Source organism: Brachybacterium tyrofermentans, assembly GCF_039526165.1.
Lineage (GTDB): Bacteria > Actinomycetota > Actinomycetes > Actinomycetales > Dermabacteraceae > Brachybacterium > Brachybacterium tyrofermentans.
The window spans coordinates 113,620-171,290 of the sequence record NZ_BAAAIR010000034.1 but is presented as its reverse complement, the minus strand read 5'-3'; the positions used below and the strand labels follow the sequence as shown (position 1 = coordinate 171,290).

General features: G+C 70.4%; 46 protein-coding genes (1 of these 46 running past the window's edge). 30 read left to right on the top strand and 16 right to left on the bottom strand.

The window, feature by feature from the left end:
* Positions 1-1,533: the 5' portion of an alpha/beta hydrolase gene (locus tag ABD093_RS08385; protein ID WP_343923693.1), read on the bottom strand. Its footprint begins 321 nt before the window's first position; 1,533 of the gene's 1,854 nt are visible here — the first part of the coding sequence; the start codon lies at positions 1,531-1,533; its stop codon lies beyond the left edge, outside the window.
* Positions 1,534-1,719: 186 nt separating this feature from the next.
* Between ABD093_RS08385 and ABD093_RS08380 the strand changes: the two genes are divergently transcribed.
* A complete protein-coding gene (locus tag ABD093_RS08380; protein ID WP_343923691.1) occupies positions 1,720-2,661 on the top strand; it encodes an NAD(P)-dependent oxidoreductase in 942 nt (313 codons plus the stop codon).
* An 82-nt stretch (positions 2,662-2,743) separates the two neighbouring features.
* On the opposite strand, the gene ABD093_RS08375 is transcribed toward ABD093_RS08380, so the two are convergent.
* The 3 genes from ABD093_RS08375 to mtnN form a co-directional block, all read right to left on the bottom strand.
* Positions 2,744-3,913 (bottom strand): IS30 family transposase, encoded by a 1,170-nt coding sequence (locus ABD093_RS08375; RefSeq protein ID WP_343923826.1) that lies wholly within the window; start codon positions 3,911-3,913, stop codon positions 2,744-2,746.
* A gap of 318 nt (positions 3,914-4,231) precedes the next feature.
* Positions 4,232-6,226 (bottom strand): BCCT family transporter, encoded by a 1,995-nt coding sequence (locus ABD093_RS08370; RefSeq protein WP_343923689.1) that lies wholly within the window; start codon positions 6,224-6,226, stop codon positions 4,232-4,234.
* A 274-nt stretch (positions 6,227-6,500) separates the two neighbouring features.
* Complete coding sequence (mtnN, locus tag ABD093_RS08365) at positions 6,501-7,286, bottom strand: 5'-methylthioadenosine/S-adenosylhomocysteine nucleosidase (protein ID WP_343923687.1); 786 nt, start codon at positions 7,284-7,286, stop codon at positions 6,501-6,503.
* Positions 7,287-7,407: 121 nt separating this feature from the next.
* Between mtnN and ABD093_RS08360 the strand changes: the two genes are divergently transcribed.
* Positions 7,408-8,307, top strand: a complete 900-nt coding sequence (locus ABD093_RS08360; RefSeq protein WP_343923685.1) for an alpha/beta hydrolase fold domain-containing protein — start codon at positions 7,408-7,410, stop codon at positions 8,305-8,307.
* A gap of 34 nt (positions 8,308-8,341) precedes the next feature.
* Here the strand turns inward: ABD093_RS08360 and ABD093_RS08355 are convergent, their stop codons facing one another.
* Together ABD093_RS08355 and argS are read right to left on the bottom strand one after the other, a co-directional pair.
* Positions 8,342-9,052, bottom strand: coding sequence for a lysoplasmalogenase family protein (locus tag ABD093_RS08355; RefSeq protein ID WP_343923683.1), 711 nt, complete (start codon positions 9,050-9,052; stop codon positions 8,342-8,344).
* A gap of 172 nt (positions 9,053-9,224) precedes the next feature.
* A complete protein-coding gene (gene argS, locus ABD093_RS08350) occupies positions 9,225-10,976 on the bottom strand; it encodes an arginine--tRNA ligase (protein WP_343923681.1) in 1,752 nt (583 codons plus the stop codon).
* Between the two features lie 151 nt (positions 10,977-11,127).
* Between argS and ABD093_RS08345 the strand changes: the two genes are divergently transcribed.
* From ABD093_RS08345 to ABD093_RS08295, 11 genes are all read left to right on the top strand, one after another.
* Complete coding sequence (locus ABD093_RS08345) at positions 11,128-11,547, top strand: YccF domain-containing protein (RefSeq protein ID WP_193116372.1); 420 nt, start codon at positions 11,128-11,130, stop codon at positions 11,545-11,547.
* A 2-nt stretch (positions 11,548-11,549) separates the two neighbouring features.
* Positions 11,550-12,071 carry a flavin reductase family protein gene (locus tag ABD093_RS08340; protein ID WP_343923679.1) on the top strand — a complete coding sequence of 174 codons (522 nt, stop codon included), beginning with the start codon at positions 11,550-11,552 and terminating at the stop codon, positions 12,069-12,071.
* Positions 12,072-12,153: 82 nt separating this feature from the next.
* Entirely contained in the window at positions 12,154-13,164 is a 1,011-nt protein-coding gene (locus ABD093_RS08335) for an alpha/beta hydrolase (RefSeq protein WP_343923677.1), read from the top strand.
* Positions 13,161-14,675, top strand: a complete 1,515-nt coding sequence (locus ABD093_RS08330) for an alcohol acetyltransferase (protein WP_343923675.1) — start codon at positions 13,161-13,163, stop codon at positions 14,673-14,675. Before ABD093_RS08335 ends, ABD093_RS08330 begins: the two co-directional genes overlap by 4 nt.
* Positions 14,672-15,337, top strand: coding sequence for a DUF6320 domain-containing protein (locus ABD093_RS08325; protein WP_343923673.1), 666 nt, complete (start codon positions 14,672-14,674; stop codon positions 15,335-15,337). The genes ABD093_RS08330 and ABD093_RS08325 overlap by 4 nt, the downstream gene beginning before the upstream one ends.
* 160 nt (positions 15,338-15,497) lie before the next feature.
* Positions 15,498-17,282 (top strand): DUF7937 domain-containing protein, encoded by a 1,785-nt coding sequence (locus ABD093_RS08320; RefSeq protein ID WP_343923671.1) that lies wholly within the window; start codon positions 15,498-15,500, stop codon positions 17,280-17,282.
* A 62-nt stretch (positions 17,283-17,344) separates the two neighbouring features.
* Positions 17,345-18,643 (top strand): uracil-xanthine permease family protein, encoded by a 1,299-nt coding sequence (locus ABD093_RS08315; RefSeq protein WP_343923669.1) that lies wholly within the window; start codon positions 17,345-17,347, stop codon positions 18,641-18,643.
* Positions 18,644-18,735: 92 nt separating this feature from the next.
* A complete protein-coding gene (locus ABD093_RS08310) occupies positions 18,736-19,596 on the top strand; it encodes an ABC transporter ATP-binding protein (RefSeq protein WP_343923667.1) in 861 nt (286 codons plus the stop codon).
* A 102-nt stretch (positions 19,597-19,698) separates the two neighbouring features.
* Positions 19,699-20,742 (top strand): iron-siderophore ABC transporter substrate-binding protein, encoded by a 1,044-nt coding sequence (locus ABD093_RS08305; protein WP_343923665.1) that lies wholly within the window; start codon positions 19,699-19,701, stop codon positions 20,740-20,742.
* Positions 20,739-22,898 carry an iron ABC transporter permease gene (locus tag ABD093_RS08300; RefSeq protein WP_343923663.1) on the top strand — a complete coding sequence of 720 codons (2,160 nt, stop codon included), beginning with the start codon at positions 20,739-20,741 and terminating at the stop codon, positions 22,896-22,898. Before ABD093_RS08305 ends, ABD093_RS08300 begins: the two co-directional genes overlap by 4 nt.
* Positions 22,899-22,933: 35 nt before the next feature.
* The gene (locus tag ABD093_RS08295; RefSeq protein WP_343923661.1) at positions 22,934-23,524 is read left to right on the top strand and encodes an AAA family ATPase; all 591 of its coding nucleotides are present in this window, start codon (positions 22,934-22,936) and stop codon (positions 23,522-23,524) included.
* On the opposite strand, the gene ctlX is transcribed toward ABD093_RS08295, so the two are convergent.
* Positions 23,502-24,506, bottom strand: coding sequence for a citrulline utilization hydrolase CtlX (gene ctlX, locus ABD093_RS08290; protein ID WP_343923659.1), 1,005 nt, complete (start codon positions 24,504-24,506; stop codon positions 23,502-23,504). The genes ABD093_RS08295 and ctlX overlap by 23 nt on opposite strands.
* A 47-nt stretch (positions 24,507-24,553) precedes the next feature.
* Entirely contained in the window at positions 24,554-25,582 is a 1,029-nt protein-coding gene (locus ABD093_RS08285) for an ornithine cyclodeaminase (protein WP_343923657.1), read from the bottom strand.
* 178 nt (positions 25,583-25,760) lie between these two features.
* Here ABD093_RS08285 and ABD093_RS08280 point away from each other — a divergent pair, with 178 nt between their 5' ends.
* From ABD093_RS08280 to ABD093_RS08255, 6 genes are all read left to right on the top strand, one after another.
* The gene (locus tag ABD093_RS08280; protein WP_343923655.1) at positions 25,761-26,192 is read left to right on the top strand and encodes an Lrp/AsnC family transcriptional regulator; all 432 of its coding nucleotides are present in this window, start codon (positions 25,761-25,763) and stop codon (positions 26,190-26,192) included.
* 329 nt (positions 26,193-26,521) lie between these two features.
* Positions 26,522-27,643 (top strand): LacI family DNA-binding transcriptional regulator, encoded by a 1,122-nt coding sequence (locus ABD093_RS08275; RefSeq protein WP_343923653.1) that lies wholly within the window; start codon positions 26,522-26,524, stop codon positions 27,641-27,643.
* Positions 27,640-29,262 (top strand): FAD-dependent oxidoreductase, encoded by a 1,623-nt coding sequence (locus ABD093_RS08270; RefSeq protein ID WP_343923651.1) that lies wholly within the window; start codon positions 27,640-27,642, stop codon positions 29,260-29,262. The genes ABD093_RS08275 and ABD093_RS08270 overlap by 4 nt, the downstream gene beginning before the upstream one ends.
* Before the next feature lie 59 nt (positions 29,263-29,321).
* Positions 29,322-30,608, top strand: coding sequence for an ABC transporter substrate-binding protein (locus ABD093_RS08265; RefSeq protein WP_343923649.1), 1,287 nt, complete (start codon positions 29,322-29,324; stop codon positions 30,606-30,608).
* Complete coding sequence (locus tag ABD093_RS08260; protein ID WP_343923647.1) at positions 30,605-31,549, top strand: carbohydrate ABC transporter permease; 945 nt, start codon at positions 30,605-30,607, stop codon at positions 31,547-31,549. Before ABD093_RS08265 ends, ABD093_RS08260 begins: the two co-directional genes overlap by 4 nt.
* On the top strand, positions 31,539-32,516 hold the full coding sequence (locus ABD093_RS08255) for a carbohydrate ABC transporter permease (protein ID WP_343923645.1): 978 nt from the start codon (positions 31,539-31,541) through the stop codon (positions 32,514-32,516). The genes ABD093_RS08260 and ABD093_RS08255 overlap by 11 nt, the downstream gene beginning before the upstream one ends.
* A 221-nt stretch (positions 32,517-32,737) precedes the next feature.
* On the opposite strand, the gene pulA is transcribed toward ABD093_RS08255, so the two are convergent.
* The 4 genes from pulA to ABD093_RS08235 form a co-directional block, all read right to left on the bottom strand.
* Entirely contained in the window at positions 32,738-36,577 is a 3,840-nt protein-coding gene (pulA, locus tag ABD093_RS08250; protein WP_343923643.1) for a pullulanase-type alpha-1,6-glucosidase, read from the bottom strand.
* 229 nt (positions 36,578-36,806) lie between these two features.
* Positions 36,807-37,580: a metal-dependent hydrolase gene (locus ABD093_RS08245; RefSeq protein WP_343923641.1), complete on the bottom strand. Its 774-nt coding sequence runs from the start codon at positions 37,578-37,580 to the stop codon at positions 36,807-36,809.
* A 201-nt stretch (positions 37,581-37,781) separates the two neighbouring features.
* A complete protein-coding gene (locus tag ABD093_RS08240) occupies positions 37,782-38,465 on the bottom strand; it encodes a response regulator transcription factor (protein ID WP_343923639.1) in 684 nt (227 codons plus the stop codon).
* Positions 38,462-39,685 carry a sensor histidine kinase gene (locus tag ABD093_RS08235; RefSeq protein ID WP_343923637.1) on the bottom strand — a complete coding sequence of 408 codons (1,224 nt, stop codon included), beginning with the start codon at positions 39,683-39,685 and terminating at the stop codon, positions 38,462-38,464. The genes ABD093_RS08240 and ABD093_RS08235 overlap by 4 nt, the downstream gene beginning before the upstream one ends.
* Before the next feature lie 130 nt (positions 39,686-39,815).
* On the opposite strand from ABD093_RS08235, the gene ABD093_RS08230 reads away from it, so the two are divergent.
* Together ABD093_RS08230 and ABD093_RS08225 are read left to right on the top strand one after the other, a co-directional pair.
* Positions 39,816-40,562, top strand: a complete 747-nt coding sequence (locus tag ABD093_RS08230) for an ABC transporter ATP-binding protein (protein WP_343923635.1) — start codon at positions 39,816-39,818, stop codon at positions 40,560-40,562.
* 68 nt (positions 40,563-40,630) lie between these two features.
* Complete coding sequence (locus ABD093_RS08225) at positions 40,631-41,944, top strand: FtsX-like permease family protein (RefSeq protein ID WP_343923633.1); 1,314 nt, start codon at positions 40,631-40,633, stop codon at positions 41,942-41,944.
* A gap of 40 nt (positions 41,945-41,984) precedes the next feature.
* Here the strand turns inward: ABD093_RS08225 and ABD093_RS08220 are convergent, their stop codons facing one another.
* On the bottom strand, positions 41,985-42,221 hold the full coding sequence (locus tag ABD093_RS08220; protein WP_343923631.1) for a type II toxin-antitoxin system VapB family antitoxin: 237 nt from the start codon (positions 42,219-42,221) through the stop codon (positions 41,985-41,987).
* Positions 42,222-42,264: 43 nt separating this feature from the next.
* A complete protein-coding gene (locus ABD093_RS08215; RefSeq protein ID WP_343923629.1) occupies positions 42,265-45,126 on the bottom strand; it encodes an FAD-binding and (Fe-S)-binding domain-containing protein in 2,862 nt (953 codons plus the stop codon).
* A gap of 90 nt (positions 45,127-45,216) precedes the next feature.
* Here ABD093_RS08215 and glsA point away from each other — a divergent pair, with 90 nt between their 5' ends.
* The 4 genes from glsA to ABD093_RS08195 all read left to right on the top strand — a co-directional run bounded on the left by glsA (position 45,217) and on the right by ABD093_RS08195 (position 50,137).
* Positions 45,217-46,260: a glutaminase A gene (gene glsA / locus ABD093_RS08210; RefSeq protein WP_343923627.1), complete on the top strand. Its 1,044-nt coding sequence runs from the start codon at positions 45,217-45,219 to the stop codon at positions 46,258-46,260.
* 215 nt (positions 46,261-46,475) lie between these two features.
* A complete protein-coding gene (locus ABD093_RS08205) occupies positions 46,476-47,342 on the top strand; it encodes a GNAT family N-acetyltransferase (protein ID WP_343923625.1) in 867 nt (288 codons plus the stop codon).
* A gap of 42 nt (positions 47,343-47,384) precedes the next feature.
* Positions 47,385-48,215 carry a DUF5926 family protein gene (locus tag ABD093_RS08200; protein ID WP_343923623.1) on the top strand — a complete coding sequence of 277 codons (831 nt, stop codon included), beginning with the start codon at positions 47,385-47,387 and terminating at the stop codon, positions 48,213-48,215.
* Positions 48,212-50,137, top strand: coding sequence for a glycosyltransferase (locus ABD093_RS08195; protein ID WP_226850438.1), 1,926 nt, complete (start codon positions 48,212-48,214; stop codon positions 50,135-50,137). The genes ABD093_RS08200 and ABD093_RS08195 overlap by 4 nt, the downstream gene beginning before the upstream one ends.
* A gap of 6 nt (positions 50,138-50,143) precedes the next feature.
* Here the strand turns inward: ABD093_RS08195 and ABD093_RS08190 are convergent, their stop codons facing one another.
* On the bottom strand, positions 50,144-52,195 hold the full coding sequence (locus tag ABD093_RS08190; protein WP_319021608.1) for a hypothetical protein: 2,052 nt from the start codon (positions 52,193-52,195) through the stop codon (positions 50,144-50,146).
* A 180-nt stretch (positions 52,196-52,375) separates the two neighbouring features.
* Between ABD093_RS08190 and ABD093_RS08185 the strand changes: the two genes are divergently transcribed.
* The 4 genes from ABD093_RS08185 (at position 52,376) to pheA (ending at position 55,067) form a co-directional block, all read left to right on the top strand.
* The gene (locus tag ABD093_RS08185; RefSeq protein ID WP_193118097.1) at positions 52,376-52,783 is read left to right on the top strand and encodes a GntR family transcriptional regulator; all 408 of its coding nucleotides are present in this window, start codon (positions 52,376-52,378) and stop codon (positions 52,781-52,783) included.
* Between the two features lie 13 nt (positions 52,784-52,796).
* On the top strand, positions 52,797-53,336 hold the full coding sequence (locus ABD093_RS08180; RefSeq protein WP_193118096.1) for a GNAT family N-acetyltransferase: 540 nt from the start codon (positions 52,797-52,799) through the stop codon (positions 53,334-53,336).
* Positions 53,337-53,418: 82 nt separating this feature from the next.
* A complete protein-coding gene (locus ABD093_RS08175) occupies positions 53,419-54,009 on the top strand; it encodes a GNAT family N-acetyltransferase (protein WP_226850436.1) in 591 nt (196 codons plus the stop codon).
* A 77-nt stretch (positions 54,010-54,086) separates the two neighbouring features.
* Complete coding sequence (gene pheA, locus ABD093_RS08170) at positions 54,087-55,067, top strand: prephenate dehydratase (protein WP_193118095.1); 981 nt, start codon at positions 54,087-54,089, stop codon at positions 55,065-55,067.
* A 6-nt stretch (positions 55,068-55,073) separates the two neighbouring features.
* Here the strand turns inward: pheA and ABD093_RS08165 are convergent, their stop codons facing one another.
* Complete coding sequence (locus ABD093_RS08165; protein ID WP_193118094.1) at positions 55,074-56,288, bottom strand: diacylglycerol/lipid kinase family protein; 1,215 nt, start codon at positions 56,286-56,288, stop codon at positions 55,074-55,076.
* A gap of 63 nt (positions 56,289-56,351) precedes the next feature.
* On the opposite strand from ABD093_RS08165, the gene serS reads away from it, so the two are divergent.
* Positions 56,352-57,614 carry a serine--tRNA ligase gene (gene serS, locus ABD093_RS08160; protein WP_193118093.1) on the top strand — a complete coding sequence of 421 codons (1,263 nt, stop codon included), beginning with the start codon at positions 56,352-56,354 and terminating at the stop codon, positions 57,612-57,614.
* Positions 57,615-57,671 lie beyond the last annotated feature (57 nt).

Genomic DNA, 57,671 nt, shown 5'->3' with positions numbered 1-57,671 from the left:
ATAGACGACCCGCGGGTGCTGCCACGTCTCGTACAGCCCGGCGAAGTAGTTCCGGTGCAGGTCACGGGGACGGGTGACGACGCGGATATGGCGTCCGTGATCGATGATCGGGGCGATGGCAGGGGCTCCGGGGCGGCTGCGGGAGACGATCTCCCTCCACAGGGGGGTGAAGCTCGGAGTGCCCGTCCACACCGCCCCGTCCACCGAGGACAGCAGGTCCGGGATGTCCCGGAAGGCCGCGTTGCCGCCGAAGGACCCCAGGGACTCCCCGGCCACGAACAGGCGTGGCCGGGACCCTTCGGGCATCGCGTCCAGGCGCCGACGCACCGCACCGAACAGCTGGTTCCCGGCGCGCGGCGGGCTGCGGCGGTCCAGGAGATAGCTGAGGCCGCTGGGGTACACGGAGTACTGCAGGGACGCGGTGGCGCAGTTCCCGCCGGTGAGGAACTCGATCGCGGAGAGCGACCATTCCTGCAGCCACCCGGTCCCGGTCCCGGTGAACAGCACCAGCACGTCCCGGTCCCACGCGCCGGTGCGATCCAGCTCGGCGAGCACGGCCTGCACGGTCTCCTCCAACGAGCGCGACGAGGACTTCCCGGCGTACACCCGGATCGGTTCGATCGCCTCGGCGTCGGCTGTCCCGGCGTCGGCTGTCCCAGAGCTCGCTGCCCTGGAGCCCGCTGCCCCCGCCCCGATGGTCGCGGCGATCGCCTCACGGGTGGGCCCGGCGGAGACGATCTTGCGCCCCGGTGCCCCGAGGGATTCCCAGGTCTCCGACGACTCGGGGCTGCCCGAGCGCAGCGGCGAGGTGGGCCTGGGCACGTCGGGCGAGATGAGCCGGTTGGCGGCCTCCGCGCGCTCGATCATCTGCTCGAGCACCCGCCCGCGCAGGATCCGCTCGGCGAGCACGGCCACGGTCGCCGTGGTGAGCAGGAGGGAGAGCACGGCGACCACCCTCGCCGGCAGGTAGGGCCGCAGCAGCGCGCGGTACATGTGCGCGGTCGCGATGACTCCGCGCACGCTCACCAGCACGCCGAGGGAGGCGAGCAGACCGCCGGCGGTGCCGACCACATGGGTGGCGAGATTCTTGGGCTGCTCCTGGACGAGATGGCTGATCTCCCGCTGACGCAGCACGCCACGCACCCACGAGTAGGCGGAGATGCTGATCAGGGCGGCCGCGCCGAGCCAGCGGGCCCGCTCCCGGTGGTCCTCCGCGATCTCCAGCCGCAGCCCGAGCGCCCCGCTGACGCGCCGGACGACCTGCGTGGCGAGGACCCCGCCGGCGTACCCGTAGATCTGCGAGGCCCCGAAGTTGAGGGTCCACATCCACCAGGTGCGCGGCAGCATGCTCGGGGACGTGGCGATCCACGTGGTCATCGAGGCGCCGAGGAACCCTCCGGTGGACAGCGGCCTCGCGATCGCGGTGCGGCGCACCCGGTGCTCCGTCCTCTTCGTCGCGCTGCGGACGAATCTCGCAGTGCTGCCGAGGGCTGTCACGAGGCTGGACAAGGACGAACCGGAGCCGAAGAGCATGGGGGAAGGCTATCGGAACGGCGCAGCTCGTCCCGTGGCCCGATCCGGAGTCATCGGCCGACGATCCGGAGACGATCTGGAGCCGAACCGGAGATGATCCGGGGAGTTCCGCGAAGATCCGGGGCAGCCGGAGACGGGTCGTGGGCATCCCCGGCACCGGCCGCGCGCTCGCCGTAGCCTGGGCACATGAAGATCCTTCTCCCCGACACCATGCCGCTGGCCCCCGCCCTGCCCGAGGGCTGCGAGGCCGTCACCGTCGACGCCCGCGCCGAGATCCCCACCGAGCACCACGATGCCCAGGTCCTGGTGCTGTGGGGTCCGTCCGGTCGCCACCTGGAGTCCGCGGTGGACAACCTCGCGGATCTCCGCCTGGTGCAGTCGCTCTCCGCGGGGATCGACGGGATCCTGGCCGCCGGTTTCCGCGAGGACGTCGTCATCGCCGCGGGCGCGGGCCTGCACTCCCGGACCGTCAGCGAGCACGCCCTGGCTCTGCTGCTGAGTCTGCTGCGGCGCCTGCCAGAGGCCCGCGAGGCGCAGCAGCGTCATGAATGGTCCACCGAGATCGGCGGCCTGCAGCCGCTGCATCCTGAGGGCCGCGTGACCACCCTGATCGGCGCGAAGGTGCTGATCTGGGGCTTCGGGGAGATCGGGCAGACCCTCGCCCCGATGCTCACAGCACTGGGCGCCGAGGTGCGTGGAGCCGCCCGCAGCGCCGGGACCCGCAGCGGCTACGAGGTGATCGCCGAGGCGGACGTGCTCGCAGCACTGCCCGAGGTCGACGTGCTCATCGACATCCTTCCCGCCTCCGAGCAGACCGCCGGGGCTGTGGGGCGCGAGGCGCTCGCCGCGCTGCCCGACCATGCGATCTTCGTGAACGTGGGCCGCGGCGCGACCGTCGACCAGACAGCCCTGCGGGAGGCCCTCGAGGCCGGCACGCTGGGTAGTGCGGGGATCGACGTCACCGACCCCGAGCCGCTGCCCGTCGAGGATCCGCTGTGGGACGCGCCGCGCCTGCTCATCACGCCGCACGGTGCTGGCGGCCGCCCCGTCGGGGCCGACGAGCGGATCAGTGCCAACGTGCAGGCGCTCGTCGACGGTGGAGAGGTCCTGCACGCCGCCTCCCGCTGAGCCGACGACGAACGGACGTCCGGGACAGGACGAGGCCCGGTGGCATCTGGCGGTTTCTAGGGGTCCTCGCAACACCTGATGGTTAAGTGACTGTCAGTAGATCACGCAGACGCTCGGCTGGGGTTTCCCAGTCGAGCGTCTTGCGTGGGCGGCCGTTGAGTTCCTGGGCGACGTGCTCGAGGTCCTCACGGCCGTAGGGCCGCAGGTCGGTGCTCTTGGGGAAGTACTGGCGCAGCAGCCCGTTAGTGTTCTCGTTGCTGCCTCGTTGCCATGGCGAGTGGGGGTCACAGAAATAGACCGGAACGTCAGTGGCGATGCTGAACTGCTTGTGAGCAGCCATCTCACATCCCTGGTCCCAGGTCAGCGAGCCCCGCAGGTGATCGGGCAGGGCACCGATCAGGGGGGTGAGCACGTCCCGGACTTCCTCTGCCGTGTGCCCGCCGGGGAGATGTCCCAACAACACGTAGCGAGTGCTTCGCTCGACCAGCGTCACGATCGCGGAAGCACTGCCTGGTCCGACGATCAGGTCGCCTTCCCAGTGCCCGGGCACGGCCCGGTCCTCGACCTCGGATGGTCTCTCGGAGATCATCACCATCTCGTCGACGAACCTCGACGTGCGCTGGTCGGGCTGTCTGTGGGGCTTACGGCGGGTCCGACCGGTGCGCAGCGCGGCGGCGAGCTCCCGTTTCAGCCCGCCGCGGGCTTGGACGTATAGGGCCTGGTAGATCGTCTCGGGACTCACGCGCATGCTCTCGTCGTCGGGGAACTCCTTGAGCAAAGTGTGGCTGATCTGCTCCGGAGACCACCGCACCGAGAGCTTCTCCTGCACGTAGTCGCGCAACCGTGAGTTCGCAGAGAGCTTGGAAGGCTTCGGTCGGGCTCGCGACGCTGTCCAAGCACGCTGAGCAGAGTAAGGCTGATACTTCTGCTCCTCAGACCGAGCGTCGATCTCGCGTTTGATCGTGGAGGCCGGCCTATTCAGAGCGCGACCGATCGTCCGCAAGCCCGCGCCAGCGCGGTGCAGGTCAGCGATGGTCTCTCGCTCCGTGAGCGTGAGGAAGCGTGGATGCAGCTCCGCTTCCAGCGCCGGCAGCGCGGGAGCTGCGACAAGTGTGGTCATCCCATTGTTGTAGTCCACTCGGCGACCATCTGGGTAGGTCCTCGAGTTTCGGGTCTTTCTGACGCCCTTGTCCCAGTCCCTAGCTGTTCGCTCGTTGATCCGGACGTGCGCGGCAGCGTCCCGACGCGTCATTCCGCCAGCACGCAGGCGTTCGTACTCTCCGCGCCCGGGATGGGGGCCAGTGCTGCTGGTTCCGCGCCCGCGGATGCCCGCCCTGCGAGCCCAACCAGCCGCTGTATTTTCGTTCGCACCGACCTCCCGCGCAGCAGCTCTGACACTGCCATCCAGACGATCCAGCGCCTTGAAGAACTCTTCTCTCATCGCCTTGAACGACACGATCCTCGCAACTCCCTGAAAGACAGGGTGTTGCGAGGATCGCTAGAACCCGCCTCTGCCACCGGGCCTCGTCCTGTCAGATGATGCGGCGCGGCATCAGGGATGCCGCGGCGCTCACCGGTCGCGCCGGAACGGGTTCCGCGGACCGCGTCGGTTCGCATCGGACGCCGGACCCGTCGCCGGGGGAGCGGTGTCCTCCGCGGAGATGGCCGGGTGCTCGGCGGTGAAGGTCGACAGGTGCTCGGCCACCTGCGCCTCGACCTGCTCGGAGACCTGTGTCTCGACCTGGTGGTTGAGCTGGGCCTGGAACTGCTGGCCGTACTCACCCTCCAGATGCGACTCGATCCGGTTCCCGATGCCATCGGAGAACTTCTCTTCGACCCGGTCGCTGACCTGGTCCGTGAGCTCTTCGGAGTAGCGCTCCATGAACTCGCGCTGGCGGATGCGGAGCTCGAGGCGCTCGATGACCTTGACCTCGTGGCTGAGCGAGCGCCACAGGGAGATGGCCATGCCGATCATCACCACCGAGAACGGCAGGGCGGAGAGCAGCGCCAGCGCCTGCAGCGCAGACATGCCGGATCCCTCGCCACCGGACAGCGAGCTCACCCAGATCAGCGACGCCGCGATGACGCCGGACGTCGCAGCCCAGAAGATGCGCGTGATGCGGGGCGGGTTCGGGTCGCCCTTGTGGGCGATCATATCCATCACGAACGCGCCGGAATCGGCACTGGTGATGAAGAAGATCGACACCAGGATCACCGCGACGCCGGAGAGCAGGGCGCCGGCGGGCAGATGGCTGAAGGTGTCGAACAGCGCGGTGTTCGGGTCGATCGCCCCGGTGCCCCCGGTGAAGTCGACCTTGTTGAAGACCGCCTCGTACAGCGCAGTGCCACCCATGATCGTGAACCACAGGAAGGTCAGAGCGGTAGGCACCAGCAGCACGCCGGTGATGAACTCGCGCACGGTGCGACCCTTGGAGATGCGGGCGATGAACACGCCCACGAAGGGCGACCAGGAGATCCACCAGCCCCAGTAGAACGTGGTCCAGCCGTTGATCCAGCCGGCACCCTCGTCTCCGAGGAAGGGCATGGTCTGGAACGAGAGCTGCAGGAAGTTCTGCAGGTAGTACCCGATGTTCGAGACGACGTCTCGCAGCAGGAACAGCGTCGGCCCGAGGACCAGCACCGCGACCAGCAGGAGCGCGGCCAGGCCCATGTTGAGGTTCGACAGGATCTTGATGCCCTTGTCGACGCCGCTCGCGGCGGACAGGGTGGCCAGCGCGGTCACCACGAGGATGATCACGACCTGGACCCCGGTGGAGTTCGGGAGCACGCCGAGATGGTCGAGCCCGGCGGCGATCTGGTTCACGCCGAAGCCGAGCGAGGTGGCGATGCCGAAGAGGGTGCCCACCAGCGCGATGATGTCGATGACGTCACCGACCCAGGTGTCGGTGCGCTTGCCGAGGACGGGCTCGAGAGCCCACCGGATCGACACCGGGCGGCCCTTGCGATGCACGGCGTAGGCGACGGCGAGGCCGACCACGACGTAGATGGCCCAGGCGTGAAGGCCCCAGTGCAGGAAGGTCTGGCCCAGGGCGCGCTCGGCGCGGACAGGGTCATCGAATCCGGCGGCGTTCGGCGGGATGCCGGGGCCCGCGGTATCCGCGAAGAAGGTCAGCGGCTCTGCCGCGCCCCAGAACACCAGGCCGATGCCCATACCGGCGGCGAACAGCATCGCGAACCAGGAGAACAGGCCGAACTCGGGCTTGTCATCGTCCTTCCCGAGCTTGATGTTTCCCATGCGGCTGACCGCCAGGACGATCGCGAAACCGACGAAGCCGGTGACGATCAGGACGTAGTACCAGCCGATCGACTCCACGACGGTGGAGTTCAGCGTGGAGATGAAGTTGTTGAAGACGTCTGGCAGAGCCAGGGCGAAGACCACGGCGATGAGGATGATCCCGGCCGAGACGAAGAAGACGGGCTTGGACAGGGAATAGCCTGCCTGCGGGCTCGCGGCCTCGGTGTGGGGTGGAGAGGTCTCTGTCGGGGGGGGTCGACATGTTTTCTCGTTCCGATGGGGGATTGGGACAGGGAGCCCGCGTCCCACCGCGAGGAATACGACGTGCCTACGTGGGCACTTCAGGGGAGGACGGGCATATAGCACTGTAACGGCGGCACTGGATTCGGCATAAGCGACGGTGCCCGCAGAGGACCCCGCGATCGCTGCACCGTGGTCCTCCACACACCGTAGTCGACCCCGAGGTGTACCAGGTCACGACTTTGCAGCAGTCTCGCGGCACCGTGCGGTGAGGTGCCGTGAGACGCCGGGCAGTGCGGTGCTGTGAGGCACAGCGAGGTTCGGTCGACGAGCGGCCCCCATGTCATCCGACGAGGTTGCTGGCGAGCTCCTGGACGGCCCGAGCCGAGATCTCCGCGACCAGGTCGATCTCGAGGTGGAACTGCTGACCGGCGGTCGGGCCGCACAGATCCGAGACGGCGCGCAGAGCCACGAAGGGCACGCCGAGCTGCGCCGCCGTCCGAGCGCTCGCCGTGGTCTCCATATCGGCGCTCACGGCGCGCGGGAACCGCTCCCGCATGGGGGCGGCCAGAGGCGCGGTCACGAAGGCGTCCCCGGAGAGCATCAGACCTCGCCGGTGGCCGGCCGGTCCGGCCTGTGCGGCGGCCGCCTGCTCCGCGCGGTCCGCCCAGGCGGAGTCGGCCTCGTAGCGCTCGGGGCCGCCGGGGACCTGCCCGGGGGCGTAGCCGAAGGCCGTGGCGTCGGCGATCGAATAGGTGAAGGAGTCGCCGACGATCAGTGTGCCCACCTCGACGTCTGCCGCGAGACCGCCGCAGGATCCGGCGGCGACCACCGCGCGCGGGGCGTGGGCGAGGATTCCCCAGGTCGCGGCCGCAGCGGCCGCGGCGATCCCGATCCCGGTGGTGACGACCACGGTGTCCAGGCCGCCGAGCGCGCCGCGCACCGCCGTGACGCCGTCCACGAAGGGAGTCGGTACGGCGGTCGGATCCTCCATCCGGGAGGTCAGCGGCGCCGCCTCCTCGGGCATGGCGGCGAGCACCACGAGCGGGCCGGTCGCGGCAGAGGACGCAGAGGGTGCAGTGGGCGCAGTGGTCGCGGGCGAACCAGGGGAGGCGGGGGAGGACGTCATGCCTGAAGGCTACCGGCGGCGGAGCGCGTGACGTGGCGGAGGTGACCGGGTCCCAGCCACGTTCGTTAGGGTGGAGCCATCCGCAGCGAGGCGACCCCCGGGTCGCAGGTAGGAGGCAGTCATGGGTCGCGTCCGAGATGCAGTGGTCACCGGGGCACGGGCGGTCCGCCGGATCCCCATCCCGTCGGCCCTGACCCACCAGGCGCTGCGTGAGGCGCGCAGCCCGCACCCGCCCAGCCATGTGCTGAAGGCTCATGCGGTCGAGAACGAGATGATCGGCCGCACTCGCTCCGTCTGGCTCGACGAGCATCGCGCCGACCGCGGGATCATCATCTTCCTGCATGGCGGCGCGTATGTCTCCGGACCGTTCGCGAGCGACTGGGCCTGGCTGTCCCGCCAGGTCGAGGCCCGGGGCTGCGCCGGGCTGATGATCGATTACCGCAACGCCCCGGACCATCAGCACCCCGTCGCGCTCGATGATGCCGAGGCGGCGATCACCGCTCTGGCGGCCGACGGGCGCCTCGCGGACCAGCCGTGGATCCTGGCCGGCCAGCACTCCGGCGGCGGGCTCGCCTTCGCCGTGGCCCGCCATCTGCGCGACCGTTCCGACATCCCCGCCCCGGACGCCCTGATCGCGATGTCCCCCTGGCTGGACCTCGAGCTCTCCAACGCCGGGATCACCGAGACCGATCAGGTCGATCCGGTCCACGAGCGTCGGCTGCTGCGCGATGCTGCTCGGAGGTACGCGGGTCGCACGTCCCTGGACGACCCCGATCTGTCGCCGATCAACGCGGCCCTCGAGGGGCTGCCGCCGGTGCATCTGAGCGTGGGGACACGGGACCTGTTCCTCTCCGAGGTGCGGGTGGCGAAGCTGCAGCTCGAGGAGAGCGGCCAGGACGTGGCCTATCGGGAGATCAGCGGGCGGCTCGGGCTGCAGCTGGTCGCCCGCAAGGGCGAGGACATCGAGCGCGTGCACCGCGAGCAGGCCGATCTCATCGCCCGGGTGTTCGCGGAGCACTGAGGGTCGCGGAGCACTGACGGCCGCGGGGTGTCTGTCAGTTCTCGACGATGACCAGCGCGGCACCGGCGCGGCATGCCGGGGCCCAGCGGCGAGCCGGTATCGTGCGCACCAGCCCGGCGATCAGCAGGGCATGGCCCACGGCGTAGGAGGCCATCACCCACACGGAGCTGTAGGCGATCGCAGCACCGGGCAGGAACCAGTTCATGGCGAGCATCGAGCTGGACAGCAGGAACAGCGTCCCGCCCGTCCAGGTCAGCCCGTTCCCGCCGGCGGACAGGAACGCCATCGTGGCCAGGGCAACTGCATAGGCGGCGACGGCCGGGAGCAGGGGGCCGGAGCCGTCCGCGCAGGCCACGAACAGGCCGATCACGACGCCGCCGTAGGGGATCGCCAGTGCGATGCGCATTGGATCGCGGGTGCGGTTCCACAGCGGTGCCAGCGCCGTCGCGTAGCAGACCAGTGCCAGCAGGAAGCAGAGCACCGAGATCAGCTGGACGTTCTCCGGGGCGAGCTGGGAGAGGCTGTCCCCGGCCCAGGCGAAGAGCAGGCCGAGCAGAGTCAGGGTGCTGGTGCGCGTGCGCCGGGGGAGGGCAGTCACCAGCGCGGCGATGAGCAGCGGGGCGAACAGCGGCTGGGTGGAGCGCTGGATCATCTCCGCGCCCGTGAGCAGTGCCCAGATGTGCACCGCCAGCACGAGGGCGTACACCCCCCACAGGGCGAGGTGGAGTGATCTGATCGGCGGCACCGGTCCAGGTTAGGAAGCATTCGGGCGGTGGACCAGGGGTTTTCTCACGCCCTGGGGCACGGTTGCGTAACAACCAGCCACGTTTTGGTCACGGTGACGTGTCCTGCCGTTCCCGAGGGGGCGACCGGCGCGGGTTGCCGCCGGTTGCCCCTCCATCGCCCGTGAAGGACGATCACATCTGCTGGGGGGCGTTCACGCCGAGGGCGTCGAGCCCCTCGACGAGCACCTTCTCGGCGAGCTGGGCGAGGGCGAGGCGTCCGGCCCGCACCTGCTCGTCGGACTCCTTGAGGATGGGCGAGGCCTCGTAGAACGAGGTGAAGGCCTGCGCGAGGGAGAACAGGTAGGCGCACAGGCGGTGCGGCTCGTAGGCGGCGCCCACGGCGGTGAGCGTCGGCCCGAAGTCCAGCAGGTGGAGTGCGAGAGCGCGCTCGGCGTCGTTCTCCACCCGGGGGGCGTCGGCTGCGACCAGGCCCTGCGTCTCGGCCTTGCGGCTGATCGAGCGGATGCGGGCCACCGCGTACTGGAGGTACGGGGCGGTGTTGCCGGTCAGGGCGAGCATCTGGTCCAGGTCGAAGGTGTAGTCCGCGTCGTGCGAGGTGGAGAGGTCCGCGTACTTCACGCCGCCGATGCCGATGTCGTGGGCGATCTGCTCCCGCTCCGCCTCCGGCAGGTCGGGGCGCATCTCGTCGATGACGGTGCGCGCCGTGGTCACGGCCTCCTCGAGGAGCGCCATCAGGCGCACGGAGGAGCCGGAGCGGGTGCGCAGGATCTTGCCGTCCTCGCCGAGCACCGAGCCGATCTTCACGTGCTGGACGTCGACCTCCTCGGGCAGCCAGCCGGCATCGCGGGCGGCGGTGAACACCATCTTGAGGTGCAGCTCCTGCGCGGTGCCGATGACATAGGCGATGCGATCGGCGCCGAGCGCGTCCACGCGATGGCGGATCGCGGCGAGGTCGGTGGTGGCGTAGCCGTAGCCGCCGCCGGTCTTGCGGATGATCAGCGGCAGCGGCTGCTCGTCCCGGCCGATGAAGCCCTCGGGGAACACGCACAGGGCGCCGTCGGAGATCCGTGCCAGACCGTCGGCCTCGAGGATCTTGCACACGATCTCGAGCTGGTCGTTGTAGCTGGACTCGCCGGCGAGATCGTCGTCGGTGAGCGTCACGTCGAGCATGTCGTACACACGGTGGAAGTACTGCTTGGACAGCTCCACCAGGTGCCGCCAGATCTCGAGGGTCTCGGGGTCGCCCGACTGGAGGGTCGGCACGCGACGGCGGGCCCGGTCGGCGAACTCGTTGTGCTTGGAGCCGTCGGCACCCGAGAACTTCGCGTTCGCCGCCTGGTAGAAGGCGTTGGGGTCGGTCTCCAGGAGCTTCGCCTCGTCGCTGTCCTCGCCGACGTCCAGCAGGTGCTCGATGAGCATGCCGAAGGGGGTGCCCCAGTCGCCGATGTGGTTCTGGCGCACGACGGTATGGCCGAGCTTCTCCTGCGTGCGCACGATGCTGTCGCCCACGACCGTCGTGCGCAGGTGGCCGACGTGCATCTCCTTGGCGACGTTCGGTGCCGAGTAGTCGACGACGACGGTGTCGACCGTCTCCGGCACCGGGACGCCGAGGCGCGGGTCCGTGGTCAGCTCGGCGGCCTGGGCGGCGATCCACTCGGTGCGCAGGCGGATGTTCAGGAAGCCGGGCCCCGCGATCTCGGGGGTCTCGGCGATGTCGTCCAGCTCCACGGCGGCGAGGATCTCGGCGGCGATGTCGCGGGGCTTCTTCCCCAGGCGCTTCGCGAGACCCATCGCGGCGTTGCACTGGAAGTCCGCGAACTGGGACGGTCGGATGATCGGGTCCGCGTCGGCGTACTCGGGCCCGAAGGCGGAGGCGAAGGCGGACTGGAAACGCTCGGTCAGCGCGATCTCAGGTGCAGGCATGCCTCCAGCGTAGTCGGGGCGAGACGCCGGATCCCGCGCCGTGGACGTGATGCTCGCCCGGATCCGCGCCGTCGGACGGTGCGGGTTCCTGCCGGTCGGGGCGGGGGATCGCCCCCTGGTCGCGCCGCGGGGCAGTGCCTAGGGTGGGGTCATGCGCTCCGTACTGACCCTGATCCTGAACATCATCTGGCTGCTCACGGCCGGCTGGGCCCTGTTCCTGGGGTACCTGGTCGCCGGGATCCTCGCCTGCATCTTCATCGTCACGATCCCCTTCGGGCTGGCGTCCTTCCGCATCGCGGGCTTCGTGATCTGGCCCTTCGGCCGCGAGGTCGTCGACACCCATCGCGGGGGCGCCGCGAGCACGGTCGGCAACGTCATCTGGTTCGTCATCGCCGGCTGGTGGCTGGCGCTGGGCCACGTCGCCACGGCGCTGGCGCAGGCCATCACGATCATCGGCATCCCCTTGGCCTGGGCGAACATCAAGCTGATCCCCGTCACGTGCTTCCCCTTCGGCAAGGTCATCATGGATTCGGACTCCGCCCGCGCCCGCATGTTCCCCACGGCCCGTTGAGCGTGACTCCCTCTCCCTCGCCCACTCCTTCGCCCGTTCCTGCTGTCGACGAGGACGACTACCGGCAGCTCAGCGACCTGGTCGCGGCCGGACTGGCGATCATCACCACGCGCCAGGACGGGCACGACGTCGCCGTCACCGTCGACTCCTATCTGGACATCTCCTACGATCCGCCCACGATGCTCGTGGCGCTGTACGGGATGTCCCGTATCGCCGAGGCGGCCGAGGAGAGCGGCCACTTCTGCTTGAACGTCCTGGCTGCGGACCAGCAGCACCTCGCCGACCGCTTCGGGACCCCGGCCTCCCCGCTGATCGGTCTGCTCAGCGGGCTCGAGGTGGGTCGCACGGCCGACGGCGACGCGGTGCTGGGCGGCGTGCTCGCCCATTTCGCGATCCGGGTCGAGCAGGCCGTCGACGCCGCCACCCATCGGCTGCTGATCGGCCCCGTGGTGGGGCTGGGAGACGGTCGGCTCGTGGGCGGGCCGGCCGTGCGCTTCGCGGGGGAGAAGCACGAGCTGCGCTGACGCTCCGAGCGGGCTGGGTGCCCAGGTCCGACGTCTATGCTGGGTCGATGGAACGCCGTGTCCCCGATCTGGCCCGTCGCGCGTGAACCCGCTGCTGAAGGCTGTGCTGCGGCTGTTCGCCGCGCCGCGCGTGAACATGCGCGAGGACTACGCGAAGGTCCGCCACCTCCAGCGACAGCTGGCCGCGCTGCCGCGGCCCCGTTATCGCTCGACCTCCTGGCGCACGATCGCCGGCGGCCGCGACAGCAGCATCCCGGTGCGCGTGTTCGACCCGCACGAGAAGCGCCGCGAGGAGCTGCTGCTGTTCTTCCACGGCGGCGGCTGGGTCACCGGGGACATCGAGAGCTACACCCCGGCCTGCGCGACGATGGCTGAGCTGACCGGTGCGACGGTGGTCTCCGTCGACTACCGCCTCGCCCCGGAGCATCCCTTCCCGGCAGGTTTCGAGGACTGCTACGAGATGGTGCAGCGGCTGCTCGAGGACCCGGGCCTCGCCGATCTCGACGGCTCGGACCGGATCGTGCTGGTGGGAGATTCCGCCGGGGGCAATCTCGCGGCGGCCGTCTCCCTGCGGCTGCATGAGCTCGGGCACCGCGGCGTGCGCCGCCAGGTGTTGCTGTACCCGGTGACCCACTGGGACCACGATCCGCAGACCTCCCCGTTCGAGTCGGTGCACCATCATGGCGAGGACTATCGGCTCACCAGCACCGAGGTGCAGGACTACATGCAGATGTATGTCCCTGACCCCGAGGCGCGCCGCGATCCGAGGGTCTCGCCCCTGATGGCGCCGGATCTCTCCGGGCAGCCGGAGACCCTCATGATCACGGCGGAGCTGGATCTGCTCTGCGACGAGGGCGAGGCCTATGCCCGGGCGCTCGCCGAGGCTGGGAACAGCGTGCGGATCCATCGGGTCGAGGGCGCCCTGCACGGGTTCATCACGCTGCCCCGCTTCTCCCGCTCGCTGCGAGACGCCTACGAGGTGATCAACACCTTCCTCGACGAGGAGCTTCCCGCCGACGCCGGCACAGATGCTGACGCCGGCACAGATGCCGATGCCGGTCCCGACAGCGCCCGCCCGGGGACCGTGCCGTGAGCCGCCGTCGGTGGGTGCGGCTGGACAATGCCTCGAACATGTTCCTCGCGGCGCGCAGCGAGGTCGACCCCAAGGTGTTCCGGCTGGGCGCCGAGATGGATCACGAGGTCGATCCGCAGCTGCTGCAGGAGGCGCTGGAGGAGACCTACGAGAAGTTCCCGCTGTACCACGCGGTGCTGCGACGGGGCGTGTTCTGGTACTACCTCCAGGACAGCGAGCTGCGGCCCATGGTCACCGAGGAGATCACCGCTCCCTGCGCCCCGATCTACCAGGCCGATCGGCGGTCGCTGCTGTTCCGGGTCATGCACCACCGCCATCGCATCTCCCTGGAGGTGTTCCACGCCCTCTCCGACGGCACCGGCGCCCTGTGGTTCCTCACCGATCTGGTGACCGCCTACACGCAGCTGAGGTTCCCTCCGGAGCGCGCGGACCAGCCGGCCGCGGACGGTGCGGCGTCGGACGAGCAGGCGGCCTCGCTCATCGACCCGACGCTGGAGGTCTCGCCGCGCGACCCCGTGGCGATGACGGGCGGGGAGATGCCGGGAGGGGAGACCGCGAGCGCGAAGCCCGGTCACGATCTGACCACCGACTCCTTCGTGCACTACTTCCGTCGCAGGCGCCGTCGGCGGGCCGACGTCTGGGAGGCGCGGGCGGCCTTCAGCCAGGAGGCCGAGGCGGAGCCGACGGGAGTCCCCGATGGCGTGCTCAGCGCGACCGACGCCCCCGAGCATCGCGCCGCACCGAGCTCTCCCGCGCGCTCCGTGCACCGCGTGCGCGGGACCCGAACCCCGGACAGCCGCACCCGGGTCGTCGAGCTGACCATGCCCGCGAAGCAGGTGCTGGACCTCGCCCGCGCCGAGCGGGTCGCCCTGACGATGTACCTCACCGCCGTGTTCTTCGAGTCGGTGCGGCGCTCGGCCGGGGATCTGGGACGGGCGCCCACTCTGGCCGCCTCGGTGCCGGTGAACCTGCGCCAGTTCTTCCCCTCCACGTCGGCGCGGAACTTCTTCGCGACCACCCGGGTCGAGCACACCTTCGGCAGGGGTGACGACACCCTGGGCGCCATCAGCCGGGGCCTCGAGCGCGCCTTCCGGGCCCGCGCCACCGCGGAGGCGCTCGAAGGGAAGCTGCGCCGCTTCCTGCGCTTCGAACGGATGCCCGCGCTGCGCGTCATGCCCCGTCCCCTGAAGGACGTGATCCTCGACCAGGTCAACCGGGCCAGCAACCGCGGGCTCACCCTCGCCGTCTCCAACCTGGGCCGGGTGGTGCTGCCCGAGGAGGTCGCCGTGCACGTGGACCGAATGATCTTCCAGGTCTCCGCGGTGCGCCCCCAGTTCTGCGCGATCTCGCATTCCGGGGTGCTCACGGTCAGCTTCACCTCCCCGTTCCTGGAGACCGACCATGTGCGCGAGTTCGCACGGCTCCTCACCGCCTCCGGGGTCGACGTCACCGTGGTCGCCGCGCGCGTCACCGAGCAGGAGCTGGCGGACGCCGGGGAGGGCACGCGATGAGCCTGTGCCCGAGCTGCCTGGTCGATATCGAGGGCGAGTGGACGCGCTGCCCGCTGTGCGGAGCCGCCGTGGTGGGCGAGCGCACACCGAGCCCGCTGCCGGATGTCCCGTTGCGCTTCTCCCGCCGACGACTCCTGCGAGCGCTGGTGCTGGCCTCCCTCGGCGTTGTGCTCGCCTCCTTCGCCGTGCAGCTGCTGATCACCCCGGGCGTGCCCGGGCTGGGGGTGCTGCGGTCGATCTGGCTCGCGATCGCCGCCCTCTGGATGGTGGCTCTGATGGCCGTGCACAAGCGCCGCAACATCGCCAAGAGCACCGTGTACCTCGTGGTGATCGTGAGCCTGGTCAGCGTGTACTGGGACTACCTGCTGGGATGGAGCGCCTGGTCGCTGACGTTCGTGGTGCCGATCCTGTGCGCCTCGTCCCTGCTCGCCCTGATCCTCGTGGTGCGCCTGATGCGGATCGACCTCGGGGAGCACATCATCTACAGCGGCCTGATCGTGGTGCTCGGGCTGACCCCGCTGGTGTTCCTCGCCCTGGGGTGGGTGAGCGTCGGGCTGCCGTCGGCCCTGTGCGGCGCGCTCTGCGTGGTGGCGCTGGGGCTGCTGCAGCTGGCGCGCGGCGCCGAGGTGCGCCACGAGCTCGCCAAGCGTCTGCACCTGTGAGCCCAGGGCCGTACCCCTGCCTCTGCCCCTGCCTCCGACCCCTGCGGCGCGCCGCAGGGGGAGGGGGCGCTCGCCAAATTATGATCGGGAGCGCAAGTGCGCAGCCGGACGGGGAGGACTCCGTCGGCTCGAGCACGCGGAACCACGGAAGAGAAGGTCGATGGACAGCGATCGCCGGCGCGACGAGAACCAGGATGCGGACTGGATCTTCGCCACCGATGATCCGCAGACGCTTCCCACCGAACGGCTCCCGGACCGTGCCGAGTTCGACCGCTATGCGGCCCCGCTGCTCGCACGACGCCGCGCCGAGGCGGTCCTGCCTCCCAGCGAGCAGATGACCACCGATCTCAGCGATCTCGACGGCGATGCGCTGCGCGCGGGCTCCGAGCCCGAGGCCCGCACCGGGGCGATCCCGATGATCGAGCTCGACGCGGACGGTGCAGACGGCGACGCGGACAGCTCCCCGGGGACGACGAGCGGTTCCGAGATGCCGGGCACGACCTCGCCGCTGCGGGCCCCGCGGGACCAGACCTACGCCCGCTCCGGGACCACCCCGAACGCGGAGGACTCCGAGGATTCCGGTCGCGGGGTCGACGGTCTCGTGCTCCCGGACCGCTTCAAGGAGCTCGGTGTCTTCGACGCGCTGCGGGACGTGCTCGCCCTGGTCTGCATGGTCACCGCGCTCACCACGACCTTCACCGTCGCGCACAGCACGCTGGTGGACGGCGTCGGCAAGATCGCCATCGGCGTGGGCCTGGTCGCTCTCGTCGCCGTGCACCTTCTGCGCTGGATCCCCAAGGCCCCGCCGCTGACCGCGATCCGTGCGGTCCGCGTGATCGGTCTGCTGCCGGCGCTGCTGGTGGCGGTGGGCACTGTCCTGTCCGATCTGGTCCTCTCGCTGCCCGTGCTCTTCGCCTCCCTGCCGGACGGGCCGCCCGTGGGCCTGGGCATCGGGGTCCCGCTGCTGCTGCTCGGCGCGATCATCGGGATCGAGCCCCGTGCCCACGAGGGATACCTGCCGCAGGCCCGGGCCCGACGGGTGGCCCGCATCGGGCTGGTCGGGGTGGGGATCGGCGCCGGCGTTGCCCTGCTCCTCGCCCTCGTGATGATCGTGGGCAGGATGTTCACCACCGGATGGGCCTATTCGCTGCTGACCATCGGCGACACGGTGATCTCCGTGCTCCTGCTGGGGATCGTGCTCGCCTCGGCACTGCTGCGCGAGCGCTCCTGGTACGTGTTCTCCACGGCCGCCGTGGGCGGTCTGGCGCTGGCCGCCCTCGCGGACAACACCCTGCAGCTGCAGTTCGCCGCGCCGCTCAGCTTCGCGACCGACTTCGTGTACCTGCCGTTCCTGTTCGCCGCGCTCGGCCTGATGATCTCCCGGTCCTTCGTGCGCACGATGCCGATCTCCTTCCGCCGCACCGACTGGCTCGTGTTCACCGTGCGGGCCTTCGAGTTCAGCGCCGTCCTGCACGTGGCCGCCGTCCTCTGGCACCTGCTGGCAGCGCTCGTCGCGACCACGGGGCTTGCCCCGGGCGGCACCGTCCTGCACCTGATCGACGCCGCCGTCTGCCTGTGCTTCGTGGCGGTCTCCCTGTTCGCCCGCACCTCGCTGCTGTCGCGTCCCGCGATGACCGCCCGCGCCAACGGCGTGATCTCGGGACTCATACTCGTGGTCGTCGGCTTCCTGGACGTCATCGTGAACTCGCTCGCCACGGGCGCCGGCGCGGGCCTGGTCACCGGTGGCACCGCCCTCGCGGTCGGTATCGCCGTCGCCCTCATGCTCACCGTGCCCGCCCCGGTGCGCGACGAGTTCGGTGCCCCGGACATCGCCCGGATGTTCGCCGACTTCCGCTCCCGCGACTCCGGCAGCGTCTCGCTGCTGAACCAGGTCCCGGACGTCACCGAGGAGACGGCGCGCAAGAAGGTCTTCCCCGGCCGCTGACCGTCGGCCGCATGCACCCGGGCCGTCAGGCCCGTCCATTCCTCCACACCCCTGGGAGACCCATGTTCCGCTGGAGCCTGCACGGAGATGGCCGCACCATCGCCCCCACCGCGATCGTCCTGCCCGAGGAGCGGCTGGCCTGGCCGCTGACCATCGGGATCGGGGCCCAGCACGTCATCGCCATGTTCGGCGCGACGTTCCTGGTGCCGCTGCTGACCGGCTTCCCACCCTCGACCACGCTGCTGTTCTCCGGCATCGGCACCCTGCTGTTCCTGACCATCACCCGCAACAAGGTGCCCAGCTACCTCGGCTCCTCCTTCGCGTTCATCGCGCCCATCACCGCCTCCACCCAGGCGGACTCGATGGGCGCCGCGCTCGGCGGCGTGATGGTCACCGGGCTGCTGCTCGCGGTGCTGGGGCTGATCGTCGCCCGCGTGGGCACGCGCTGGATCACGGTGCTCATGCCGCCGGTGGTGATGGGCTCGATCGTGGCGCTGATCGGCTTCAACCTCGCCCCCACGGCGTATGACAACTTCAAGCAGTCCTCGCTCACCGCGACGATCACCCTGCTCGCCGTGGTGCTGTGCACCGCGCTGTTCAAGGGGATGCTGGGCCGGGTCTCCGTGCTGCTGGGCGTGCTCGTCGGCTACGTCGTCGCCGTGCTGCGCGGCGAGGTCGACTTCACGCCGGTGGCCGATGCCGCCTGGCTGGGCCTGCCCGAGTTCCACCATCCCGAGTTCGACCTCGGCCTGCTGCCGATGTTCCTGCCCGTGGTCGTGGTGCTGCTGGCCGAGAACGTCGGTCACGTGACGAGCGTGGGCCTGATGACGAACCGCAACCTCGACCACATGGTGGGGCGCACTCTCGCCTCCGACGGTCTGGCCACCGCTCTCTCGGCCGGCTTCGGCGGCTCGCCGACCACCACCTACGGCGAGAACATCGGCGTCATGAGCGCCACTCGCGTGTACTCCACCGCCGCCTACTGGGTGGCCGGCATCGTGGCGATCCTGCTCTCGCTGTCGCCGAAGGTGGGCGCCGCGATCTTCACGATCCCGGCCGGTGTGCTGGGCGGCGTGACCTTCGTGCTCTACGGCCTGATCGGCATCGTGGGCGTGCGCATGTGGGTCGACGGCAAGGTCGACTTCTCCCGCCCCAAGAACCAGTTCACGGCAGGCGTCGCCCTCGTGATCGGCATCGCCAACGTCACCTGGACCTTCGGCGGCATCCAGCTCACCGGCATCGCGCTGGGCACGATCGCCGCACTGGCCATCTTCCACGTCATGAACCGGCTCGGTCGGGTCACCGGCACCGAGGTGGAGTCCGAGCCCGCGGAGGTCGTGGAGCCGACGGTCCACGGCTGAGGCGTCCGCCGTCGGCGCCTGCGGGTCACGGACTGCTCACGGAATTGAACAAGGGTCGACGCGCGTATTGAGGTAAGGCTACGCTTCCCTTCGTGCCCCCTGCTTCCGCCGCCCCTCGTGCGCCCCACGCTCCCCGCCCCGCCCTCGTCGGGCAGGAGCTGCATCTGCGCTACGGCCGCCACCCCGTGGTCCACGGCGTCACGATCGCGCTGACCCCCGGCACCGTCACCGCGCTGCTGGGCCCCAACGGGAGCGGGAAGTCGACCGTGCTGCGCTCGCTGGCGCGCCTGCACCCCCTGGGAGAGGGCGAGATCCTGCTCGACGGGCCCGAGGGCGCTCGCAGCGCCGCCCTGCTCAGCGCCAAGGAGCTCGCGAAGGCGCTCACGCTGTTCTCGCAGTCCCGCACCAGTCCGCAGGGCCTGTCGGTGCGCGATGTGGTCGCCTTCGGGAGGCATCCGCACCGTCGGCGCTTCGCCGGCCTCACCGACGCGGACCGCGCCGCGATCGACCACGCGATGGAGCTGACCGGAGTCTCCGTCTTCGCCGCCCGCGGGGTCGGCGAGCTCTCCGGGGGCGAGATGCAGCGCGTCTGGCTCGCCTCCTGCCTCGCCCAGGACACCGGCATCGTGCTGCTGGACGAACCCACCAACCACCTCGACCTGCGCTACCAGATCGAGACCCTCGACCTGGTGCGCGACCTCGCCGAGATCCACGGAACGGCCGTGGGCATCGTGCTGCACGACCTCGACCACGCCGCCCGCATCGCCGACCAGGTGATCCTGCTCAGCGCCGGGAACATCCATGCCGCCGGGGCCGCCGGCGAGGTGCTCACCTCCGAGCATCTCAGCGACGTCTACGACATCCCCATCGATGTCACCGCCGATCCCCGCAGCGGCCGCCTGCGCATCGAGGCCCTCGGCCGGCGCGGCATCCGGGTCGCCGCCGCCGTCTGAGCCGCCGTCCGAGCTGTGGTCGGAGCTGCAGCACGTCGCCTCACCTGTCACTCCCGTCCGTCCCGTGGCCCCGGCCGCCCTTCTCTCCCTGGAGACCCCGACATGAACCGACCTTCCCGCCGCGCCCTCGCCGCCCTCACCGCCGGCGCGGCCGCCGTGACCCTCGCCGCCTGCGGCACCACCGCGGTGCCCGAGACGGACGCCGCGGCGCCGTCGGACGCCGCCGCGATCAGCGACTCCTGCGCCGAGGACTCCACCACGACCTCGACCGCGCCGGTCTCCGTGACCGATGACCTCGGGCGCACCGTGACGCTCGACAAGCCCGCCGAGCGGGTCGCCGTCCTGGAATGGCAGCAGGTCGAGGACACGCTCACCCTGTGCATCGCCCCAGTCGCCGTCGCCGACGTCGAGGGCTTCACCACCTGGGACACCGCCGAGACGCTGCCCGAGGGCACGGTCGACGTCGGCACCCGCGGGGAGCCCAACCTCGATGCCCTCGCCGCCGCCGATCCCGACCTGATCATCGTCGAGGCCACCGGCAAGGACGACCCCGTCGTCGCCCAGCTCGAGAGCCTCGACGTGCCCGTTCTCGCGACCGTCGGGGCCGACGCCTCCGATCCGATCGGCACCATGAAGGGCCTGTTCACCCTGATCGCGGAGGCCACCGGCCGCACCGAGCGCGCCGACGCGGTGCTCAGCGAGTTCGACGAGCACGTCGCCGCGGCGACGCAGGAGGTGGCCGACGCCGGCCTGAGCACCACCGATTTCGTGTACTTCGACGGCTGGGTCGACGGCGGCAACGTCACGATCCGTCCCTTCGGCGAGGGCGCCCTGTTCACAGCGCTGGGCGAGGAGCTGGGCCTGACCAACGTGTGGACCGGCGAGACCGACCCCGCCTACGGCCTGGGCCAGACCGACATCGAGGGCCTGACCGCCGTGGGGGACGCCAACCTCATCTACACCTCGACCGACGATCCCGCCGGGAACTACGTCGACGAGCTCGAGAAGAACGACCTGTGGACGAACCTGCCCGCCGTGCAGGACGGCCGCGCCTTCGCCTTCCCCGCCGGGATCTGGACCTTCGGCGGCCCTCGCTCCTCCGAGCAGGCCATCGATGCCTACGTCGAGATCCTGACCGCCTCGTGAGCCGGACGGCGACGAGCCCGTCGTCGGCGCCGGAGCACCCGCCGGCCCCGGATCAGGCGCCGACGTCGGCATCGATCCCGTCCCGCAGCCCCCGCGAGGCGCTGCGGGTCGGGGCCGGCGGGATCCTCGGCGGGATCGCCACTCTGGTGCTGCTGGCGCTCGGCGTGATCGTGGTCGGTGCCTGGCACCTGACCCAGGGGACCTCCGGGATCGGGCTCGGCAACCTGCTGGCGTACCTCACCGGCGGGGCGGACACCGTGGGCGGGGTCGCGATCGCCGACCTGCTCACCGCCTCACGGCTGCCGCGCCTGCTCGCCGGGGTGGCCGTGGGTGTGGCCCTGGGCAGCGCCGGCGCCCTGCTGCAGTCCGTCTCCCGCAACGCCCTGGCCTCGCCGGACACCCTCGCCGTCACCGCGGGCTCCTACTTCGCCCTGTCCCTGGTGGCGGCGCTGGGACTGGCCGTTCCCCTGTGGGCCTCGAGCGGGGTCGCCTTCGTCGGCGGGCTGCTCGCGGCCGCCGTGGTGCTGGCGCTCGCCGGGGGAGCGGCGTCCTCCACGACGCGCCTGATCCTCGCCGGCTCCGCGGTCGCGATGGCGCTGCAGTCCGGCACCTCGATGCTGCTGATCCTCTTCCAGGCCGAGACCACCGGCCTGTATGCCTGGGGCAGCGGCTCGCTGTCCCAGCTGAACCTCACCGCCTCGCTGCGGGCGCTGCCCGTGATCGCGGTGGTGCTGCTCCTGGCACTGCTGCTCTCCCGGCGCCTGGACGTGCTGGGGCTGGGGGACGACGCCGCCTCCGGCCTGGGCGTGCCGGTGCGCTCTACCCGCGTGATCGCCGTGCTCGCCGCCGTGCTGCTCAGCAGCACCGCCGTCACGGTCGCCGGCCCGATCGCCTTCGTCGGCCTCGGCGCCCCCGTGCTCGCCCGCCTGCTCGGCGGCGTGGTGCGCTCTCTGAACCGGCACCTCCTGCTGATCCCCGCCAGCGGCCTGATCGGCGCCCTCGTGGTGCTGCTGGCCGACGCCGTCGTGCGTGCGATCCTCGGCCCCCAGGGTGCGACCGCCGTCCCGACCGGGATCCCCACCGCGCTGCTCGGCGCGATCATCATCATCCTGCTGGCCCGGCGGCTTCCGGACTCCGGCTCGCGCGTTCCGCCCCCGCAGGCGCGCACCTCTCTGCGCTCCCGCCGACAGGTCGTGATCGTGCTCGCGGCGAGTGGCGCGGCGCTGCTCGGCATCGCACTGCTGGGACTGCTCGCCGGCAGCCTGTGGCTGCGCACCGGGGATCTCGCGCTGTGGGTCCAGGGCGACGCGCCGTCCCTGGTGGCCCGCGCGCTCGGCGAACGGGTGCCGCGGATGACCGCCGCCGTGCTGGCCGGCGCGGCCCTCGCCCTGGCCGGCTGCGTGGTCCAGTCCACCGTGCGCAACCCGCTCGCAGAGCCCGGCCTGCTGGGCATCACCTCCGGGGCCGGCCTCGGCGCTGTGATCGTGGTGACCGCGCTCGGCGGCGGCCGCCCGCTGATGATCGGCTTCGCGGTGGCCGCCGGTATCGCCACCTTCGCCGTCATCGCGCTGCTGGCCTGGCGCGGCGGCCTCGCCCCGGAGCGCTTCGTGCTGGTGGGCATCGGCGTGGGCTACGCGATGAGCTCTCTGACCACCTTCCTGCTGCTGCAGGCCGACGCCTGGAACACCCCGCGGATCCTCACCTGGCTGTCGGGGACCACCTACGGCCGCACCCTGAGCGACGTGGCCCCCGTGCTGGTGGTGCTCGCGATCACCGTGCCCGTGATGCTCTCGCTGCACCGCGAGCTGGACCTGCTCGCGATCGACGAGGACTCGCCGCGGCTGCTCGGCGTGCGTCTCCAGCGCACCCGTGTGCTGGTGCTGGGCCTCGCCGCCGTGCTTGCCGCGATCAGCGTGGTCGCCGTCGGCGTGGTGGGCTTCGTGGGCCTGGTCGCCCCGCATCTCGCGCGGTCGCTCGTGGGTGGTCGCCACCTGCGCTCGATCCCGGTGGCGATGCTGCTGGGCGGGGTGCTGGTGGGACTGGCCGACGCCCTGGGCCGCTCCCTCATCGCGCCCGCGCAGGTGCCGGCCGGACTGCTGGTCTCGCTGATCGGTGCGCCCTACTTCGTCTGGCTGCTCTGGCGCTCGCGAGTGTGAGGTCGCGGGTGAGTACGCGTGTGAGGATAGGGCCCATGCCCGACGCCGCGCCTGCCGCCATGCCTGCTGAGATGCCTGCTGAGATGTCCGCCGAGTCGCTCACCGTTTCCCACCCGGTCCCGACGCTCGTGATCCTGCGCGGGAACTCCGCCTCGGGGAAGTCCACCGTGGCCCGTCGCGTGCAACGGTCCCTTCCGCGCGGGCGCGTCGCCGTGATCGGTCAGGACCATCTGCGCCGGGAGCTGCTGTGGGAGCACGATGCGGCCAATGGAGACACCGCCGGGCTGATCCTGGCCACGGCCCGGCACTGTCTCGGGATCGGACGGATCACGGTGGTCGAGGGGATCTTCGGCAGCGAGCGCTACGGAGATATGTTCGAGGAGATGCTCGCCGACCATAAGGGTCCGTGCCTCGTCTACTACCTCGACGTGAGCCTCGCGGAGACTCTGCGCCGTCACACAGGCAAGACGATCGGCGGGGAGGTCCCGGCCAGCGAGGTCGCCTCCTGGTACCGGGAGCACGACGTGCTCGGGACACCGGGGGAGCAGGTGCTCGGCGAGGAGCTCTCGGAGGACGACATGGTGGCCCGGGTGCTCGCGGATCTCACGACCGCTGAGGAGCACTGACCCCGACGTTGCGGGTACCCAGGCCCCGCAGCGTGGTCGCCGCCTGCTGCGGAGGCAGATGGATCCCCGCGATCATGCACCGCACCGAGCCGCCGGCGGCCTCGATCGTCGGCACGGGCACGGCGAGGATCCGGCATGAGAGCTCGATCCGGTCCCGCTGGGCGGGGGAGAGGTGCCCTGCCGCACGAGTGGACATCACCAGCAGCCGTTCCTCATCGGCCGTCCCGGCGTGCCCGGTGACCTCGAGGCAGTTCCCGAGGAAGCCCTGCACCTGGGACTCCGTGAGCTCCACGATCTTGCGGCCCGACGCCCGCAGACGATCGAGGACCATCCCACGCTGGGCGTGGTCCCGGATCATCCCGGTGCCCACCAGCGCCACCTCTGTTCCCACGCTCATCAGCACGTTCGTGTGATAGACCGGCACGCCTCGAGCGTCCGTGGCGTCGAACAGGACGGGGTCGTACCCGAGATCCGTACAGACCTCGGCGAACAGGCCGTCGTCCAGTCGGCGGGAGCGACAGGCGTAGGCGACGTGGGCGAGGTGGTCCAGCACCATCGCCCCGGTCCCCTCGAGGAAGCGGCCCTCGCGCTCCGCGGCCGACCAGTCCGCCACCCGGCGCACCGTGAAGTGCGTGCGCAGGTGCTGCACGATGTCGTCGCGGCGCTCCGCCCGACGGTTCGCGGCGTACATCGGATACAGCGCGAGGGTGCCGTCCGCGTGCGTGGACAGCCAGTTGTTGGGGAACACGCTGTCGGGCGTCGAGATGCCCTCGTCCTCGAAGAGGCTCACCGCGACCCCGGCCCGCTCGAGAGCCGTGGCCAGGCCCCCTACCTCCTCGCGCGCCCGTCGGGCGGTGTCTGCGTCGGGCGCGACGAGGCGGCGCTGGAAGGCGTTGTCGGCCGCCGTCTGGGCGTTGGGATGGAAGTGGTGAGGGCGCACGAGGACGACGTGCGAGGGTGCCTGCGCTGGCGTCGCCGTCATGCCTGTCGTCCCCGTCATGCCCGACGTGCTGAGTGCCCCGATCATGGTCAGCTCACCGGGGTGAGGACGTCCACCAGGGAGAAGAGGTCCTTGGGGTCGTCCGGATCGGCCACCAGGTCCAGCGCGGATTGGAGGTCGGTGCCGGCGGTGGCGTCGCGGGCGCAGCGCAGCGCGGAGAAGTCGGAGATCGCGAAGCCGACGGAGTCGAACACCGTGACCTCCTCGGCGGAGGACCGGCCGCCCGCGGCGCCGGTGAGCACCTGCCATAGCTCGGTCACCGGGAAGTCCGCAGGCATCTGCTGGATCTCGCCCTCGATGCGGGTCTGCGGGGTGAACTCCACGACCACCCGGGCGCTGTCGAGGATCGCGGCGTCGAGCTCGGTCTTGCCGGGACAGTCCCCGCCGATCGCGTTCACGTGCACGCCCGGGGCCGCCTGATCCGCGCGCAGGATCGTGTTGCGGGCCTTGTCCGCCGTGCAGGTGGTGATGATGTCCGCGCCGAGGACCGCGTCGTCGACCGAGGTCGCCGCATGCACCCGGAAGCCGAGCGGCTCGAGGTTGCGTCGCACCTTCTCGATCGCCGCAGCATCGATGTCGAACACCCGCAGATCCTCGATGCCCAGCACGCCGCGGAAGGCGAGGGCCTGGAACTCGGACTGCGAACCGGCACCGATCAGGGCGAGGGTGCGCGAGTCCGGCCGGGCGAGGGTCTTCGCCGCGAGGGCCGACGTCGCGGCGGTGCGCAGCGCGGTCAGCAGCGTCATCTCGGCGAGGAAGGTGGGATAACCGGTGTCGACGTCGGCCAGGACCCCGAAGGCGGTGACCGTCTGGAAGCCGCGCGAAGGGTTGGACGGGTGACCGTTGACGTACTTGAAGGAGTAGGTCTCCCCGTCGGACGTGGGCATCAGCTCGATCACGCCCAGTGGGGTGTGGCTCGCGATCCGTGGGGTCTTGTCGAAGCGCTCCCAGCGGCGGTAGTCAGCCTCGAGATAGTCGGTCATGCGCACGAGGATCGCCTCGGCGCCATCGCGCCGGATCCATCGCGCCATGCTGGCGACATCGAGCAGCTGGGTCATCGCACTCGCCTCCTGAGAGCTGGGCCGGCGGCTGGGCTCCGCGACTCCTGGAGGCCCCGCGCTCGCCGGTGTGGTGGAGTCCAGCGTAGATTTCGCAGAAGGCAGGCGGTAGAGACGGATCGCTCGAGATATGCCTAGTCGACGCGCAGACTGCGCGAGGAGATCTATCATTGTGCGCATGGAGCGCATCTCGGATCTCGACGAACGGCTGCTGTCCGCCCTGCGGAAGGACGGCCGTGCCCCGATCGCGACCCTCGCCGCGCAGCTCGGGGTCTCCCGCGCCACCGTCTCCAGCCGGATCGATAAGCTCACCGCGCGCGGCGTGATCGTGGGCTTCACGGTGCGGGTGCGCGATTACGCCGAGACCGCGACCGTGCGCGCCACGTCCTTCATCGAGGTGGAGGGCCGCTCCACCAACCGCGTGATCACGCTGCTGCGAGGCTTCCCCGAGATCCAGACCCTCCACACCACGAACGGCGGCTGGGACCTGGTCGCCGAGATCGCCTGCCCCGACCTCCCGGCCTTCGACGACGTGCTGCGCCGGATCCGCTCGATCGACGGCGTCGTCAACAGCGAGACCAGTTTGCTGCTCAGCTCCGTGCTGCGCTGAGGGGGCTCAGAGGCGCGCCGTGTGATGCGTCCAGGGTCTGGAGCGGTGCGCGTCACGATCGTGCCTGATCGTCCTTGTCCCAGGGCCGTGCGCGGGGGGTCCGACCGCTTTCGGTGACGCGCGTCGATCGAATCCCCCAAAAAGTTCCGCAGATGGGCAGAAACGGTGGATTCGGCGGCGGTTCACGGTATCCGGCACGTGGTCGGTCGGCTGTCCCCTGCGTCGGATCCTTGCCGTTATGCGCATAACCTGTTTCGCTCCCTGTCAGGAGGTCGGCACCGCCGCCGACCCGACGCAGCGGATGAGGGGAGCTGGATATGCGGGGCGACGTGAGCACCGAGCGCAGCAGGCCCACGCAGGCCGACGTGGCGCGCACCGCCGGAGTCAGCCAAGCCACGGTCTCGATGGCGCTGAATGCGGGGCCCGAGGCGATGGGCCGGCTGACGGAGGAGACCCGTCAGCGGATCCTCGCCGCTGTCGAGGAGACCGGATACTGGGGAAACCTCGCCGCCAAGCAGCTCGCCGGTGGCCGCACCTCCGTGCTGGGCGTGTTCACCTATGAACCCGTCTTCCCCCACGCGGCCAGCGACTTCTATTACCCGTTCCTGCAGGGCATCGAGGCGGAGGCGCTCGGGCACGATGTCGACCTGCTGCTGTTCACCTCCAGCCACAACTCGCGCAGCGGTGCCGGTGGTGAAGGCTTGCGGGACTGGGCGCGTCGCGGCCGGCTCCATCTGGCCGACGGATGCATCCTGTTCGGTCGCCACAGCCAACGGCGCGATCTCGCCGAACTGCTCGCCCATGACTATCCCTTCGTCTTCGTGGGCCGGCGCGAGGCCGACGGCGCCGAGGTGCCCTACGTCGGTGCCGACTACGAGCAGGCCACGGTCGAGATCGTGGAGCACCTCGCAGATCTCGGGCACCAGCGCATCGCGCTCGCCCTCGAGTTCCCCGAGCACGAATCCGGGGTCGACCGTCGGCGCGGCTTCGACCGGGCTATCCAGGAGACCGGCGCCGTCCCCCTGATTCTCGACGGGACGGTGGAGCACACGGGAGCCCTGCTCGACGACATGCTCGGGACCGGGACCACCGCTATCGCCGCCACACCGGACATCGCCGCCACGTTGCGTCTGGATGCTCTGCGGCGCGGACTGAGCATCCCGGCAGATTTGTCGATCGCCCGACTCGGCGACCCCGAGAAGCCCGACGGCTCCACCGTGGGCTGGAGCGGATTCAGCATCCCGCGCCACGAGATGGGGACCGGCGCGGTGCAGATGCTGCTGCGCCATCTGCAGAGCCCCGCACGCCCCGGGGAGACCCAGGTCCTGCTGCGGTGCGAGGTCCGTGCAAGCAGCACTACAGGACCCGCCCCCGGGTCGAAAGCCTCCGCCGCGGCTCGCTCACGACACCCCCGTTCAGTACTCGGCACCACTCAGGAGAACACCCGATGACCCAACACGATTCCCGCGTCGACGTCCTCATCGTCGGCGGCGGCCTCGGAGGCGTGGCCGCCGCACTCGCGGCCGCGCGCCATGGGCTGCGCGTCCACCTCACCGAGGAGTACGCCTGGCTCGGCGGCCAGCTGACCAGCCAGGGCGTCCCGCCGGACGAGCATCCTTGGATCGAGGAGATCGGCTGCACCGCCTCCTACCGAGAGCTGCGCGACGGCATCCGTGACCACTACCGCCGCCACTACCCGCTCACCGAGGCCGCCCGGGCCCGTGAGGACCTCAACCCCGGCGCCGGCTGGGTCTCCAAGCTGTGCCATGAGCCGCGTGCCGGATCGGCGGTGCTCGAGGCGATGGTCGCCCCGCACACCGCGAGCCGCCGTCTCACCGTCGACCGCCAGGTGCGCCCCGTCGACGCCACGACCGATGGCGACGCCGTCACCTCGGTGACCCTGCGCTCGCTCCCCACCGGCGGGGAGTACACCGTCGAGGCTGCTTACGTCATCGATGCCACCGAGACCGGGGACCTGCTGCCGCTGACCGGGACCGAGCACGTCACGGGCTTCGAGTCGCGCACCGAGACCGGCGAACCCAGCGCACCCGACCAGGCACAGCCGGAGAACGTCCAAGCACTGACCTACTGCTTCGCCGTCGACCACCTCGAGGGGGAGGACCACACCATCCCGCGCCCGAAGCGCTACGAGCACTGGCGTTCGGTGCAACCCGACTTCTGGGGAGCGCCGCTGCTGTCGTGGACGGCGCCGAACCCCCGCACCCTCGCGGTCGGGGAGCGGCACTTCTCGCCGAACCCCGGGGACGACGCACTCGCCGTGACTGCCGACCAGTCCCAGGACCCCGGGGACGGGAACCTGTGGGCCTTCCGTCGCATCATCGCGAAGGACCTCTATGCCCCCGGCGCCTTCGCGAGCGATATTTGCCTGATCAACTGGCCCAGCATCGACTACTTCGAGAAGCCCGTTCTGGAGGCCACTGAGGAGCAGCGCAACCAGCGCCTGTCTGATGCCAAGCAGCTCTCGCTGTCGATGCTCTATTGGATGCAGACGGAGGCCCCGCGGCCCGACGGCGGCATCGGCTGGCCCGGGCTGCGATTGCGGGCCGACGTGATGGGAACGGCCGACGGACTGGCCATGGCCCCCTACCACCGCGAGTCCCGCCGCATCCGGGGCCTGGAGACCGTGCGCGAGCAGGACGTCTCCGGACAAATTCGCGGCGATAAGGGTGCGCGCTCCTACCCGGACTCCGTGGGCGTGGGCATGTACCGCATCGATCTCCACCCCTCCACCGGTGGGGACAACTACATCGACGTACCGGCCGAGCCGTTCGAGATCCCGCTGGGAATGCTCATCCCGCAGCGCACCACGAACCTGCTCGCAGCGTGCAAGAACGTCGCCACCACGCACATCACCAACGGGTGCTACCGCTTGCACCCCGTCGAATGGAACCTCGGGGAGGCCGCCGGCCTGCTGGCCGTGCACTGTCTCGAGGAGAACACCACCCCCCATGCCGTGCATGCCTCCCCTCAGCAGGTCGCCGCTCTGCAGGAGCTCCTGGTGGCCGACGGGGTCGAGCTGCACTGGCCCGACACTGTCCACGGCTACTGACCCGTCCCACCCCACCTGATCCGCCGTACCGCAGCACGGATCCTTCAAAGGAGAAGATCATGATCACCCGCCGCCAATTCGCCACCGGCACCACCCTCACCGCCGCTCTCGGGCTCACCGCAACCGCCTGCGGAAGCGACGGAGGGGACGCCGCCGACGGCCCCGTCGAGCTGAGGATGACCGTCTGGACCGCCGACGAGAAGCACCTCGCCCTGTTTCAGGAGATCGCCGACGAGTACATCGCCGATCACGGGGACGCCGTCTCCGGTGTGACCTTCGAGTCGATCCCCTTCGAGGACTACACGACCTCGCTGACCACCCAGCTCTCTGGAGGGAACCCTCCGGACCTCGCCTGGATCCTGGAGAGCTCCGGCCCGGAGTTCGTGGAGTCCGGCGCCCTGGTCGAGGTGGGAGAGACCTTGAAGTCCGCCGAGGGCTACGAGTTCGACGACATCGATCCCGCCACCCTGGCCCTCTGGGAGAACGACGAAGGACTGTTCGCCTACCCGTTCTCCAACTCCCCGTTCTGCATGTTCCTGAACACCACTCGCCTCGAGGAGGCGGGTCAGGACGATCTGGTCGCGAGTTACGAGGCCGGGGGCTGGACATATGACAAGGCGATGGCCGTCAGCAAGTCGACGGTGGAGAAGCTCGGCGGGGCGGGGCTCGTGGTGCGCGACTTCAACTACGAGACCTGGGACAACCTCGCCAGCGTCTGGGCCGGCTTCGAGGCCCGCGCCTGGAGTGAGGACGGCACGACCTGTCAGTTCTCGGAGCAGCCGATGGTCGACGCACTGGGTTTCCTCCACGAGGCTGCCTTCGTCACCAAGGCGATGCCGGGCCCCGGGGACGACGTTGACTTCTTCGGAGGCCAGACCGCCATGACCATCACCCAGATCTCCCGCGCATCGGCCCTGGACGGCTCCTTCGAGTGGGACGTGCTGCCCCTCCCGGCCGGTCCCGCGACCCAGCAGAACGTCGTGGGTCAGGCGGGGATCGGGGTGCTCGGTCAGAGCCAGGCGCCGGATGTCGCCGCCGGGTTCCTGGCCCACTTCACCAGTCCGGCCTCGGCAGCGCGGCTCGCCGAGTTCTTCCCGCCGCCGCGGCGCTCCCTGCTCACCGTCGAGTCGATGGCCGCGGGCAACCCGCAGTTCGACGAGGACCAGCTGCAACGGGCGGTGGTCGATGGCATCGTCGACTCGATCACGAAGCCCGCGCACAAGAACTTCGCGGAGCTGCAGACCACGATCCGCAGCGCGCTGGACCCGCTATGGATGGCCGACGCCGACGTCGCCGGTGTGTTGGACGAGGTGTGCACCTCCGCCCAGCCGCTGCTGGACTCATGACCGCGGGAACGCGGCCGGCTGCCCCGGCGTCGGCGCGGCTGAACCCGCGACCGGCACGTCGCGGTTCGTGGCAGCGGCGTGACTCACTTCTGGGATACCTCTTCGTCGCGCCGAGCGTGCTGGGCGCTCTCCTGCTGGTCATCGTGCCGCTCGGGGCGGTCGCCTGGTACTCGCTGCACGACTGGAACGCCCTGTCGGGACAGTTCCGCTTCGTCGGCGGCGAGAACTATGCGGCCCTCGCGGAGGATCCGACGCTGCGCAGCTCCTTGCTGGCCACGGTGCTCTTCTCCGTAGGGATCGTGGTCCTGAACGTCGCCTTGGCACTCCTGCTGGCGGTGCTGCTGAACCAGAAGGTGCGCGGCTCGACCTTCTTCCGGGTGCTGTTCTTCTCGCCCGTCGTGGTCTCGCTGGTGGCCTGGTCGATCGTGTGGGGCTTCCTGCTGCAGAACTCGGGCGGGATCAACGGCCTGCTCTCGACCGTGGGGATCGACGGCCCGAACTGGCTGCGCGAGGGCTGGTCAGCATTGCTGGCCGTGGTCGTCGTGCAGGTGTTCAAGAACGTGGGCCTGAACATGGTGCTGTTCCTGGCGGCGCTGCAAGGGGTGCCCGAGGAGATGCTCGAAGCCGCCCGCCTTGACGGGGCGGGCGCAATTAGACGCTTCTTCTCCATCGCCCTGCCGCTGATCAGCCCCACTCTGATGCTGGTCTCGATCATCACCGTGGTCGGGTCGCTGGAGACCTTCGCACTGATCGACGTGCTCACTGCGGGCGGCCCTGGGAACTCCACCAACGTGCTCGTCTACTACTTCTACCAGCAGGCCTTCCGCTTCAACGACTTCGGCTACGCGAGCGCGGTGGCGATGCTGCTGTTCGTCATCGTGCTGGCCCTGACCCTGCTGCAATGGCAGACCCGACGGAGGTGGGTGCATCATGAGCGCTGAAACTCTCGACCGGAGCGTCGCCGGTTCCCACGCAGGAGGCGGCGACCACGGGGACGTCCGCGGGGAGGCCGACGAGGTCGGCACCGGGCCGCTCGGACGACGCTCCCGCCGCCCCGGCCGACCGCGCCGGATGCGAGGCACTCGGCGCAAGGCGGTGCTCGTCGTCGGCATGATGGTGGTGCTCGCGATCCCGTTCGTGTTCCCCACCTGGTGGATGATCTCTTCGAGCCTGAAGTCGACCAGCGAGATCCTGCGCGTGCCGCCGTCCCTCTGGCCGTCCTCGCCGGACTTCTCCAGCTACCGCGGCGTGTTCGAGCTCCAGCCCTTCGCCCGCCAGTACTGGAACAGTCTCTACATCGCCGTGCTGGTCACCGCGGGCACCATGGTGGTGTCCTCGCTGGCAGGCTACGGGTTTGCACGGATCCGTTTTCGCGGGCAGAATCTGCTGTTCCTGATCGTGCTGGTGGGGCTGCTGGTGCCGATCGAGGTGACGATCGTGCCGATGTTCCGCGCCGTCACCGCGATGGGGCTGATCGATACGCACTGGCCGCTGATCATCATCCCGATCTTCGGGGCCCCGAGCGTGCTGGCCACCTTCATCATGCGGCAGTTCTTCGTGACCATCCCCGACGAGCTCGAGGAGGCCGGCCGCATCGACGGGCTCAGCCGGTGGGGGATCTTCCGGAAGGTGGCGCTGCCGCTGTCAGGGCCGGCCTTGGCCGCGGTCGCGATCATCACCTTCCTGAAGTCCTGGAATATGTACCTCGAGCCGGTGGTGTTTCTCTCCAGCCGCGAGAACTTCACGCTGCCGCGGGCGCTCACGCAGTACGTGGACGCCTACGGCGGGCCGATGTGGAACATCCAGCTCGCCGCCACCACGCTCACGGCGGTGCCTGTGCTGATCGTGTTCATCCTGGCCCAGCGCCACTTCATCCAGGGCCTCGCCCAGAGCGGACTGAAGGGCTGATCTTGAGCAGGCCGGGGAGCGGGGGCGTCGCGCCGGTGACCTTTCGACGCGCCCGCTCGGCCCACGGGAACGTGCCGTTGGCGGGGCGGCGTGCGCACCTCCGCGCCGTCCCTGCCCAATCCCTCGAAATGTCCCACTGGCGGGACGAATCGGTGGAATGGGTGGGCCTACCCGGGACGGGGCGTCGCATGGATGTTGACGTGGGCGAGAGCAGCGGTGGATCAGACCCGACGGGAACGGGCGAGCATTGCCACTCCCAGACCGATGGTCACCATCAGCAATGCGGCCAGGGGCAGCGGCTCGGAACCGGTGCGAGCGAGCGGGCCCCTGGGCCCCGCGGCCTCGGAGGACTCGACGGGGGAGGCGCCGGCGGCGGAATCGGACCCGCTGCTGTCTGTCGTGTTCTCTCCGCCGTCGTTCCCGGTCGCGTTCTCGCCCGACCCGTCCGCGTGCACATCACCACCGGCGGAACCCTCCGGAGATGGCCGGTCCGCGGGGTCCGTGGCGTCCGACGGGCCGCCGGACTGATCCTGCTCACCGGGCTCACCGGGCTCACCGGGCTCACCGGGCTCACCGGGCTCACCGGGCTCACCGGGCCCCTCGCCGGCCTGCGGGGCGACGAACACGGCCACTGTCGCCGCGGGCACCGTGACGGTGCCGGTCACGGCGTCCCAGGCCGACTGCTTGACGACCTCGTCGGCGCCCTCGGCCTGTACGGAGGAGAGCTCGTAGCCGAGACCGGCCATGCCGTCGATCGCCTCGGTGATCGGCTTGCCGGAGGCGTTGAAGACCACGACTACTCCGTCGAGCGACGCATCCACGTCGGCGCCCACGGTGTCGTCGATGCGCATCACCATCAGGCCCGCCGTGGCGTCCGCTCCGGCGTTGGGGAACGTGACCTTCTCGCGGATCAGGTCCGCGTCACCGAGCGTGAACAGCGGGGAGGAGGTGCGCAGGCGCAGCAGATCGAGGGTGGCATCGCTGCTCTGCGCGATCTCCGCAGGCGTCGGCGTCTTGGACGGATCCTCGAGCATCGGGACCATGAGATCCCAGGCCTCCCCGTTCTTCTCCTCGCCCGGCAGGCCATTGGCGTACCCGTTCGTCTCGCCGGTCCAGTCGATCGCGTTGTAGTGATCGCCGGAGTTGTAGCTGTCGCGGTCCAGCGACTTCGAGCGCAGCAGGTCGGTGCCGCCGGCCCAGAACGACGGGGACTGCCCGAGCGTCACGGTCGCGAGCGAGAGCGTGTTCATCCGCACCCGGGTGTCCAGGGAGGCGTCCTGCGGGAGCTTCCAGACGTTCATGTCGTACAGCGCCTCGTTGTCGTGCGCATCGACGTAGTTGACGCTCTCCTCGGGCCGGGTCGCATAGCCCGCCGGGGCCCCGTTGTAGTCCAGCTGGTCACCGCGCGTCACGTCACCGGTCGATGCCAGCAGCTCGTAGTCCGCGAGGTTCCCGGCCATCCCGAGCCGGATCAGGTCGGTGCGGTGCAGGAGGCCCGCGTACTGCTCCTCCTCGCTCACCTCCGCGAAGCCGTTGGGCATCGTGACCAGGCCGTTGCCGAAGCCCTGCGAGGTGCGCTTGTCGGTGTCGAAGGGGCTGCCGCCGTGCACCGCGTCGCGCATCCGGTCGTTGAAGGTGCCGATCGAGGTGCCTCCGAGCTGCCCTTGCGTGGCCTGGGTGAAGCGGTCGTTGTCAGCGACCTCGCCGAAGTTCCAGCCTTCGCCATAGAGGTAGATGCTCTCCCCGTCGATGCCGTCAGCGTCGAGGGTCAGCTCGTCCAGGGCGTCCCGCACCGCCTGCATGTTCTCGGCCGAGTGATGGCCCATGAGGTCGAAGCGGAAGCCGTCCACGTGGTACTGGCGGGCCCAGAGCACGGTCGAGTCGACCATGAGCTTCTGCGCCATGACGTGCTCGGTGGCGACATTCGAGCAGCAGGTGGAGTTCTCGACCCCGCCGTCGAGGTTCAGCCGCTGGTAATAGCCGGGCACCACCTGGTCGAGCACGGACTTGTCGTCCTGCCCGGAGGCGGCGGTGTGGTTGTACACCTGATCCAGCACGACCTGGAGGCCCATGCCGTGGAGGTTCCCGACCATGGAGCGGAACTCGTCGGTGCGCTCGCCGCCCGCCTGGTGGCCCGCGGTCGCGTACGAGCCCTCGGGAGCCATGTAGTGCAGAGGGTCGTAGCCCCAGTTGTAGGCGTCCTGGTCCGCGACGGTGGAGACAGCGGCCTGCTGCTCGGTCGAGGCGGGCCCCGCCTCCGCGGGGATCTCGGGCACAGCCTGCTTCGCCCGGTCCTCCTCGATGGTGGCGATGTCGAAGGTGGGCAGCAGGTGCACCGTGGTCGTGCCGGCGTCTGCGAGCTCCTGCAGACGGGTCGTGCCGGCGGAGTCCTCATGGCCGACGGCCGCATAGGTGCCGCGCAGCCCTTCCGGGAGTGCCTCGTCCTCGGCGGAGAAGTCGCGCAGGTGCAGCTCGTAGATGGTCTGGTCCGCGAACTGCTCGACCACCGGGGCGGCGGTCTGCGACCACACCTCCGGTGCCCAGCGCGGGTCTGCGAGATCCAGCAGCACCGAATGGGTGGAATTCAGCGTGAGGCCGGTGGAGTACGGGTCGGTGACCACGTTGGTCTCCACCTTTCCGGTCTCTGGCACGAACACCTCGACCGCGAAGCGGTAGGCGAGGTCCTCCCAGCCGGCATCGCCGGTCACGGTCCACACCCCGCCGTCCGTGCGCTCCATCGGGATCTCGGTGGGCTGTGCGCCGGTGAGGTCGTCAGACGCCGCGGCACCCTCGACCAGCTGCAGGGTCACGTTCTTGGCGGTCGGCGCCCAGAGGGACAGGGTCGGTGCGCCGTCCACGAGCACCGGGCCGAGGGTCGCGTCATCGGCTGCGCCGGCGAACAGCGCATCGAGCACACCGGGGATCTGCACCCCGGTGAGCACGTCGAGCCCGTCGGCCCCGCGCTGGGCGACCATCAGCTCGCCGGTCAGGGCTTCCTCCAGGGCTGCCCGGTCTACTCCGGAGAGGTCGAGGGCGAGGAAGTCCGCCAGGTGCCCGCGATCCGCGAGCTCCTCGTCGGTGAGGCCGCTCTCGCGCAGGGTCAGCTTGCCGAGCGCGACGCCGCCGGTGACCTCGCCGTCAGCCACCGCGAGCCCGCCCTCCGGCGCAGACCACAGCTCGAAGCTCGCCGTGGCCGGATCGGCCGGGGCCAGGGTGGACGGCCACGCGATCGTGTCGGCGTCCACGAAGTGGGCGAGCTGTGTGCCGCTGCCCGCCGTGAGCGGGTCCTCGGCCTCGATGTTCAGTTCATGGGAGGTGATGTCGTAGGAGAAGGTCACGACCTTTCCTTCCTGAGTCGAGAACGTGTAGTCGTCGCCGCCTGCTGTTCCTCCGGCCCCGTAGTTCTCGTCCCAGGACAGGTCGTGGGCGACCTTCGTCGCATAGGAACCGGTGGGCAGCGCGGAGGTGGTGAACGTGTAGATGCCATCGCCGTCCCCATCCTGCATCCAGGTGCGCAGGCAGTCCGGCATCCAGTTATCGGGGCAGCCGAGCGCCGCGTTGAAGGACCCCGGGAGGGTGACCATCGGCCCCTCGGCGCTCGAGCTCACGATGTGCGTCGCCGGGTCGTACCAGAAGGTGACCTCGCCGCCCTCGGTGGAATAGGCGATGTTCTCGCCGCCGGGGACACTGCCGGCGCCGTAGCTCTCGTCCCAGGAGCCGCCGATCGCGACCTTGTACTCGTAGTCGCCGGCAGGTAGATCGAAGGTCCCGGAGTACATGCCGGAGTCCTCGTCCCACGTCAGCGCCGCCGCGGCGCACTCGGGCGCCCAGTCGCCCTCGCAGCCCATCGCCAGGTTGTGCGAACCGGGCAGCGTGACCAGAGGAGCGTCGACCGCCGGGGCCGGCTCGGCCGGGCCCACGGCCTGGACCGCCGGCGCGGCGCCGAGCATCGTCGCGCCCGCCAGCAGGGCGGCGACGACGACGGTGAGCAGGCGGAGAGCGGGAGATGCGGCGGCTGTGGGGGATACGGCGAGTGCGGGGTGGTGTCGCTGCGAGAGCATGCGGGGACTCCTCTGTCCGAGCAGGCGCCGGGTGGGGACCGGCGGATTCGTGCGTCAGTAGACCGTGGGGAGGGCGGTTCTGCAAGACTTGCAGTCATCTCGTGGGCGTCCATGCCCCGGATGTCCCCGTCGACCTTACGGTTCGCCATCGCTGGACTCAACCGCTTCGGCAGAATCTGCAAGAAGTTGCAGGAATGTCGAGGGGTGACGTCGTGCCTCGTCGTCGGCCTCAGACGGCGAGGACCCAGGGTGCCGCGGCCACCGTCGCCACGGTGGCGACGACGGCGTATCCGGTCAGCACCGTGCACACCAGCCACTCCCGGGCGCTGCCCGCATTGCCCAGCAGGGGCACGGCGATGTCCCCGCTGCGCTGCCAGATGCCTGAGGCGAGGCGCTTCGGCGGCTTGATCACGAGCGGCCACGTGGGGAAGGGGATCCCGTCGGTGGTGAGCAGGTCCCCGATCAGATGGGTCAGCGCGCCCACGGCCACGGCAGCCGGGAGCCAGATCGAGGTGTCCGGCGCGACGACGGCGACCAGCAGACCGGAGGCCACGCCCACGATCCAGGGCAGCAGCCGCCCCTCGACCATCTTCAGAGCCCGGGTGCCCAGCGCGCACATCACGGTGACCAGCAGGGCGGCGCCGGCCTGCACCTCGCCCACCACGGGCACGACGAGCTGCCAGTCGAGCCGGTTCACGACGATCGCCAGCGCGGTGAAGAACGCCGCAGCGAGGAACGTATGGGTCGCGCCGCGATGCCCGGCCACCGTGCTCACCGCCCGGGTGATGGCCTTGGTGAGGCCGCCGCCGGAGCGGGAGATGGTGGCGGAGGGATGATCGATGTCCGGCAGCAGGGCCGCGCCGGTCGCGACCACGGCGCCGGCGACGACCTGTGCGGGATCGAGATCCCACAGGTCCAGGCCGACGACGTGGTCCATTACGGGGGCGGAGCCCGCCAGGGCCATCCAGGCGGCGGTGCCGCTGATCGCGTGGTGTCCGCCCATCACGGGCATCGCCCTCCTCGGGAGATCGTCGATGTGGCCTCACCAGGGGAAGTATGCGGGCAGAGCCGCTGGTGGGACGCAGGACGTCACCGGGGGAGGAGGGCCGCCGGGAAGACTACCGGTGGGTCATGACAGTCGGTCCATCTCGAGTTTCGTCAGACGCGCATACGGTTCTGTCGGGCGTGCACTCCGTTCTGAAGCTCACTGCGCCGGAGGTTGAGCTCGCAGATAGGCGATCACAGCAAGGACACGACGATTGCCGTTCTGTTCGGAGATCCCGAGCTTGTCGAAGACTGCGCTGACGTGCTTGACCACTGCTCCTCGGGAGAGATGGAGGCGCGCGGAGATCTGATCGTTCGTCTCGCCTCGGGAGACCAGCTCCAGGATCTCCAGCTCTCGGGGGCTGAGCCTGGAGACGGCATTCGTCTCGCGACGCATGAGAGCGGTGACGACGAGCGGATCCACGACGATTCCGCCTCCCCGCACCACCTCCAGGGAATCCAGGAAGTCATGCACTTTGGACACGCGGTCTTTGAGCAGGTAGCCCAGCCCTGACGGCGACGACGGGCCATCTCTCGCGGTGAGTCCCAGCAGCTCGCTGGCGTACTGCTGCTCGACATATTGAGACAGGACGACGACGGGCATCGCGGGATGCTTCCGACGAATCTCCAGTGCGGCCTGCAACCCGTCGTCACCGTGTCCAGGAGGCATGCGCACGTCCGTCAGGACAAGATCCACCTCTCCTGCGGGGATCAGTGTCGAGGCCTCGGCCCTGAGCTCGGTCGCCGTGGGAACCGCCGCAGTCACCACGTGTCCGGCGCGCTCCAGGAGGGCGACGAGACCGTCACGCAGGAGCGCGGCGTCCTCGGCGAGCAGAATCCTCATCTTCTGTCCTCTCGATCTGCTGTGACGGGAACCTTCAGATCCACGACGGTCGGGCCACCCTCTGGGCTGTCCAGCGTGAGGATCCCTCCCAGGCTGCGAGCCCGTGCCCGCATGCTGATGAGCCCGGTGCCGGTCGATACGGCACCTCCACGTCCGTCATCGACGATCTGAAGGTGAAGGATCGACGGGGCGTCTGTGGTCGTCGGGTCATCGAGCGTGCAGCGGATCGATACGGTCTGCGCCTCAGAATGCCGCACGACGTTCGTGATCGCTTCGTGGGCGATGAGATGAACGCTGTGTTCCAGCGACACGGGCAGACGGGGCACCGTGCACTCCGTCGTGGTCTCGAGGGGAACGGCCCGAGCGAGTTCTGCGATGGCCGCCTGAAGGCCGCCGTCCCGGAGGACCGTCGGGACCAGTCCGCTCACGGCGTTGCGAACGGATTGCCCGCCGAGATCCAGCTGCTCGCGCACCTCGTCGAGTCCGGTGAGGATCGTCGATCGGGCCTCGCCGACTGGAAGCTGCTCGGCCTCGAGCTGGAGCATCGCCAGGCGAAGGCCCGCGGCACTGAGATGCATCTGTGCCCCGTCATGGAGGTTCCGCTCCAGAACCCTGCGCTCCAGGGCGACGGCGTCGTCGAGCTGCACGGTCATGTCCCCTAGTGCCTCGACCTGTGCGACGAGCCGAGACTCCTCGTCCCGCAGCAGGGCGGTACTCAGCCCCGACCAGCCGTAGGCGAGAGCGGTCAGCCCCCACAGCGCGAAGAACAGGGCGACCACCCCGAGTACCGGGAAGACGATGATCACGAGCATCGGAGGAAGCACCTGGTCCGCAACGCCCCAGGTAGCCTCCTGCCCGGCGAGCACGGCGACGGGGGTGGCGAAGAGGGTCCCGATCACGACGACCAGCACGATGCCGACGAAGAACATCGCCGCAGCCATGACAGCTGTGAGGAGGGTCAGAACCACGTCCTGCCAGCGCATCTGCCCCATAGGTCGCGTGACTCGCAGAGCCGGCCGACCGGCCAGCGGCAGAAGCCGCGCCTCTGCCCGCGGCCACGCGAGCAGCCACACGGGAATGAGCAGGACGGTGAAGAACACGCCGAGGGACACGACTCCCGCAGCGGCCTGCAGGATGAGGTAGAGGAGCGAAGTCCATGGTGCCCGGCTGCGCATCAGCGTCAAGGGATGGCGCAGCGAGGCATGATCAACGTGGGACACGGGTCGACACTACGACGCGGCCGACGCCGTCGGGGTAGGCATTCGCCCACCTTCCGCAGTATGCGAAGCCCTCGAGTGCTGGCGTCATTCGGTCGTTCTCGGAGACGGCCTCGTCGCGTGGACTCTAGTCATGACTCCCCGCCTCCCTCCGGTGATCACGGCCCGGCAACTCACCAAGACGTACGGCCGCGGCTCCGCCACGCGAACAGTCCTGGACGACGTCGATCTGGAGATCGGTCCTTCGATGCTCACGGCGATCATCGGGCCGAGCGGCTCAGGGAAGTCGACCCTGCTGTTCTGCCTCTCCGGCCTCGAGACGAGGAGCAGTGGCGAGATCGACCTGCTCGGGGTGGATCCAGCGCGTGCGCGGTCGGGCCGGATGGCTCGTCTCTATCGCCAGCACGTGGGATTCGTGTTCCAGGACTACAACCTGATTCCCTATCTCTCCGCGCGCAGGAACGCGGCTCTACCGGGCCTGCTTGCCGGGCGCCGGGACGCGTTGCGCCGAGCGGACTCGGCGTTGTCGGAGGTGGGGCTCACGGAGTTCGCCTCCACCCCTGCCTCCCACCTCTCCGGAGGGCAGCAGCAGCGCATCGCGCTCGCACGGGTTCTCGCCGGCCGGCCGGAGGTCGTCTTCGCCGACGAACCGACCGGCGCGCTGGACACGGCGGCGTCGGCGGCGGTGATGGGCGGGCTCCGCGCTCGAGCGGATGAGGGCGCTGCGGTTGTCCTGGTCACGCACGATCTCGACGCCGCGGCCCATGCAGATTGCGTGGTGCTGCTCCGGGACGGTCGGATCCATGCGCAGCGCGGGAAGAGCTCGGTGCAGGAGCTCGCGGAGCTCCTGCAGAGCGGCGCGGAAGGGTGGAGTCGATGATCGGGGCGATTATCCCAGCTGTGCTCGCCGGGAGAGCCTCCTGGTGGGCACCGGCTCTTGTCGCGACCGTGACGTCGTTCCTGGTCGGAACCTGTTTGGTCCAAGCCTTCGGTACCGATGCATCGAATCCCGAAATCCAAGCGGTGCTGCGTCATGGTGGCTTGAGGCCAGATCATGTGTCGACCGTCGGCGTCAGCATCGCCGTGATGATCGTGCCGGTATCCGTCATCGTTCTTGCCGCGGTGTCCTCGGCAGCGATCGCCGCGACGACAAGGGACCGTGCGCGGTGGAGACTTGCTGGAGCATCGCCGATCGCTCTCGCGGTCTTCGTCCTGACCCAGATCGGGGTCGCGGCACTCAGCGGAGGTCTCCTGGGGGCCCTCGCGACCGCACTCGGCGGAGGCCGTCTCTCGGAGCTGCTCAACGGGATGATCCTGCCCGAGCTTGCGGGGATCGACGTGCACGCAGCCCCAATGGCACTGGCCGGTGCCGTTCTCGTCCCGCTCGTGACAACTCTGTTCGCCGCGACGCTCCCGGCGCTGCGTGGAGCCCGGGTGTCAGCGATCCGCGCAGTGCGCGGCGAGGATACCCCTCTATCTCGAAACGGCGTTGGTCGCTGGATGACGACGGTGCTCGGGCTGGCTGCCTTGTTCGCGATCGTCGTTGCGGTCTACCACCACCCGCCTGGACTCGACAACGGCGAGGCCCTGACGGCTGGGCTCGGTCTCGCCGTGCTGACTCTCGGGGTGGCAGGCCTCGGGGCACGGATCCTGGTGCCACTGGTGGTCTCGGCGGTCTCCCGCCTGCTGCCGGTGCCCAGCCCGCTGTGGCCGCTCGCCCGAGAGGGTGCCGTCGCGAGGGTGCACGTCAGTGGCCCGACCGTCGTGGCATTGGCCTGCGGGTCGGGGATCCTCGGGTCGATCACGGGAATGGCGCGGACCAGCGAAGCCATCGCCCGAGCACTGGGATCGCAGGAGGAGTACAACCTGCTGGACACCTACATCATCTGTGCGGTCATCGGACTGCTGTGCGCGGTCGGCGGGGCCTGTGTGCTCGCGTTGAGCACGGGCGACCGCCGTCGAGAGGTCGCCATGCTGCGTGCGGTGGGACTATCGCCGTGGCAGGTTCGAGGCGTGGCTGCCGCTGAAGCCCTTTTGCTCTCCGCATCGACCATGCTGATCGGTCTGGTGACGACCGTCGTGTCCACCGCACTGATCTCGCGTGCTGCAGCAATGGACGGGCTGCCCGTCCGATTCGTCCTGCCGTGGGCTGAGCTTTCGGTGTCAGCGGTGCTGACGTCGGTGGTCCTGCTCGCCGCGCTCGTGCTCCCGGCGCATCGGGCTCTGCACGCGTCGGTGCGCGAATCCTTGGCGTCGGAGTGAATGACTCTCTCGGCGATCATGGAGTCGAACGAGGCTGTTCTCAGGATCCAGATGACGTGACGGGACCCCGGTGCTGAAGAGCAGGACCGACGGGCGTTCCGGGCGGGGCCTCCAGATCGCCCAGCTCCGAGATGGTGTCGATCATCGTGTTCTTCCGCGTCGAGGCGATGAGCTGGCGAAGTGCGAGTTCGGCGACAGCTCGGTGCGACCGGGCACCCGTGAGCTCTCGGGCGTGCTCGATCAGTTCAAAGTCCAGTTCGATTCGTAACTCCGCCATGACTGCCCACCTCCCGCTCTCTGACGAAGCATAGACAGAGGCCTCACCGCGTCACGGCCTCCAGCAGCTCGAGCACGTGCCGGTACGACTTCCCGGTCGCGGCCTGCATGCCGAGCTCGCAGGTGCGGTTGGAGCTGACGTACCAGTCCGTCTCCCGCAGGGCGACCTCGGCGGCCTCGGCCCGGGTGGCCGACGCCGTGAGCTCGGGGTGCAGCATGCCGCGGTCGCCCGCGTAGCCGCAGCAGCCCCAGTCCACGGGCACCACCACGTCGCGCGCTGCGGCCTCGGCGATCGCGACCAGGTCGTCGGTCGCCCCCAGATGGGTGGTCGAGCAGGTGGGGTGCACGGTCACCGACCCGGCGGGCTCGCGCACGCTCAGCTGCGGCAGCAGGTGCCGACGCACGTAGGTGATCGCGTCGAGCACCTCGACCCCGGTGCCCTCCATCGCCTGGAGGATCCCCTCGGTGCAGCTGGAGGCGTCCACGATCACGGGCAGCTCGCCGTCATGGCTCGCGGCGAGCAGGGCAGTGCGCACCTGGTCGCGCATCTGCTCCTTGGCACCGGTCATGCCCTTGGAGGAGAAGGGGGTGCCGCAGCACAGGGAGGCGGCGTCGTCCGGGACGGCCAGGCGCATGCCGGCACGCTGGGCGAGGAGCTCGAGCGCTGCGGGGACCCCGGCGGCGGTCGTCGGGGCCGACGTCGTCGCGCCACCGTTCCCGCCTCCGCTCCCGCACGCGCAATCGCCCCCGCAGCCGCCGCTCGCTCCGCCGTCACTGCTGCGCGGCTCCTCGGCGGCCCCGAACATGGTGTGCACGCAGGCGGGCAGATAGACGGCGCCGACGTCGGCCGAGGCCCGGCCGCGGCCGCCCGCGCGTCGCACCGAACCACCCCGCCGAGGCAGCTCGCTTCGGTACTGCGGCACCACGTCCGTGCCCAGCAGCGCGCGGCCCACCTCGGTCGCCGCCCGCGGCAGCACCTCAGGGAGCGTTCCGGCCACGCTCATCGCGGCCGAGGCCCCGCGGGTCAGGAGGTCCCAGTTCCCCGCCGCCGCCTTCCAGGCCGCGTTCGGCGCTGCGCTAGCGTCCTCCGCGCGCAGACGTCGCACCAGGTCACCGGTGTTGATGCCGACGGGGCAGGCGGTCACGCACATCCCGTCGACCGCGCAGGTCTCCAGGCCTTCGTACTCGTACGCGCTCCGGATCGCCGTCGCGGTCTTGAGGTCTCCGCGCTGCTCGGCGAGGTTCGCGTCGCGGCGCAGCACGATCCGCTGGCGCGGGGTGAGGGTGAGGTCTTTCGAGGGGCACACCGGCTCGCAGTAGCCGCACTCCACGCAGCGGTCCGCCTCCTCCTCGATCTCGATCACGGGCTTCAGATTCTGCATATGCGCCGACGCGTCGTCCGTGAGGACCACGCCCGGGTTGAGAATCCCGGCTGGGTCCACCAACGCTTTGAGCTCCCGCATCACGCCGTACAGCTCCGGCCCGTACTGGCGCTCCACGAACGGCGCCATCACGCGACCGGTGCCGTGCTCGGCCTTGAGGTTCCCGCCGTGGTCCAGAACGAGCTCGACCATGTCCTGCGTGAACGCCTCCAGGCGCGTGGACCCCTCGCCGAGCTGCTCGTTGAGCAGGAAGTGGATGTTGCCGTCCTTCGCGTGCCCGAAGATCACCGACTCGTCGTAGTCATGACGGTCGAACAGGTCCTGCAGCCCGCGGCAGGTGGCCTCCAGCTCCGGCACCGGCACCACCACGTCCTCGAGCAGCGCCGTCGACCCTGCTGGTCGCGCGCCGGCGATCGCGGCATAGAGGCCCTTGCGGGTGGTCCACATCGCCGCCCGACGCGCGGCGTCGGTGGTCATCTCCAACGGCACCGACAGCCCGAGCGCCTCGGACATCCCCACCGCATCGGCCGCGCGCTGCGCGAGCTCGGCAGGGTCGTCGCTGCGGTGCTCGACGAGCAGGGCGGCATGGCGTTCGACGTCCAGCCCGAGGATCTCCTGGGGCGCCCCGGCCAGGCCCTGGGCCACGATCAGCGAGCGAGCGTCCATCAGCTCCGCGGTCGCGAAGCCGGCACCCACGACCTCCGGCAGCGCGGCCGTCGCGGCCTCCAACGACGGCAGCACCAGAAGACCGGTGGTGATGTGCTTCTGGATCGGCACAGTGCGGAACACAGCGGAGGAGACGAAGGCGAGGGTGCCCTCCGAGCCGACCACGAGATGGGCGAGCACGTCGGCCGGCGTCTCGAAGTCCAGCAGGGCGTTGATGCCGTAGCCCATCGTGTTCTTCAGCGCGAAGCGCTCCCGGATCACGCGGGTGGACTCGGCGTCGTCCCGCACGCGGCGCATGAGGCGCGCCAGGCCCTCATGGAGATCGGGCTCCTCGCGCCGCAGGCGGGCGTCGGCCCCCTCGAGCCCGGTGTCCACGATCGTGCCCGAGGGCAGCACGAAGCGCAGCGACTCCAGCGTGCGGTAGGAGTTCTCGGCGATCCCGGCGGCCATGCCGGAGGAGTTGTTGGCGATCACGCCGCCGATCGTGCAGGCGACCTCGGAGGCCGGATCCGGGCCCAGACGTCGCATGTGCCGCAGCAGGTGCGCGTTGACCTGGCGCAGCGTCGCCCCGGGGCCCACGCGCACGCGCTCGCCGCGGTCGAGCACCTCGACCGTACGGAAGTGGGTGCGCACGTCGGCGAGGACCGCCTCGGACTGCGCCTGTCCGGACAGGCTGGTCCCGCCGGAGCGGAAGGTCAGGGGCCGACGCGTGCGCATCGCCTCGCGCAGCAGCGCCACGACGGAGTCCTCGTCGGTGGGAGAGGTGACGGCCTCGGGCAGCAGCAGGTAGTGCGAGGCGTCGTGCGCGAGCGCGTGACGGGCGACGACATCGGTGTCGAGCAGGGGTGCGACAGTCATGCCTCACGGTATCGCGGGAGGTCGGGGGCGCGCGAGGAGGCTTCTCGCCGCATGAGGTCGCTGACGCCGGCGGCCTGTACGGTCGGTTCCGTGACGAGCGCACTGAACACCTACCTGAGCCGCCTCTCGATCGCCCTGTCCACCGCGACAGCGCCCGAGCCCGATGAGACGACCGAAGCGGCCCTCCCCGATCGGGGGATCTCCGGCAGCGCGGAGTCCGTCGGCGATATCCCGGACCTCTCCTATCTCTCCGGCGCCCGCGAGGACCACCTCGGCGTCGCCGTCTGCACGATCGACGGGGAGATCACCTCCGCCGGTACCGAGCACGCCTTCCCGGTGCAGTCGATCTCCAAGGCCTTCGCGTACGGCGCCGCGATCGATCTCCACGGGATGGACTACGTCGACTCCGTGGTCGACGAGGAGCCGACGGGGGAGGAGTTCAACGCCCTCAGCATCGACCGGCACTCCAAGAAGCCCAAGAACCCGCTGGTCAACATCGGGGCGATCCGTACCCACGCGATGCTGGGTCCCACCCAGGAAGAGCGCACGCAGCGCCTGCGCGATGTGCTCGACGCCGCCGCCGGGCGTCCCCTCGAGCTGCATCGCGAGACCCGGGACGAGGAGCTGACGATCGCCGACCGCAACCTCGCCCTCGCGTACATGCTGCGCGCGGCAGGATCGATGACCGAGGACGCCTCCGAGGTGGTCGGCGGATACATCGAGGGCTGCGCGGTGCTCACCACCGTCACCGATCTCTCGGTGATGGCCGCGACCCTCGCCTCGGGCGGCACCAATCCGCTCACCGGCGAGAAGGTGTTCTCCCGCGTCGCCGCTCGCCAGGTGCTCTCGGTGATGCTCACCTGCGGGATGTACGACAACGCCGGCGACTGGATCAGTGACGTGGGCCTGCCCGCGAAGTCCGGCGTGGGCGGCGGGATCATCGCCGCGCTGCCCTCCCGCTTCGGTCTCGCCAGCTATGCCCCGCAGCTGGACCTGCACGGCAACTCCGTGCGCGGCACCTACTTCTTCGAGCGGCTCAGCGCCGACTTCGCCCTGCACATGCTCGACGGGGTGGTGCCGCGAGACCTCGAGGAGTGCGCCCAGGAGCTGATGGAGGTCGGCACCCACCCGTGAGGTGAGGGAGGTCGGCTCGCCCCGGGGTTCTGACGGAGGCCGGCCCGCCGCGCCCGATCGATGCCCTCATGAGCTGATACGTCGCCCGGGACGACGTATCCGGTGGCGTCAGGCGAGGAGCCTCACCTCTCTACGGGGCTGCCTGCTCACCAGGCGCCACTCGATCCAGGCCGAGCGAACTTGTGACCCGCGAGGTCGGGTGCGAACCTTGCGCCATGATCTTCGCGAAGGTGTTGGCGCCCGATGACTGGCCTGTGTGGCGGGAGCTGCGCCTGCGCGCCCTGGCTGACTCGCCCTGGGCCTTCGGCAGCACCCTGGCCGAGGTGCTCGCCCGGGACACCGAGGAGCATTGGCGCGCCGGGGTCTCCGCACCCATGGTCTCGTTCGTCGTCGAAACCGCCGACGGGCCTGCAGGAATGGCCCGGCTCATGTTTTCTGAGCAGGCCGGCGTCCAGCCGGAGCTGATCTCGGTGTGGGTGGCACCAGAGGCCCGCAGGACCGGAGCTTCCCGCGCCCTCATCGCCGCCTGCGTCGACCACCTCGCCGCGCACCACCCGATGACCCGGCTGCGCCTCGCGGTGGTCGAGACCAACCTGCCCGCCCGTCGGCTCTACGAGAGCTGCGGCTTCGGGGTGATCGGCCGCAACCCGGACGACGACACCGAGCTGCTCATGGAACGCCGCGCCGCCCCCATGGACCAGGAGAGCGTCGAGCTGCCCACCGAGCTCGTGGCCCGGTACCGGGCCGTGGACCGCGAGCACGTGGGCACACCCACTCTGGACACCCCCGCCCACCTGGACCGCCTGACCGAGCTGATCGGTCGTGAGGGCATGCGCACCCCGATCGATCTGGCTTTCACCGAGGAGTTCGCGACCATCGACGGCAACCACCGCATCGCCGTGGCCCGGAGGCTGGGCCTGGCGACGGTGCCTGTTCATCTCACCCGCCGCGCCGAGCACCCCCGCCCCGATCACGGGCGGGACATGGACCCGGCGGATCTGCGCGTGCTCGAGGCCGCCCTGGCTCCCTCACCCACCCATGCCCCCGATCGTGCGGGGCGCGGCACAGGAATCGTGGCGTGAGCATCCGACGAGGCACGCCTGCGGATCGGTAGACTTGCGGTCATGAGCTCCACCTCTCGAGATGCCCTGGTCCTCCGTCCCTTCGAGGGGCTGCCGAACGAACAGGATCTGGTGGCGATGCGCCAGCTGATCCCCGCGGCGACCATGGCCGCGAAGACCACCGCCGAGCACGGCGCGGTCGATGTCGAGATCGCGACGATCCTGCCGATGGCGTGGCCCGCTGTGCGCCGCACCGACGGGAGCATCACCGTGGGCATCCAGGCCGCCTACCCCGGCGGGGACCTCTCCCGCGGGATCGGGCAGGCCATCAAGCTGGCCCTCGCCCTCGAGCCCGGCAACCCGATCACCTCGGTGACCCTGGATGACGACGCCCCGCGCCTGCAGGAGATCCTCGACCTGACCGGTGACTTCACGATCGCCGTGCACGACACCTTCGAGTTCTGGCTGGACCCGAGCGCCGAGCGCACCCCCGAGATCGAGTCCTCGATCCAGGAGGCGAACCAGTCGATCATGCCCACCCGCGCCGTCGCCGGCCTCGAGCACGCCTACTGGGTCGACGCCGGGCCCAAGGAGCACCTGCGCTGGGTGCTCGACGCCGACGAGGAGAAGGTCATCGACGCGGTCACCCGCCTGCACGCACGCCGTGAGTCCGGGGTCGGCGAGGGCACCAAGTACGTCGGCTCCTTCCGCGCCGAGGGCCTCGCGATCCCCGTGTGGGACCTGCCCAAGGGCTTCGGCGCCGCAGGCGTCGAGGCGGAGGCGGAGGCGTTCCGCACCCGCTTCGAGGAGGCGCTGCACACCGAGGAGCCGCTCACCGCGCTCGAGCGTCGCGCCCGGGGCGGGATCGTGGCCCGACAGGTGACCCTGCGATGAGTGCGGCGGGGCCGCTGACGGCCCACCGCCCCGAGCGGGTGGCCGTGGTGATCCCTGCCAAGAACGAGGCGGAGAGGATCGAGGCGACCATCGTGGCCGCCCGCGAGATCCAGGGCGTGGATCTGGTGGTGGTCGTCGACGACGGCTCCACCGACGCCACCTCCGCGGTCGCCATGGGGGCCGACGCCCTCGTGGTGCGCCACAAGACCAACCGCGGCAAGGCGGCAGCGATGGCGACCGGTGCACAGATGGTCGCGATCCGGGAGGACGCCGAACGGGCCGACGGAGGCGCCGGCTTCTCCGAGGAGCTCCATGCCGAGCCGCGCTCGCCGGGGCACACCGGGCCGTTGCCCGTGATCGACGGCAAGGACCGGACGCCGCGCGCCCTGCTGTTCGTCGATGCCGACATGGAATCCTCCGTCACCACCGCTCAGCCCCTGGTGGATGCGGTGCTCGGCGAGGGCGTCGACATGGCGATCGCTCTGCTGCCGCCCCAGGCCGGCGCCGGCGGCATGGGGATCGTGGTGGGCACCGCCCGCCGCGGCATCCTGCGCGCCACCGGCTGGGAGGCCACCCAGCCGCTGTCCGGGACCCGCTGCATCACCCGGGAGACCTGGGAGGCCTGTCAGCCGCTGGCGCCGGGGTGGGGCGTCGAGACGTCGCTGACCATCGACGCGCTGACCGGCGGTTTCTGGGTCAAGGAGATCGAGACGTCCCTCGCGCACCGCGCCACCGGCAAGGATCTGCGCGGTCAGCTGCACCGCGCCGCCCAGCTGCGCGATGTGGTGCGGGCCTTGGCACGCCGCCGCCATGTCCTGCCGGACGAACCGGCCGATGACCCGACCGACGAGCCTGCCGTGCTGGCTGCGGGTACGACCGGTGAGTTCATCGGCGAGCCGGTGATCGACAGCTCTGGGGCCGAGCCAGCCGGGACTGAACCTGCTGAGGTCGAGCCCGCGGAGGTGGAGCCCGCTGAGGTCGAGCCTTCTGGGGGTGCGGCGACCGCGGCCGTCACCCCCGAGTCGTCCGTCGACCCGGAACGGTCCGTCACCCCCGAGCCGATTCCTGCTCCGGAGGTCAACAGCGAGTCAGAGCCAAGCGGCGAGCCGGAACCGGGCGTCGAGCCGGAACCCGACCGGGGCACGCGAGCCGAGGCTGAGAACCGCGGCGGCACCGTCCAGCCGCGCCCCACGTCCGTGCGGGCCGTCTGGCCGGGGGCGAAGCGGGCACCGGAACCGGAATCCGCCGAAGAGGTCAACGCCTGGGACCTCGGTCCGGTGGAGGAGGCCGCCCCGGAGGAGCCGAGCGCTCCCGCCTCGGGGACGACTCCTGGCCCGGAGTCCAAACCGGCCCCGGCGGCGAATCCGGTCCCCGTCGTGCCCGCGCCGTCGACATGGACCTCACCGCAGTCCCCGATCTCGTCGACACCCACGACCTCGGTCCCGACCTCGCCGTCGACCCCGGCTGCCGCACCGGGTGCAGCTGCGACGTCGCCCACGGATCCGGCGTCTGCTCCGACCACGGAGCAGGATTCCGCCGTCAACAGGGCGGATCGCCGCCGGGCGCGCCTCGCCGCGCTCCCGGTCAGCGGCGCCTTCTCCGACGAGGAGACCCGGGCGCTCGGCGATCTCGACATCGAGTCGCTGGACCGCCGGCTGCGGGCTCTACCGGTCGCAGGGGAATTCGCCCCGGATGACGTCGTCTACCTCGCAGGCATCGACCTCGAGGCTCTTGCGGCCCGGCTCGAGGCGGCTCCGGTGGCGGAGCGTTTCAGCCCCGAGCACGCCGTGATCATCGCATCGCATCTGACCGTGCCCGGGCCCGAGCTGCCCAGCTCGATCCGCCCGCCGCTGAGTGGTGATGAATACGCCTCGCTCGTGGTCCACGCCGCCGTCGAGGCCGAGAACGCCTCGGACGACTGAACCTGCCTACTGCGGGTCCGCGGAGCCCGTCGGCCGGGGCGCGGGCAGCGCGACCGGCAGGAAGGCGAACCAGATCCCGAAGACCGCGGCGACCAGCACCGGCCCGGTGTCGTTGACCGCATACCCCAGCCAGGTGCCGGCCACGAGGGCGACCCGCACCCGGTAGGCCGCAGGGTGCGCGGCGTCGAGCGCCACCAGCCGCGTGAGACGGAACCGGCGCGGGGCGAGCACGGCGATCGAGGCGAGCACAGCCAGCAGCATGATGAGTGCGAGCGCCCAGTAGCCGGTGGTCATCGCGATGTTCTGCGCGAGCTTGCGCGTGATCACGGAGAGCAGCTCGCCGCTCAGGAGCTCGTCGATGAACCGCCCCAGGTGGGTGCGGTCCTCGGGCGGACGCAGCCAGTCCAGGAAGGACACCCCGAGCACGGCGACGGCGCCGCCCGCGAGGAGCGCCAGGATGTGCCAGGCCTTCGGCCGGATCCCCGAGACGAGCAGGGCGAGCAGCCCGAAGGTGGGGATGGTGGCGAGCATCGAGCCGAAGTCAGCGCCCATGGACGGCGCCACGCACACGACCGCCACGCAGGCGCCCACCAGGAGTGTCCACACCACTCGGGCGCGAGGGGTGCGCAGCACGGTGAACAGGCACAGCAGCGCCATCATCGCCCCGGCGAACACCATGCCGTACAGGTGGTTGGAGAGCCCGTAGAAGCGGCCGCCGGAGATCGGCTGGGCACCGAGCGGGGAGCCCAGCTGGAACCGTGAGCCGAGCGCGGACTCGCCGAGGATCACGGCGGTGATCAGGGCGGAGGAGACCCCGAGCGGTCCGAAGCGATGGCGGCGCCACGGGCCGCCGAGCACGATCACGGAGAGCACCGCGCAGCCGCCCCAGACCACAGCGGTCAGTGCCAGGGTGTCGTGCTCCCCGCGCCACCAGGGCACGACGGATGCGCACAGTCCGACGGGGAGGGCGAGCGGGGCGATGGCCGCGAGGGCGCGGCCCACGGCGGCGAGCCGCCGGCGCCGTGCGAAGGCAGGCACGAGGCAGATCACGAGGCCGATCACGCCGAGCGCGAGCCAGGATCCCAGAGCCGGGACGGTCGCGGAGTCGACGATCGCGGCGGCCTGCGAACGGTCCAGGGCGAGCTGCTGGGGGTCGTCGTGGTCCGTGCCGCGGAACGGCTGACCGGGGATCAGGCCGTCGGCTGCGACGTCATAGGAGGCGAGGACCGTGGCGACCACGTCGGTCATCATCACGACGCCGTTCTGCTTGGTGGCACCGCTGGTCAGCGCCTGGCCGGGGAACGCGGAGTCCAGCGCGACCTGCAGGCCCACGGTGCGGGAGGCGACCGCACCGGTGCGCTCCATCTCGTCCGGGTTCGCCGGGTCGGTCGCAGCGACGGAGACCAGGAGCGTGCGGGGCAGGTCGGCGGACTCGCAGCCGCCGGCGGCGTCCAGCACTCCGCCGACCCTCTCGTCGAGGTCCGAGAGCGCCTGCTCGCGGCCCGGATCGTCGTGGTCGGGCACGGAGCCGAGGTCGACCTGCACGATGTCCTCGCCGGCGAGGGCGTCGGCGGTCTGTGCAGCGATCTGGTCCGGGTCCGACGGCCCGGATCCCGCCAGCTCGGGGTCGGCCTCCGCCGAGGCGTCGATCTCCGTGGTGTGGACGGGCAGCTGCTTCCACTGGTCCACCGGGGGGTTCGGGATCCCGGCCGAGCGGGGTGCCTTCTCGGCGAGGCCGCGGTAGCCGGTGTGCAGCGTCTCCAGGCCCTGGCGCTCCGTGGAGACCACGGAGGTCGAGGTGGTGTTCATCGCCCCTGCTCCGGAGCGATCCGCGAGGCACTGGATGTTCGGTGTCCGCTCGGCGGAGATGTCCTCCCAGCTCAGACCTGCGGTGGTCAGGACCAGGCGCACCGGGGCGTCTGCCTCCTGCGGGCCGTCGGCCTGCGCGGCGGGAGCGAGGCCCAGCACGAGCGCGCTCAGCATCAGGGTGAGCAGCACTGCCGGCAGCGCACGGAGCCGGCGGGCAGGGGAGGAGGAGACAGGCAGGTGGGGAAGCACAGGACGATGCTACGGGGCGCACCGCAGGCTCCCGGGCGTCTGCGCAGGGCCTCCACGCTTCTCCCACGGATTCCACGGGCCCCGCCGGCGCCCTGGCCGCGGCGCGCGCCGGGCGAGCGGTGCCGCACAAGAGGTGCTATGCAGCGCAGAGGAGGTCCGGGGACCCATATCGTGGACCCCATGAACACCCCGACTCCTCCCTATGAGCAGGTCCGTCGCGAGATCGTCGAGCAGGTCCGCTCCGGCGAGATCGCCCCGGGCGACAAGCTCCCCGCCATCCGCGTGCTCGCCGGCGATCTCGGCCTCGCCGCCGGCACCGTGGCCCGCGCCTACAAGCTCCTCGAGGAGGCGCAGATCATCGTGACCCGGCGCGGCGCGGGCACCACCGTGGCGCCAGGAGCCGTGGCTGCCAGCGAGAGATCCGCCGCGGCGACCGACAGGGAATCCGGGGGCGTCGCCGACCCGGACCTCGTCGCACTGTTCTCCGGACCCGTCGCCGACGCCCGTGCCAAGGGCCACGGTGACGTCGAGATCATGGCGTCGGTGCGGGCGGCGCTGGCGGGACAGGCCCCCGCGACCACCGCATGAAGCGACTGAGTCGATGATCCGACTCCGAGCACTCGACCCCCAGGATGCCGATGCCTTGCTGCTCGGTCAGGACGACGCGCTGGCGCGGGAGATCAGCGGAGGCCGGTGGGACCGCGCGGCGCTCGTTGCCTTCCTGGACCGCTGTTCACGGTGGAGCAGCGACGGTCCGATCCGTGAGTACGCCGCGGTAGACGGGATGGCCTCGGGCGGGGACGAGCACCAGGACGGGGACGGGGTCGGAGGCGGGCGTCTGCTCGGCGGCGGCGGTCTGAACCGCCTGGCGCCAGGAGTCCAGCGGGGCCACGCCGCGATGACCTACTGGGTGCTCCCAGCTCATCGGGGGAAGGGTCTGGGGCAGGAGATCGCGTCAGCGCTCGTCGACTGCGCCCGCGGAGACCAACGGATCTCGCAGCTCGTGCTGTTCATCGCGCCGCACAACGATCCCTCCCGAGCCGTGGCCCGCAATATCGGCGCGGCTCCCACCGGCACTCCCGAGCGGCACCCTGCCGATCCGGCGCGGGTCGTAGACCGCTGGGTGCTCGACCTGCGCTGAGCCCGACCCTGATCTCCGGGAATCTGCATCTCCGCGTCGGGCCACAGCAATCCGTGCTCCGCCAGCCTGGCATCCTGGGCCGATGAGTCCTGCACTCCGCCTGGTCCCGCCGTCCGTCTCCCGCCACGCGGCCTTCGTGGACTGCCTCGCCGACTTCGCCGGGACGGCGATGGACGGCTCGAGCATCTTCGACCCCGGCATCCCGCCGGTGGGCGACGGAGAGTTCATCGACTTCGTGACCGCGCGCCTGGCCGAGGAGGATCCGAGCACCGAGCTCGAAGAGCCCTGGGTGCACTGCACCAGCCGCTGGATCATCGCGGCCGACGGGTCGAGCGACGGCTCATGTGGAGTTGACGATCCGGGAGCCGAGATCCTCGGCTTCATCGTGATCCGCCACCGCCTGACCACCTACCTCTTCGATCAGGGCGGGCACATCGGGTACTCAGTGCGGCCATCCGCCCGGAGGCAGGGGATCGCCTCCGCGGCCCTCGAGCTCGGCCTGGCCGAGGCGCGGGGGCTCGGCATCAGCCCTGTCCTGGTCACCTGCGATGAAGACAATGTCGCCTCCCGCCGCACGATCGAGAAGGCCGGCGGGCAGTACGAGAACAGTGTTGAGGGGAAACGGCGCTATTGGATCGATGACGGGACCAGGCCGGCACGCCCCTCGTCCTGATCGCCAGTGCGCAAAGAGGCCGGTCCGTCCTGGGCCGCGCGGCGGAACTGCGCCCGTGAGCAGTAGTGTTGGCTCCCATGCGGTACGGATACCTCGGCCCCGAGACCACCTTCACCCACCAGGCGCTCCTGCAGGCGCTGGCGGTCATGCCCCGCGAGGTCACCGACACGGTGGAGCAGGTGCCCTTCACCGCCGTCGCGACCGCGACCACCGACCTGCTCGCCGGGGACATCGATGCGCTGATCGCGCCGATCGAGAACTCCGTCGAGGGCGGGGTCTCCGGCACGCTGGACGTGCTCGCCGCCACGGACTCCATCACCATCGTCGCCGAGCAGATCGTGCAGGTGACCTTCGTGCTCGCCGCCCGCGAGGAGACAGCGCTGACGGACCTCCGCGTCGTCTCCTCCCACCCGCACGCCCAGGCTCAGGTCCAGGGCTGGCTGCGCGGCCACGTCCCCTCGGCGAACGTCGCCACCGCCTCATCGACCGCCGCGGCCGCCCGCGACCTCGCCGCGATGAGCCCCGAGGAGGCCCGCGGCCGCGCCGCCGTCTGCTCGCCCCTCGCTGCCGAGCACTTCGGCCTCACGGTGCTCGCCGAGCAGATCGAGGACAACGCCGGCGCGCAGACCCGCTTCGTGCTCGTCACCCGCGAGGGCCGCATCCCCGCCCGCACCGGGGCGGACAAGACCACGCTCGTCGTCCAGCTGCCCCACAACCGCTCCGGCGCCCTGCTCGAGACCCTCGAGATGTTCAGCGCCAACGGCGTGAACCTCTCCCGCATCGAGTCGCGCCCCATCGGCGACTTCCTGGGCCGGTACTCCTTCTCGATCGACGTCGAGGGGCACATCGAGGACCGTCGCGTCGCCGCCTCCCTGCGGGCGCTGCACCGGATCTGCCCCGTCGTGCACTACCTCGGCTCCTACCCGCGCATCGACGGGATCAGCTCCGAGACGCGCGAGGAGTTCGCCGACGACACCTACGACGAGGCCCACGCCTGGATCGAGTCGCTGACCGGCATGGTCACCCCGCCCTCGACGGGGTCACCGAGCACGGACTGACGGCCCTCAGGGCTGGTCCAGATCCGTTCCCGCGGGAACGCGCAGGCGCAGCACGCCCGGGTCGATCCGGGCGATCAGATGGGTCGCCTCAGTGTCGGTGTCGCCGTCGAGCTGCACGGGCTGGGCCTTCGTGGTCGCGACCCGCACCTCGGTGGCCTGGTAGCGGTTCATCGTGGACAGGCGCGTGGTCTCTGCGAGCTTGCCCTTCGGGACCAGCTTCGGGTTCACGACCTCCGTGACCACCTGGCTGAAGCCGGCGGCGCCCTTCCACCCGGCGACCACGATCTCGAGGCGGCCGTTGTCCGCTGTGGCCTCCGGCATCAGCACGAAGCCGCCGGGAAGTCTGCCCACGTTGCCCAGCAGCACGGTGCGCGCCTTGTGGGCCTGGCGGGTGCCGTCGGGGAAGTCCAGCATGACGTCGACCGAGCGGCCGAGGATCGTGCGCACCCCGCCGACCACATAGGCGATCCACCCGAGGCGCTTCTTCAGGGTGTCGTCGGTGTGGCCGATCATCTCGGCGTCCGCCCCGAAGCCGGCGATGACCAGGAAGATCTGCTCAGCGGATGCGGCCGCCTCGGAGACGGAGCCGCCGCTGCGCAGCCAGCCCACGTCGATCTGTCGGTCCTCGCCGCTCAGCGCCGCGGTCATCGCCGCGGTGGGATCCTCCAGGGGGATGTCGAGGTTGCGGGCCAGCAGGTTGCCGGTCCCGGCGGGGATGATCGCCATCCGGGTGTCGGTGCCGGCGAGCACGGAGGACACCAGGCGCACGGTCCCGTCGCCGCCGGCGGCGACCACCAGATCGGCGCCCTCCTGGAGAGCACGACGGGTCTGGCCGCGGCCCGGATCCTCCACCGTCGTCTCGTAGAACTCGACGTCAGCGCCCCCGAGGTTCTCGACGACCTCGCGCACGCGGGTGCGGAACATCTCGGCGTCGTCGAACTTCGAGGGGTTCAGGACCACCGCGACCCGGTGGATGCTGTCAGCGGGCGAGTCGTCGTGGGGGTCCGCGTCGGCCCTGGCAGCACTGTCGACGTCGGCGGACGTACCGTCCCCGGCCGCGCCGGCTCCCGCACGTGCGCCCGAGCCCTCCGTCGCGGCCCGCAGCGCGGCGATCTCGCGACGGTGGCGCCCCAGGTGCCGCAGCACCACGACGAGCAGCACGACGGCGACGACGGTGACCACGATCGAGGCGATGCTGAGGTAGAGCAAGGTCTGGTCCATGGTCACAGAGTACTGACGGCGAGGGCCGGAGAGCACAGGCCCCTGCGCGGGTACCCTGGTGCAATGATCGATCTGCGGCTCCTGCGAGAGAATCCCGATGCCGTCCGCGATGCCCAGAAGGCGCGCCGACGAGACCCTGCCACCGTCGACGCCGTCCTGGCGGCCGATTCCCGCTGGCGCGAGGCGACCGGGTCCTTCGAATCCGCGCGCGCCGAGCAGAAGGCCTTCGGCAAGAAGGTCGCCCAGACCACGGGCGAGGAGAAGCAGGCACTGCTGGCCGAGGTCAAGCAGCTCGCGGCCGACGTCAAGCGCCTCGAGGCGGAGGCCGGAGAGGCCATCGCCGCCCGTGACAGCGCCCTGCGCGCCATCCCCAACCTCGCCGAGGGCGCCCCCGAGGGCCTCGAGGAGGACTTCGCCCTCCGCGAGACCGTCGGCGAGAACCCCCGTTTCGACCACCCGGTCAAGGATCACCTGGAGATCGCCGAGGGTCTGCGGGCGATCGACATGGCCCGCGGCGCGAAGGTCTCCGGCTCACGCTTCTACTTCCTGCGCGGCGTCGGCGCCCAGCTCGAGCTCGCGATCCTGAACTCCGCGATCGACCAGGCCACGAACGCCGGCTTCACCCCGATGATCACCCCCACCCTGGTGCTCCCGGAGTCGATGGAGGGCACGGGCTTCCTCGGCGAGCACGCCGACGAGGTCTACCACCTCGACAAGGACGACGACCTCTACCTCGTCGGCACCAGCGAGGTGGCCCTGGCCAGCTATCACAAGGACGAGATCCTCGACCTGTCCGGCGGCCCGATCCGCTACGCCGGCTGGAGCGCCTGCTACCGCCGCGAGGCCGGCAGCTACGGCAAGGACACCCGCGGCATCATCCGCGTCCACCAGTTCCACAAGGTCGAGATGTTCAGCTACTGCCGCATCGAGGACTCCTACGCGGAGCACGAGCGCCTGCTGGACCTCGAGCGGGAGATGATGGCGCGCATCGACGTGCCCTACCGCATCATCGACACCGCCGCCGGTGACCTGGGCACCTCCGCCGCCCGCAAGTTCGACTGCGAGGCGTGGATGCCCAGCCAGAACACCTACCGCGAGCTCACCTCCACCTCGAACACCACCCAGTTCCAGGCTCGGCGGCTGAACATCCGTGAGCGCACCGACGACGGGCTGCGCCCGGTCGCGACGCTCAACGGAACCCTCGGCACCACGCGCTTCATCGCCGCGATCCTCGAGAACCACCAGCAGCCCGACGGTTCTGTCGTGGTCCCCGAGGGCCTGCGCCCCTACCTCGGCGGGCGCGAGACCTTCGAGGTCGTGGCCTGACATGCCCAGCCTGTCCGGACGCGGAGCCCTGCGACGCCTGCGTGATGCTGTCCGTCA

Excerpts from the sequence above, each read along its gene's own strand:
- ABD093_RS08240 (WP_343923639.1), bottom strand. The coding sequence starts at position 38,465 with ATGAGGATTCTGCTCGCCGAGGACGCCGCGCTCCTGCGTGACGGTCTC.
- ABD093_RS08375 (WP_343923826.1), bottom strand. The coding sequence starts at position 3,913 with ATGACGCGTCGGGACGCTGCCGCGCACGTCCGGATCAACGAGCGAACA.
- ABD093_RS08165 (WP_193118094.1), bottom strand. The coding sequence starts at position 56,288 with ATGGACCAGACCTTGCTCTACCTCAGCATCGCCTCGATCGTGGTCACC.
- pheA (WP_193118095.1), top strand. The coding sequence starts at position 54,087 with ATGCGGTACGGATACCTCGGCCCCGAGACCACCTTCACCCACCAGGCG.
- pulA (WP_343923643.1), bottom strand. The coding sequence starts at position 36,577 with ATGCTCTCGCAGCGACACCACCCCGCACTCGCCGTATCCCCCACAGCC.
- serS (WP_193118093.1), top strand. The coding sequence starts at position 56,352 with ATGATCGATCTGCGGCTCCTGCGAGAGAATCCCGATGCCGTCCGCGAT.
- ABD093_RS08265 (WP_343923649.1), top strand. The coding sequence starts at position 29,322 with ATGATCACCCGCCGCCAATTCGCCACCGGCACCACCCTCACCGCCGCT.
- ABD093_RS08320 (WP_343923671.1), top strand. The coding sequence starts at position 15,498 with ATGGACAGCGATCGCCGGCGCGACGAGAACCAGGATGCGGACTGGATC.
- ABD093_RS08305 (WP_343923665.1), top strand. The coding sequence starts at position 19,699 with ATGAACCGACCTTCCCGCCGCGCCCTCGCCGCCCTCACCGCCGGCGCG.
- ABD093_RS08205 (WP_343923625.1), top strand. The coding sequence starts at position 46,476 with ATGATCTTCGCGAAGGTGTTGGCGCCCGATGACTGGCCTGTGTGGCGG.
- ABD093_RS08220 (WP_343923631.1), bottom strand. The coding sequence starts at position 42,221 with ATGGCGGAGTTACGAATCGAACTGGACTTTGAACTGATCGAGCACGCC.
- ABD093_RS08200 (WP_343923623.1), top strand. The coding sequence starts at position 47,385 with ATGAGCTCCACCTCTCGAGATGCCCTGGTCCTCCGTCCCTTCGAGGGG.
- ABD093_RS08270 (WP_343923651.1), top strand. The coding sequence starts at position 27,640 with ATGACCCAACACGATTCCCGCGTCGACGTCCTCATCGTCGGCGGCGGC.
- ABD093_RS08295 (WP_343923661.1), top strand. The coding sequence starts at position 22,934 with ATGCCCGACGCCGCGCCTGCCGCCATGCCTGCTGAGATGCCTGCTGAG.
- ABD093_RS08325 (WP_343923673.1), top strand. The coding sequence starts at position 14,672 with ATGAGCCTGTGCCCGAGCTGCCTGGTCGATATCGAGGGCGAGTGGACG.
- ABD093_RS08230 (WP_343923635.1), top strand. The coding sequence starts at position 39,816 with ATGACTCCCCGCCTCCCTCCGGTGATCACGGCCCGGCAACTCACCAAG.
- ABD093_RS08345 (WP_193116372.1), top strand. The coding sequence starts at position 11,128 with ATGCGCTCCGTACTGACCCTGATCCTGAACATCATCTGGCTGCTCACG.
- ABD093_RS08255 (WP_343923645.1), top strand. The coding sequence starts at position 31,539 with ATGAGCGCTGAAACTCTCGACCGGAGCGTCGCCGGTTCCCACGCAGGA.
- ABD093_RS08195 (WP_226850438.1), top strand. The coding sequence starts at position 48,212 with ATGAGTGCGGCGGGGCCGCTGACGGCCCACCGCCCCGAGCGGGTGGCC.
- ABD093_RS08245 (WP_343923641.1), bottom strand. The coding sequence starts at position 37,580 with ATGGGCGGACACCACGCGATCAGCGGCACCGCCGCCTGGATGGCCCTG.
- ABD093_RS08180 (WP_193118096.1), top strand. The coding sequence starts at position 52,797 with ATGATCCGACTCCGAGCACTCGACCCCCAGGATGCCGATGCCTTGCTG.
- ABD093_RS08175 (WP_226850436.1), top strand. The coding sequence starts at position 53,419 with ATGAGTCCTGCACTCCGCCTGGTCCCGCCGTCCGTCTCCCGCCACGCG.
- ABD093_RS08215 (WP_343923629.1), bottom strand. The coding sequence starts at position 45,126 with ATGACTGTCGCACCCCTGCTCGACACCGATGTCGTCGCCCGTCACGCG.
- ABD093_RS08185 (WP_193118097.1), top strand. The coding sequence starts at position 52,376 with ATGAACACCCCGACTCCTCCCTATGAGCAGGTCCGTCGCGAGATCGTC.
- ABD093_RS08260 (WP_343923647.1), top strand. The coding sequence starts at position 30,605 with ATGACCGCGGGAACGCGGCCGGCTGCCCCGGCGTCGGCGCGGCTGAAC.
- ABD093_RS08285 (WP_343923657.1), bottom strand. The coding sequence starts at position 25,582 with ATGACCCAGCTGCTCGATGTCGCCAGCATGGCGCGATGGATCCGGCGC.
- ABD093_RS08315 (WP_343923669.1), top strand. The coding sequence starts at position 17,345 with ATGTTCCGCTGGAGCCTGCACGGAGATGGCCGCACCATCGCCCCCACC.
- ABD093_RS08380 (WP_343923691.1), top strand. The coding sequence starts at position 1,720 with ATGAAGATCCTTCTCCCCGACACCATGCCGCTGGCCCCCGCCCTGCCC.
- argS (WP_343923681.1), bottom strand. The coding sequence starts at position 10,976 with ATGCCTGCACCTGAGATCGCGCTGACCGAGCGTTTCCAGTCCGCCTTC.
- ABD093_RS08360 (WP_343923685.1), top strand. The coding sequence starts at position 7,408 with ATGGGTCGCGTCCGAGATGCAGTGGTCACCGGGGCACGGGCGGTCCGC.
- ctlX (WP_343923659.1), bottom strand. The coding sequence starts at position 24,506 with ATGACGGCGACGCCAGCGCAGGCACCCTCGCACGTCGTCCTCGTGCGC.
- mtnN (WP_343923687.1), bottom strand. The coding sequence starts at position 7,286 with ATGACGTCCTCCCCCGCCTCCCCTGGTTCGCCCGCGACCACTGCGCCC.
- ABD093_RS08280 (WP_343923655.1), top strand. The coding sequence starts at position 25,761 with ATGGAGCGCATCTCGGATCTCGACGAACGGCTGCTGTCCGCCCTGCGG.